Origin of the sequence: Streptomyces sp. NPDC059003, assembly GCF_042740445.1 — a bacterium.
Classification (GTDB): Bacteria; Actinomycetota; Actinomycetes; order Streptomycetales; family Streptomycetaceae; genus Streptomyces.
Map to the genome: position 1 here is coordinate 54645 of NZ_JBHYJH010000001.1, position 57671 is coordinate 112315.

General features: G+C 73.1%; 48 protein-coding genes (1 of these 48 only partly in view). 21 read left to right on the forward strand and 27 right to left on the reverse strand.

The window, feature by feature from the left end; genetic code table 11:
• Positions 1-91 precede the first annotated feature (91 nt).
• The 3 genes from ACFWZ5_RS00295 to ACFWZ5_RS00305 all read left to right on the forward strand — a co-directional run bounded on the left by ACFWZ5_RS00295 (position 92) and on the right by ACFWZ5_RS00305 (position 5823).
• Positions 92-1012, forward strand: coding sequence for a hypothetical protein (locus tag ACFWZ5_RS00295; RefSeq protein ID WP_384786792.1), 921 nt, complete (start codon positions 92-94; stop codon positions 1010-1012).
• Complete coding sequence (locus ACFWZ5_RS00300; RefSeq protein WP_384786794.1) at positions 1009-4086, forward strand: tetratricopeptide repeat protein; 3078 nt, start codon at positions 1009-1011, stop codon at positions 4084-4086. The genes ACFWZ5_RS00295 and ACFWZ5_RS00300 overlap by 4 nt, the downstream gene beginning before the upstream one ends.
• A gap of 324 nt (positions 4087-4410) precedes the next feature.
• Positions 4411-5823, forward strand: coding sequence for a PP2C family protein-serine/threonine phosphatase (locus ACFWZ5_RS00305; protein WP_384786797.1), 1413 nt, complete (start codon positions 4411-4413; stop codon positions 5821-5823).
• Between the two features lie 108 nt (positions 5824-5931).
• Here ACFWZ5_RS00305 and ACFWZ5_RS00310 read toward each other — a convergent pair whose 3' ends face one another.
• The gene (locus ACFWZ5_RS00310) at positions 5932-7431 is read right to left on the reverse strand and encodes a hypothetical protein (RefSeq protein WP_384786800.1); all 1500 of its coding nucleotides are present in this window, start codon (positions 7429-7431) and stop codon (positions 5932-5934) included.
• Between the two features lie 234 nt (positions 7432-7665).
• On the opposite strand from ACFWZ5_RS00310, the gene ACFWZ5_RS00315 reads away from it, so the two are divergent.
• Positions 7666-8853, forward strand: a complete 1188-nt coding sequence (locus ACFWZ5_RS00315) for an aminoglycoside phosphotransferase family protein (RefSeq protein WP_384786802.1) — start codon at positions 7666-7668, stop codon at positions 8851-8853.
• 87 nt (positions 8854-8940) lie between these two features.
• Here the strand turns inward: ACFWZ5_RS00315 and ACFWZ5_RS00320 are convergent, their stop codons facing one another.
• From ACFWZ5_RS00320 to ACFWZ5_RS00350, 7 genes are all read right to left on the reverse strand, one after another.
• Positions 8941-10527 (reverse strand): FAD-dependent monooxygenase, encoded by a 1587-nt coding sequence (locus ACFWZ5_RS00320; RefSeq protein WP_384786805.1) that lies wholly within the window; start codon positions 10525-10527, stop codon positions 8941-8943.
• Positions 10528-10656: 129 nt separating this feature from the next.
• On the reverse strand, positions 10657-13782 hold the full coding sequence (locus tag ACFWZ5_RS00325; RefSeq protein WP_384786808.1) for a ThuA domain-containing protein: 3126 nt from the start codon (positions 13780-13782) through the stop codon (positions 10657-10659).
• A 71-nt stretch (positions 13783-13853) separates the two neighbouring features.
• Positions 13854-14726, reverse strand: a complete 873-nt coding sequence (locus ACFWZ5_RS00330) for a sugar phosphate isomerase/epimerase family protein (RefSeq protein WP_384786811.1) — start codon at positions 14724-14726, stop codon at positions 13854-13856.
• The gene (locus ACFWZ5_RS00335) at positions 14723-15925 is read right to left on the reverse strand and encodes a substrate-binding domain-containing protein (RefSeq protein ID WP_384786814.1); all 1203 of its coding nucleotides are present in this window, start codon (positions 15923-15925) and stop codon (positions 14723-14725) included. The genes ACFWZ5_RS00330 and ACFWZ5_RS00335 overlap by 4 nt, the downstream gene beginning before the upstream one ends.
• A complete protein-coding gene (locus tag ACFWZ5_RS00340) occupies positions 15922-16947 on the reverse strand; it encodes an ABC transporter permease (RefSeq protein WP_384786817.1) in 1026 nt (341 codons plus the stop codon). The genes ACFWZ5_RS00335 and ACFWZ5_RS00340 overlap by 4 nt, the downstream gene beginning before the upstream one ends.
• On the reverse strand, positions 16944-17948 hold the full coding sequence (locus ACFWZ5_RS00345; protein WP_384786820.1) for an ABC transporter permease: 1005 nt from the start codon (positions 17946-17948) through the stop codon (positions 16944-16946). The genes ACFWZ5_RS00340 and ACFWZ5_RS00345 overlap by 4 nt, the downstream gene beginning before the upstream one ends.
• On the reverse strand, positions 17945-19465 hold the full coding sequence (locus ACFWZ5_RS00350; RefSeq protein ID WP_384787027.1) for a sugar ABC transporter ATP-binding protein: 1521 nt from the start codon (positions 19463-19465) through the stop codon (positions 17945-17947). Before ACFWZ5_RS00350 ends, ACFWZ5_RS00345 begins: the two co-directional genes overlap by 4 nt.
• Positions 19466-19665: 200 nt before the next feature.
• Between ACFWZ5_RS00350 and ACFWZ5_RS00355 the strand changes: the two genes are divergently transcribed.
• Both ACFWZ5_RS00355 and ACFWZ5_RS00360 read left to right on the forward strand, forming a co-directional pair.
• Entirely contained in the window at positions 19666-20862 is a 1197-nt protein-coding gene (locus ACFWZ5_RS00355) for an ROK family protein (RefSeq protein ID WP_384786823.1), read from the forward strand.
• Between the two features lie 249 nt (positions 20863-21111).
• Positions 21112-21855 (forward strand): helix-turn-helix domain-containing protein, encoded by a 744-nt coding sequence (locus ACFWZ5_RS00360; RefSeq protein WP_384786826.1) that lies wholly within the window; start codon positions 21112-21114, stop codon positions 21853-21855.
• A gap of 25 nt (positions 21856-21880) precedes the next feature.
• On the opposite strand, the gene ACFWZ5_RS00365 is transcribed toward ACFWZ5_RS00360, so the two are convergent.
• Positions 21881-22747: an SDR family NAD(P)-dependent oxidoreductase gene (locus ACFWZ5_RS00365; RefSeq protein WP_384787030.1), complete on the reverse strand. Its 867-nt coding sequence runs from the start codon at positions 22745-22747 to the stop codon at positions 21881-21883.
• Between ACFWZ5_RS00365 and ACFWZ5_RS00370 the strand changes: the two genes are divergently transcribed.
• The 4 genes from ACFWZ5_RS00370 (at position 22747) to ACFWZ5_RS00385 (ending at position 27288) form a co-directional block, all read left to right on the forward strand.
• Complete coding sequence (locus tag ACFWZ5_RS00370) at positions 22747-23196, forward strand: TetR family transcriptional regulator (RefSeq protein WP_384786829.1); 450 nt, start codon at positions 22747-22749, stop codon at positions 23194-23196. The two genes, ACFWZ5_RS00365 and ACFWZ5_RS00370, sit on opposite strands and share 1 nt — an antisense overlap.
• A 58-nt stretch (positions 23197-23254) precedes the next feature.
• Entirely contained in the window at positions 23255-24418 is a 1164-nt protein-coding gene (locus ACFWZ5_RS00375) for a serine hydrolase domain-containing protein (RefSeq protein WP_384786832.1), read from the forward strand.
• A 101-nt stretch (positions 24419-24519) separates the two neighbouring features.
• A complete protein-coding gene (locus ACFWZ5_RS00380; RefSeq protein ID WP_384890048.1) occupies positions 24520-25092 on the forward strand; it encodes a hypothetical protein in 573 nt (190 codons plus the stop codon).
• Positions 25093-25311: 219 nt separating this feature from the next.
• Positions 25312-27288, forward strand: a complete 1977-nt coding sequence (locus ACFWZ5_RS00385; RefSeq protein WP_384786836.1) for an N-acetylmuramoyl-L-alanine amidase — start codon at positions 25312-25314, stop codon at positions 27286-27288.
• 114 nt (positions 27289-27402) lie between these two features.
• On the opposite strand, the gene ACFWZ5_RS00390 is transcribed toward ACFWZ5_RS00385, so the two are convergent.
• The 3 genes from ACFWZ5_RS00390 to ACFWZ5_RS00400 all read right to left on the reverse strand — a co-directional run bounded on the left by ACFWZ5_RS00390 (position 27403) and on the right by ACFWZ5_RS00400 (position 31253).
• Positions 27403-29733, reverse strand: a complete 2331-nt coding sequence (locus ACFWZ5_RS00390; protein WP_384890070.1) for a glycoside hydrolase N-terminal domain-containing protein — start codon at positions 29731-29733, stop codon at positions 27403-27405.
• A gap of 179 nt (positions 29734-29912) precedes the next feature.
• On the reverse strand, positions 29913-30413 hold the full coding sequence (locus ACFWZ5_RS00395; RefSeq protein WP_384786842.1) for a hypothetical protein: 501 nt from the start codon (positions 30411-30413) through the stop codon (positions 29913-29915).
• Between the two features lie 153 nt (positions 30414-30566).
• Positions 30567-31253 (reverse strand): CGNR zinc finger domain-containing protein, encoded by a 687-nt coding sequence (locus tag ACFWZ5_RS00400; protein ID WP_384786845.1) that lies wholly within the window; start codon positions 31251-31253, stop codon positions 30567-30569.
• Positions 31254-31319: 66 nt separating this feature from the next.
• Here ACFWZ5_RS00400 and ACFWZ5_RS00405 point away from each other — a divergent pair, with 66 nt between their 5' ends.
• The 4 genes from ACFWZ5_RS00405 (at position 31320) to ACFWZ5_RS00420 (ending at position 36904) form a co-directional block, all read left to right on the forward strand.
• Complete coding sequence (locus ACFWZ5_RS00405) at positions 31320-32051, forward strand: leucine-rich repeat domain-containing protein (protein WP_384786848.1); 732 nt, start codon at positions 31320-31322, stop codon at positions 32049-32051.
• A gap of 859 nt (positions 32052-32910) precedes the next feature.
• Positions 32911-34134 (forward strand): hypothetical protein, encoded by a 1224-nt coding sequence (locus ACFWZ5_RS00410; RefSeq protein WP_384786851.1) that lies wholly within the window; start codon positions 32911-32913, stop codon positions 34132-34134.
• Entirely contained in the window at positions 34131-36341 is a 2211-nt protein-coding gene (locus tag ACFWZ5_RS00415) for a tetratricopeptide repeat protein (RefSeq protein WP_384786854.1), read from the forward strand. Before ACFWZ5_RS00410 ends, ACFWZ5_RS00415 begins: the two co-directional genes overlap by 4 nt.
• Entirely contained in the window at positions 36338-36904 is a 567-nt protein-coding gene (locus ACFWZ5_RS00420) for a flavin reductase family protein (RefSeq protein WP_384786857.1), read from the forward strand. Before ACFWZ5_RS00415 ends, ACFWZ5_RS00420 begins: the two co-directional genes overlap by 4 nt.
• Here ACFWZ5_RS00420 and ACFWZ5_RS00425 read toward each other — a convergent pair.
• Both ACFWZ5_RS00425 and ACFWZ5_RS00430 read right to left on the reverse strand, forming a co-directional pair.
• On the reverse strand, positions 36872-38209 hold the full coding sequence (locus tag ACFWZ5_RS00425) for a lysine N(6)-hydroxylase/L-ornithine N(5)-oxygenase family protein (protein ID WP_384890072.1): 1338 nt from the start codon (positions 38207-38209) through the stop codon (positions 36872-36874). The genes ACFWZ5_RS00420 and ACFWZ5_RS00425 overlap by 33 nt on opposite strands.
• A 108-nt stretch (positions 38210-38317) precedes the next feature.
• Positions 38318-39055: a hypothetical protein gene (locus ACFWZ5_RS00430; protein ID WP_384786863.1), complete on the reverse strand. Its 738-nt coding sequence runs from the start codon at positions 39053-39055 to the stop codon at positions 38318-38320.
• Positions 39056-39170: 115 nt separating this feature from the next.
• Here ACFWZ5_RS00430 and ACFWZ5_RS00435 point away from each other — a divergent pair, with 115 nt between their 5' ends.
• Entirely contained in the window at positions 39171-40751 is a 1581-nt protein-coding gene (locus ACFWZ5_RS00435) for an amidohydrolase (protein WP_384786866.1), read from the forward strand.
• A 308-nt stretch (positions 40752-41059) separates the two neighbouring features.
• Here the strand turns inward: ACFWZ5_RS00435 and ACFWZ5_RS00440 are convergent, their stop codons facing one another.
• The 5 genes from ACFWZ5_RS00440 to ACFWZ5_RS00460 form a co-directional block, all read right to left on the reverse strand.
• On the reverse strand, positions 41060-41305 hold the full coding sequence (locus ACFWZ5_RS00440; protein WP_384786869.1) for a DUF397 domain-containing protein: 246 nt from the start codon (positions 41303-41305) through the stop codon (positions 41060-41062).
• Between the two features lie 106 nt (positions 41306-41411).
• Positions 41412-42578 (reverse strand): thiolase domain-containing protein, encoded by a 1167-nt coding sequence (locus tag ACFWZ5_RS00445; RefSeq protein WP_384786872.1) that lies wholly within the window; start codon positions 42576-42578, stop codon positions 41412-41414.
• Positions 42578-43630 (reverse strand): thiolase domain-containing protein, encoded by a 1053-nt coding sequence (locus ACFWZ5_RS00450; RefSeq protein WP_384786875.1) that lies wholly within the window; start codon positions 43628-43630, stop codon positions 42578-42580. Before ACFWZ5_RS00450 ends, ACFWZ5_RS00445 begins: the two co-directional genes overlap by 1 nt.
• Positions 43630-44574, reverse strand: coding sequence for a Zn-ribbon domain-containing OB-fold protein (locus tag ACFWZ5_RS00455; RefSeq protein ID WP_384786878.1), 945 nt, complete (start codon positions 44572-44574; stop codon positions 43630-43632). Before ACFWZ5_RS00455 ends, ACFWZ5_RS00450 begins: the two co-directional genes overlap by 1 nt.
• A gap of 44 nt (positions 44575-44618) precedes the next feature.
• A complete protein-coding gene (locus ACFWZ5_RS00460) occupies positions 44619-45419 on the reverse strand; it encodes a crotonase/enoyl-CoA hydratase family protein (RefSeq protein ID WP_384786881.1) in 801 nt (266 codons plus the stop codon).
• A 164-nt stretch (positions 45420-45583) separates the two neighbouring features.
• Between ACFWZ5_RS00460 and ACFWZ5_RS00465 the strand changes: the two genes are divergently transcribed.
• A complete protein-coding gene (locus ACFWZ5_RS00465; protein WP_384786884.1) occupies positions 45584-47194 on the forward strand; it encodes an acyl-CoA synthetase in 1611 nt (536 codons plus the stop codon).
• Positions 47195-47225: 31 nt separating this feature from the next.
• Here ACFWZ5_RS00465 and ACFWZ5_RS00470 read toward each other — a convergent pair whose 3' ends face one another.
• Positions 47226-47885: a chorismate mutase gene (locus tag ACFWZ5_RS00470; RefSeq protein ID WP_384786887.1), complete on the reverse strand. Its 660-nt coding sequence runs from the start codon at positions 47883-47885 to the stop codon at positions 47226-47228.
• A 108-nt stretch (positions 47886-47993) separates the two neighbouring features.
• Between ACFWZ5_RS00470 and ACFWZ5_RS00475 the strand changes: the two genes are divergently transcribed.
• Positions 47994-48368 (forward strand): DUF6086 family protein, encoded by a 375-nt coding sequence (locus ACFWZ5_RS00475; RefSeq protein ID WP_384786890.1) that lies wholly within the window; start codon positions 47994-47996, stop codon positions 48366-48368.
• Here ACFWZ5_RS00475 and gap read toward each other — a convergent pair.
• Positions 48353-49366 (reverse strand): type I glyceraldehyde-3-phosphate dehydrogenase, encoded by a 1014-nt coding sequence (gene gap, locus ACFWZ5_RS00480; protein ID WP_384786893.1) that lies wholly within the window; start codon positions 49364-49366, stop codon positions 48353-48355. The genes ACFWZ5_RS00475 and gap overlap by 16 nt on opposite strands.
• A 93-nt stretch (positions 49367-49459) precedes the next feature.
• Between gap and ACFWZ5_RS00485 the strand changes: the two genes are divergently transcribed.
• Both ACFWZ5_RS00485 and ACFWZ5_RS00490 read left to right on the forward strand, forming a co-directional pair.
• Positions 49460-49975: a MarR family winged helix-turn-helix transcriptional regulator gene (locus ACFWZ5_RS00485; protein ID WP_384786896.1), complete on the forward strand. Its 516-nt coding sequence runs from the start codon at positions 49460-49462 to the stop codon at positions 49973-49975.
• 108 nt (positions 49976-50083) lie between these two features.
• Positions 50084-50731: a DUF1707 domain-containing protein gene (locus tag ACFWZ5_RS00490; protein ID WP_384786899.1), complete on the forward strand. Its 648-nt coding sequence runs from the start codon at positions 50084-50086 to the stop codon at positions 50729-50731.
• Between the two features lie 86 nt (positions 50732-50817).
• On the opposite strand, the gene ACFWZ5_RS00495 is transcribed toward ACFWZ5_RS00490, so the two are convergent.
• From ACFWZ5_RS00495 to ACFWZ5_RS00510, 4 genes are all read right to left on the reverse strand, one after another.
• A complete protein-coding gene (locus ACFWZ5_RS00495) occupies positions 50818-51042 on the reverse strand; it encodes a hypothetical protein (protein WP_384890050.1) in 225 nt (74 codons plus the stop codon).
• A gap of 94 nt (positions 51043-51136) precedes the next feature.
• Positions 51137-51796, reverse strand: coding sequence for a response regulator (locus tag ACFWZ5_RS00500; protein WP_384786905.1), 660 nt, complete (start codon positions 51794-51796; stop codon positions 51137-51139).
• Positions 51793-53073 carry a sensor histidine kinase gene (locus tag ACFWZ5_RS00505; protein ID WP_384786908.1) on the reverse strand — a complete coding sequence of 427 codons (1281 nt, stop codon included), beginning with the start codon at positions 53071-53073 and terminating at the stop codon, positions 51793-51795. The genes ACFWZ5_RS00500 and ACFWZ5_RS00505 overlap by 4 nt, the downstream gene beginning before the upstream one ends.
• Positions 53074-53156: 83 nt before the next feature.
• Positions 53157-54686, reverse strand: coding sequence for an alpha/beta fold hydrolase (locus ACFWZ5_RS00510; protein ID WP_384786911.1), 1530 nt, complete (start codon positions 54684-54686; stop codon positions 53157-53159).
• Positions 54687-54873: 187 nt separating this feature from the next.
• Between ACFWZ5_RS00510 and ACFWZ5_RS00515 the strand changes: the two genes are divergently transcribed.
• Positions 54874-55371 (forward strand): GNAT family N-acetyltransferase, encoded by a 498-nt coding sequence (locus ACFWZ5_RS00515; RefSeq protein ID WP_384786914.1) that lies wholly within the window; start codon positions 54874-54876, stop codon positions 55369-55371.
• Positions 55372-55436: 65 nt separating this feature from the next.
• On the opposite strand, the gene ACFWZ5_RS00520 is transcribed toward ACFWZ5_RS00515, so the two are convergent.
• A complete protein-coding gene (locus ACFWZ5_RS00520) occupies positions 55437-55670 on the reverse strand; it encodes a hypothetical protein (protein ID WP_384786917.1) in 234 nt (77 codons plus the stop codon).
• Positions 55671-55947: 277 nt separating this feature from the next.
• Between ACFWZ5_RS00520 and paaK the strand changes: the two genes are divergently transcribed.
• The gene (gene paaK, locus ACFWZ5_RS00525) at positions 55948-57249 is read left to right on the forward strand and encodes a phenylacetate--CoA ligase PaaK (RefSeq protein WP_384786919.1); all 1302 of its coding nucleotides are present in this window, start codon (positions 55948-55950) and stop codon (positions 57247-57249) included.
• 46 nt (positions 57250-57295) lie between these two features.
• On the opposite strand, the gene ACFWZ5_RS00530 is transcribed toward paaK, so the two are convergent.
• Positions 57296-57671, reverse strand: the final stretch of a protein-coding gene (locus ACFWZ5_RS00530; protein ID WP_384786922.1) for a hypothetical protein. Its footprint extends 638 nt past the window's final position; 376 of the gene's 1014 nt are visible here — the last part of the coding sequence; its start codon lies off the right edge, out of view; the stop codon is at positions 57296-57298.

The following is a 57671-nucleotide window of genomic DNA, read 5'->3' on the forward strand; positions in this document are numbered from 1 at the left end:
CGGGACCGCTACCGTCGAGCCCCGGGATTCCGGGACCCGTACCCGCCGGGCCGACGCTCCAGGGGGACCCATGACGGCCCAGAGTCCTGTCGTGATCGTCGTGTTGGTCCTGTTGACGGCGCTCGTGGCGTCCGGCACCGGCGCGGCCGCGTGGCTGAAGCTCGGCCGGGACCACCGGCCGCACGTCGTGGCCCGGATGTGGCTTGCCGAGACGCCGTACTACCGCATCACCCACCCCGGGAAGAGCCGCTACCGCCTGGAGCCCACCGAGGCCCTGGCCGCCTATCCGCGCGGCGCGGCGGCGGGGGTCTCCACACAGCCCGAGGTGCGCATCGACGTCACCAACACGCGCGACCGCACGATCAGCGTCAACGAAGTGGAGCTCGCGTTCCGGGAGTTGGAGACCGAGGCGGGCGGGGCGAGGACCGGCGCACCCCCGGTCGTGCGCGGCCCGCGCATCGTGATCACGTTCCGCGAGGGCCACGACACGCACGCCGCGCACGCCGCGCTGGCCGCCGACTTCGGCCTGGTCGTCGACCGGGTCCAGGGGAACGCGGTGCACTGCACGCCGGTGCGGCCCGCGCCGCCCGCCGCCCTGGAGGAGCTGGTCCGCAGCATCGCGGACCACCCGTCCGTGGCCGCGGCGACCCTCGATGTGACGGGCGAGCCCCACTCCGCCTTCGATCGCCTGGAGGTCGTACAGCTGCGCCTGCGGCACGGCACCCGCACCTACCGGCACCCGGTCGGCCACACCGTCGCCGCCCGCGAGTCGCTCACGATCCCGTTGGCCGTGGGCTGCGACGCGCCGTTGACCGGCAGCGCCGTGGTGCGGCTGCTGCTCGACGGGGAACACACCCGTGACGTCGGGGAGCTGGAGGTCCGGCTCGCGCCGCCCGCCCGGGTCGCGGTGCTCCAGGAGGGCGACGACCAAGAGGGCGACGACCAGGCGAGCGACGATCGGGCGGGCGACGACGGGAGTCCGCCCGCGCGCGGCGCTCCAGCCGGGCGGTGACCGGCGTGCCGGGGCCGGAGGAGACCGCCCGCCTCCTCGCCCGGATACGGGCCGAGCTCGCGCGCGACCCGACGGCTCCGCGGCCCGCCCCGGGCCTCCACAGCACGGCGCTCGCCCTGCACCACGTGCGCGACCCGGACAGCGGCGCCCCTCTGGTGCCGACCTACTCGCACCTCGCGGAGCAGATCCAGAGCGCCGACGCCCGCTGGCGCAAGGCCACAAGGGACTGGCCGGACTCTCCGGACCTCCAGCGGGTGAGCGCGTATCTCCCCTTCCCCTGCCCGCTCATGCCGCTGCATCTCTTCCCCTCGCCGTGCGTGGCCGTGATCGACTCCGGTGTGCTCGCGGACCATCCGCTGCTCGCCGGGAGGCTCGCCTGCGACCCGCTCGACGTGACCGGTGAAGGACCGGAGGACATCTGCGGGCACGGCACGGTGCAGGCCGTCCGGCAGGTGCTGTGCGAACCGGGCTGCCGGATCGTGTCGGTGAAGGCGTTCCGCGGACCCGACGGACTCATCGGCGTGGACGACCTGCTCGCCGCCCTGCAAGCGCTGCTCCCCCTCGACGTGGGCTTCGTCTTCATGGCGGGAGGCATCGACCTGAGCGCGTACCCGGAGCACGCCCGGCGGGTCGAGGAGGCCGTCGAGGCGTTCCTGGAGGCGAAGGGGCTGCGCCACAACTTCGTCGCGACGACGGGCAACCGGGGCAGGTCCGCGCGGTGGTGGCCGGCCGAGTGCCCTTCCGTGCTGGCCATCGGCGTCGTCGACGAGCGCACGTACCGCTCCGCGACCGGCGCCCGGGGCGGGCTCACCATCACGCAGCGCGGGCCCCTCGCGAGCTTTCCCGACCTCACTCCCCTGCCGATCCCGGAGTTCCGCCTCCGCTACGCCGAGCGCTTCCTCACCGCCGGTTTCCCCGACCTCGCCGACGCCTACGCCCGCGAGGCCGAGCAGCACCCCGGCACCGCGCCCGCGGCCACGGACCTCCGCATCCGCGTCGCGCTGGCGCGGCACGATCCCGGCCGGGCCGAGGAGTTGGCGCGCGCCGCCCTCGCGTCCGCCCCCGGCGATCGGGACGCGCTGGTGCGCCTCGCGCAGATCCTCCTGCTCGGTTCCGGCCGCGAAGCCGAGGCCGAGCGGTGTCTGGCCGCCGTGCTCGCGGCACGGCCCGCCGACGCCGATGCCCTCGCGCTGCGCGGTGTGGCGCGGGAGCGGGGCGGCCACTCCGGCGAGGTCGACGACTTCGCGGCGGCCGCGCGGCTTGCGCCCGCGCACCTCGTGTCGCTCCAGGCGTGCGCGGTCCGCGCGTTCTACCGCGAGGAGTTCGCCAAGGCCGAGCGGGCGAGCGCGCTGCTTGCGGAGCTGGATCCGAGCTGGGCGTGCGCACTCCACAACCAGGCGGTCAGCGCGTTCTTCGCCGGGCGCCCGCGCCGGGCCCGGCGCCTGGTCCGCGCCTACGTCCGCGCCGCCCGCCTCCTTGACACCAGCGACCGGCGCGTCCTGCCCGATGCCGTGCTCGCGTTGATGCGGGGCGGCGACCGGGCCGCGCAGGAGGCCCAGTTGGTCTTCGTGACCGACAGCCGACGGCAGCACGCACCGGCGCACACGGCACTCCTCCGCACCCTGCGTTCCGGTACCTGCGCCCCCGTACCGGAGAGGGAGGCACTGCGCCTGGCGCTCGGTGTGCGGGACGCCGTGGAGCGCGTCCTGCTGTACGCAGGCCCGGAGGAGGCCGCGCGGCTCGCCGCGGGGATCGTGCCGCTCTCCGCCCGGCTGCGCGCGGGCGGCGGGCGCGCCGCCGCGGAGGCGCACGAGACGACGGCCCTGCTGCGGCTGCGTACGGGTGAACACCGCGGCGCCGCCGAGGAGTTCGCGGCCGCGGCACGCTGCTGGGAGAAGGCGGGGCGCCGGCGCAAGGAGGCCGCGCTCGCCCACGAGGCGTACGCCTGGATCGCGGCCGGTGAACTCGGCCGTGCGGACAGCGCGTTGACCGCGGCGATGGAGTACGCCACGCAGGTGCGCGCTCGCGGCCCCCGCCAGGAGACCGTCACCACGCTCATGACGGCGCAGGTCGGCGTCGGCCGCGCCGTCGCGTGTCTGGCGCGGGGTGACGCGGCGGGCGCGCGGGAGCACACACAGCAGGCGCTCGACCGGGAGGGCGGCGTGAATGACGGTGGCGTACGCGGTGATGACCTCGCCGATTGGCTCGCCAACGTCGACACGCTGCTCGCGCTGGCGGCCGTGCACGCACGGGACGGCACCCAGACGGAGGTGGACGCCGCCCTGGCCCCGCTGTTGCGGATCGCCTGCGAGGACGGCAGCCGGATGCGGGCCCTGCTGCGCAGGGTGGAGGACCTGCCGTTCCTGAACGTGCCCCTGCCCGACGGCTGCGCCCTCCACCGCCACCTCGTCGACATGCTGCAACGGCTCGACGTGGTGGCCGTGCGGTGCACGAACAGGGGCGCGCACGCGGCACGGGAGGGAACGGAGTCGGAACGGGGGCGCACGCCACACCGCACACCACACCCACATACCCCGACCACCGACGGCACCCGGCCGACCCCCGGCACCCCGACCGCCGACGACGCCCTGCCCACCGACGCCACGCCACCGTCCGACGAGGGCATCCTCGTAGCCGTACTCGGCAGCGGCCTCGACCCGCGCGACCCCGCCGTCGCCCCGTACCTCGTCGGCACGGCGGACTTCGCGCACGAGGCCCCGGACGACGACAAGGGGACCGGCACCGACGGCTCGGCGGACTCCACCGCGTACGCCCGAGCGCTGCTCGACTCCGTGCCGGGCGGCGGGCCGCACCCCCGGCTCCTGTCGGTGCGGGTCCTCGGGCCCGGCGGCAACGGCGCGGTGTCCTGGCTGGTCCAGGGCCTGGTCTGGGCGCGGCACCAGGGCGCCCGCGTCGTGCTCGCCCCCGTCGAGACGAACGTCTTCGACCAGCACCTCATCGGCACCGTCCAGCGCCTGGCCGCCCATGGGGTCGTGGTGGTCGTGGACCGGCCCCCGGCCGGGCGGGGCACGGTCTTCCCGGGGCAGGTCGCGGAACACGTCGTCATCACGTGACGTGCACCGGCCGTCATCACACGACGTACACCGGCCGCCCCCACCGCTCGGGAAGTCACCACCGGCCCCTGTGAACGCACGCGCCACGGCCGCCGTAAGCAAGGGTGTACGCGCCGCCCCGCGGAGCGAACAGAACGAGCGGAAGGACAGGGGCATATGTCAAAAGCACCACCACATCGTGTGTTGCCAAATCCCTTACGAGCCTGAGCCCGCTGTGCCAGAGTCGTTACCGGTCGAGAAGTTGTTACTGAAGTCAGTTACGAAAATCAGCACGCGCAAGGCGCACGAACACGCCGGCCGCACCGCATCGCCTACGGAGCCCCCATGCCGTCCCATGTCTTCGCGGACCGCCCCGCCCAGCCGCCCGAGCGCGGCGCGGTCGACGCGCTGATCACACAGACGCGCCGGCTCCGCGGCGAGGTGGACGCCGTGCGCCGTGAGGCCGTGGCCGACCACGGCGACCCCGCGGGCCGCTGGCAGCGCGCACTGTGCGACCTGGCGGTCCACCAACTGAACGACCTGCACGGTCACTTGGCCCAGCTGCGGGACGGCCCGCCGCGCCCCGGCCGCCCCCAGGGCGGCCCGGCGCGGCCGGAGCCGCAGCGCGGCTCCCTGCTCAGCCGCGTGGGCAGCGCCGAGTGGAACCTGCTCACGGACGAGGCGAGCTGGTCCGGCGAGCTCTACCAGATCCTCGGCCGCGACCCGGCGGCGCCGCCGCTGTCCCTGGACGAACTTCCCTCCCTGGTGCACCCCGACGACCAGCCGCTCCTGACGGCGATGGTCACGGACTGCCTGGTCGACGGCAAGCCGATCGACGGCGAGTTCCGCGTCGTCCGCGCCGACGGCGCCACCCGGCAGGTGCACATGATGGGCGAGCCCGTGCTCGCCGCCGACGGCTCCACCGCCTCCATGTGGGCGGTCCTCAGAGACGTCAGCGAGCTGCGCCGCAGCCAGCGAGTGGTGCGCGAGACCCGTGACTCGCTGCAGCGCCAGCGGCACATCGCGCAGACCGAGCACCGGCTCGCGGTCGAGCTGCAGGAAGCCGTGCTGCCGCCGTGGCACGGCTCCCTGCGGTTCCCGCAGGGCGGCCCGGCCGGACTCGACCTGGCCGCCCACTATCTGCCGTCGTCGTCGAGCGCACTGATCGGCGGCGACTGGTACGACGCGCTCGAGCTCACCGACGGCCAGACCCTGCTGACCGTCGGCGACCTCACCGGGCACGGCGTGACGGTCACGTCGGGCATGGCGATGCTGCTCGGCGCCCTGCGCGGCATGGCCGTCGCGGGCACCCGCCCCGCCACCCTCATGGGCTGGCTCAACCACTTACTCGACGCCTCCGCGCAGCCCGCGCTCGGCAGCGCCGTCTGCTGCCTGTACGACCCCTCGCGGCAGACCCTCACCTGGGCGCAGGCGGGCCACCCCGCCCCGCTGCTGTTCCGCGACGGGACGGGGCGCGCCCTGACGCAGCCGGACGGCGTGCTGCTCGGCGCCATGTCCGGCGCGTCCTACGAGCAGGCGGAGATACGGCTGCTCCCCGGTGATCTTTTGCTGCTGCACACGGACGGCCTCGTGCCGCGGCGTTCCCGAGATGCCGCGACCGGCCGCCTGCTCGCCCTCGCACCGCGCTTCGCCGAGGCGAGAACGGCACAGGACTGCGTGCGCCTCACCGTCGAGGAATTCGGTGTGGCCCCGCGGGAGGACGACGCCTGCCTGCTCGTGGCGAGGGTCGACGCGTAGGCCGCACGCCCCGCGGCCCCGCACCGAACGCACCGAACGCTTGGGCCTCGTCGGCCTCGTACGCCGCGTACGCTGCTGCTCCTCCGCCTGCGCTGCCCCCGATGCCCGCTATGCCTGCACCCATGTGCCTCCCCCGGGCCTGCCCGCGGCCCTCGGCAGGGCGTGCTTGATCTCCTCGCGCAGGTCCTCGATCTTCGGATAGCCCGCGTACTGGGCGGTGAGCCGGTACATCTCGCGCAGCCGGTCCCAGGTGCGGTGCGAGGAGTTGGAGCCCATGGACACCAGGGCCAGACGCGCGTACCGGTCGGCCTGTTCCGGGTCGTCGGCGATGAAGCAGGCCGACGCCAGCGAGATGTAGTCGAAGATCGTCGACCGGTCGCGGCCCTTGAGGCGCAGCGCGATGGCCTCCTTGGCGTGCCGCTGGGCCACCATGGCGGCGGTCGGCTCGTGCTCGGCGAGCGTCCGGTAGGCGAGCGCCTGCATGCCGTGCAGGTCCGCCTCGTCGAACATCTGCATCCAGCTGGGCGGCGGCACGTCCCCCTTGTCGGAGACGAAGAGGTCCTCGGCCTGACCGAGGGTGCGCCGCATCGCCTGGCCCTTGCCCATCGACGCCTGCGCCCAGGCCTCGATGGTGCACAGCATGGCCCGGGTGCGCGGCAGCGTCTGGTCGCCGGAGCCCGACTTGGCGAGCTTCATCAGGTCCAGCGCGTCGTCGGGCTTGCCCAGGTGCACCATCTGGCGCGCGGCGCGGGACAGGGCCTCGCCGGCGCGCGGCCGGTCACCGCCCTCGCGGGCCGCGTGCGCGGCGATCACGAAGTACTTCTGGGCGGTGGGTTCGAGGCCGACGTCGTGGGACATCCAGCCGGCGAGGACGGCGAGGTTGGCGGCGACGCCCCACAGGCGCCGCTGGAGATGTTCGGGGTGTCGGTAGGCGAGCATGCCGCCCACTTCGTTCAACTGGCCCACGACGGCCTTGCGCTGGAGCCCGCCGCCGCGGGAGGCGTCCCAGGCGCGGAACACCTCGACCGAGCGCTCCAGCTCCTCGATCTCCTGGGACCCGATCGGGGCGGCCTCGTAGCGGTCGAGTCCGGCGGGGTCGGCGTGCAGGGGATCGTCGAGGCGGGGGGCGTCGGCCTTCAGGGTCGGGTCGGTGTGCAGCCAGTCGTGCATGGCGCTGGTGAGTGCGGAGCCGGCGGCGAGCGCGGCACCCGCGCCCACCAAGCCGCGTCGGTTGAGCATGAGGTCCATTCCCGTGAATTCGGTGAGGACCGCGGCGGTTCGCTCGGGCGCCCACGGCACGCCGTCGGGGTGCTCAACGCTCCCGTCGCCGCGCTGTTTGCCTACGCGCCCGTGCCGGACCAGACCGAGGTCCTCGATGGTCACGACACGGCCGAGACGCTCGGTGAACAGAACCGCCAGGACCCGCGGCACCGGATCGCGCGGGATCTCGCCCGTGTCGATCCATCGCCGTACCCGCGAGGTGTCGGTGGCCAGCTGCGGATGACCCATCGCCGCCGCCTGCCGGTTCACCAGTCTGGCGAGTTCACCCTTGGACCATCCGGTCAGGCCGAAGAGGTCCGACAGGCGGGTGTTGGGTTGTCCGTTCACATCAAGCCCCCAGGTTCTCGGCTGAGTTGACAGTAGCCCTCTGTCAGTTGCTGAGCGACTATTCGCCAGGGTTCGCCAGGGTGCGCCACATGGTGTGCCACGGGGCTGCGGGTGTCAGGTAGGAGTGCGCCACCCCGACCCGGTCGCCGCAAGGCATTCCCCAGGGTGCACCCACAGCGGCCGGGGCGGGAGGGCGCCGCAACTCACAGGCACACGAAGGGATCTGTATCGCCCATGTACGCAGCATCGTCCTCCGTGTCCGCCCCGCACCGGCCGCTGCGCCCCCACCCTCAGCCCCGTGGCACCGCCGCCCGGCCCGCGGAGGCTCCCTTGTCGGGCGGCGGTCCCTATCTGGCCCCGGCCCGGCCCGCCGCCGCACCGCTCGCCGCCGGCCGGACGCGGCGCGCCACGGCCACCGCGAACGGACCGCTCAGCGGGAGACTCGACTTGTCCGGCCCTCAGGGCGCCCAGCTGCGCACCGCGATCGCGTCGGTGCACCGCATCTGCCCGGAGTTCCACCCGGTGCAGGTGCTGCGCCGCAGCGGCCGCACCGTGCTGCTCGTCGGTACGACGGGTCGCAGCACGGCCGTCGCCAAGTGCCTCCTGGACCACTCCCCGCTGTGGGCGGAGCGGATCCGCCACGAAATAGCGGCCTACCGCTCGTTCGTCCGGCACCGTCCGCCGGTCCGCGCGCCGCGCCTGATCGCGGCGGACCCGGACGACTGCACGCTGGTGATCGAGCGGATGCCGGGGCGCGTCGCCGCGCTCCAGCGCCACCCCGCCGAGGCGCCGCCGCGCGCCGACGTGCGGGCGGCGATGAGCGCGGTGTGCCGGCTCAACCAGTGGCGCCCGCCGCAGGAGATGTTCGGCAAGCCGCTGGACTACGGCAAGCGGATCTCGCGCTTCCATGAGCTCGGCCTCCTCACGGACCGGGACATGGGGGATCTGCAGAAGCTGCTGCACGGCATAGCGCACGCGCACCCGTCGGGTCCGCAGCTGACGTGGCAGTTCTGCCACGGCGACGCGCTGCTTTCGAACATCCTGCTGTCACCGGCGGGCCCGGTCCTGGTCGACTGGGAGCACGCGGGCTGGTACTTGCCGGGCTACGACCTGGCGACGCTGTGGTCGGTGCTCGGTGACGCCCCCGTGGCGCGCCGGGACATCAGCCAGCTCGCCCAGGCTCCGGGTCCGGCGGCGCGCGACGCCTTCCTGGTCAACCTGATGCTGGTCCTGACCCGGGAGATCAGGCTGTGCGAGACGGCCGTGCAGCGCACGCTGCACGAAGCGGCGCCGACGGCGCCGGGTGCCGCACACGCCGGTGCCGCGCCGTCCGGCGAGGAACAGCGGCTGCTGCTGCGGCGGCTGCACGACGACTGCCAGATGGCCCGCCGGGCCGTGCGCGCGGCGGTCGGCACTCGCTGACGGGGGCGGAACCCCGCGGTGCGCCGGACAGGGACGCATCGCGGGGTTCCGTGCGTCAGCACGTCAGCACGTCATTACGTCAGCACGTCAACGGGTCATCGTGGTGAGGGCGTCGTGGAGGGCGGCGGCGTGGGGCGGTCCTTCGGGCCAGCGGGCGCCGATGTGGCCGTCGGGGCGGACGAGCAGGGCTCCGTGCGGGCCGGTCTTCCAGAAGTCGGGCAGCTCGCGGGGCAGGGCCTCGACGCGAAGCGGGAAGGGTGCGCTGGATTGCTGCCAGGCGGCGGGGTCCGGGGTGAGCAGCGTGAACCACTCGCCGACGGTGTCGAGGGTGGAGCGGTGGGGCGCGAGCCAGAGGTGCGGCATGCGCCGGCCCGGCTCTGCCGTGGGGACATAGTCCGTTCCGCCGGCAGAGGGCCCGGACGTATCGGACGCGGCGCCGTCGCCACCCAGCACGGCGCCCGAGCGGTAGGTGACGCCGAGCACGAGGCCGAGTTGCGCGAAGTACTGCTCCGACCAGGGAAGTTCAATCCGGCCTGAGGCGACTTCACCGGAGTGGAGCTGGTCGCGGCGGCGGCTCTGCACCTGGATCATGAGCTTGGTGTTGGCCACCGCCTGGCGGAGCGTCTCGTGGGCGACGGGTTGCCGTTCCGTCCCGTAGGTGTCCACAAGCCCCGGCGCGGCCCACCCCTGCAGCACGCCCGCCAGCTTCCAGCACAGGTTGTGCACGTCGGCGACGCCCGCGTTCATGCCCAGGCCGCCGGTGATGGGGAGCGCGTGCGCGGCATCACCGGCCAGCAGGGTCCGGCCGTGGCGGAAGCGCTCGGCGACCCACGCGTTCATCACCCAGTGCTGCACCCGCAGCACGTCGACCCGCGCCACGTCGGCCCGCACCCCGGTGCCGGGACCGAGCGCGCCCGAGACGAGGGCGCCCCAGTCGGTGTGCGCGGGGTCCGCGGGGGTGGGGCCGAACCAGGCCCAGCCACCTTCCGGGTACAGCGGCGCGAACGATCCGTGCGCGGTGGCGTACACCCCGGCGGGTTGGCGGGCGCACCAGTGGTCGAGGTCGGCGTCGAACACGACCGTGGTGAAGTTCCCCATCGCTCCGGGTCCCGTGGTGCCGATGCCCAGGAGCGGCCGGACGGTGGAGCTCGCGCCGTCGGCGGCGAGTACGTAGCGGGCCCGGACCCGCGTCTCCTCACCGTGCCGGTGGTCGACGAGCACGGCCACGACGCCCTCGGTGTCCTCGGCGTTCTCCGTCAGGTCGACGAGCTCGACGCCGAAGCGCACGGGTGCGTCCGCCGCCGCGAGGAGGGTGGGTTCCAGGCGGTCCTGCGAGGTGACCACGCCGATCGCGGGGCTCTCGGGCACGGGCGCGTGGACGCCGACCATCGCCGCCGAGGCGAAGTCGCGGTCGTACAGGGTGTCGCGGAAGCGGATGCGGCCGTACTCCGGTGGGAACGCGGCGGCCGCGATCGTGCCGGCGAGCCCGAGCCCGCGGTAGATCTCCATCGTGCGCACGTTGACCAGGCGCGACCGGGGAAAGGGCGAGAGGGCGCTGCGTTTCTCGACGAGGAGTGTCCGCACGCCCCAGCGTGTGAGGAGTGCCCGCGCGGTGAGCCCGACCGGCCCACCGCCGACGATCAGCACCGCCACCTCGGCGTTCGCCACGCTCATGTCGATTCCTCCTGCCCACCGGGACGAGCAAGGCCCGACCGTATGCCCTCCGTGGTGGGTTGCCCGGCGTGGCGCGCTGGGCCGCGGCCCCTCCGCACGGCGGCGGAGGGGCCGGGCACCGCTGCGGAATCAGCCGTTCGAGAACGCTACGGCGTCCACGTCGAAGGAGTTGTTCTGCGGCGACTTGAAGACCAGGTACAGCTTGTGCGTGCCGGTCAGCGCCTCCACACCGACGGCCGGGGTGTTCCGGTACGTGTCCCAGTCCCCCGTGTTGAGCACGGGCGTCGTGGCGAGGAGCTTGCCGTCGGGGGCGTCGGCGCGCAGTTCGATCGTGCCGGTGCCGTACGGCGACGACATGCGGTAGGCGACCTCGGTGACGCCCTCGACGCTCATCGGGGTGAAGGCGATCCAGTCGCCGTTGCTGATGTCCCCGATGCGCTTGCCGTTCTCGGCGCCCGCCTGGGCGACGATCCGGGTGCCCGCCTGGTCGTCGTGGTACTCGGCCTGCTTGTGCTTCGGCTGGAGCACCGAGCGGCCGTGGCCGGTCAGGGGGCTCGTCCCCGCGGCGCCCTTGTCGGTGTACCTGGCGTTCAGGACGTACGTGAGGTCGGCGCCCTCCGGATGGCCGCCCAGGTCGCCGGTGTCGATGGTGCCCTCGCAGCCGGGGATGTCCGTGGTCGGGTGCTCGTGGTCGTCGTGGCCGAGCGCCGGGTTCACGAAGACCTTGGCGCAGTCGACCGGGCCGTCCTCGGGGTCGGTGACCTTCACCTTGTACGGGACCTTGTCGCCGAAGGCGATGAGCCTGCCGTCGACGGGCGTCTCGACGCTCACCTTCGGTGCCGTGTTGCCCGCGGTCACCGGGATGTTGGCGTAGCCGGACCTGCCGGTGGAGTCGGTGACCTTCAGCTGGGCGTTGAAGTCGCCCTTGGCGGTGTAGGTGTGGGCCGGGTTCGGGTCCGTCGAGTCGAAGGTGCCGTCGCCGTCGAAGTCCCAGGCGTAGGTGAGCGGGTCGCCGTCGGGGTCCTTGCTGCCCTCGCTGGAGAAGTCGACCTTCAGCGGCACGGGCCCGTCGGTGGCGGACGCCTTCGCCTTGGCGACCGGACGCCGCTGCCCCTGGGCGTAGTCGACGCGGTAGAGCCCGGAGTCGTTGTTGCCGCCGTCGAACTCGCTGCCCCACTCCAGGACGTACAGCGAGCCGTCCGGGCCGAAGGTCATGTCCATCGGCTTGGTGAACTTCACGGACTTCAGGAAGTCGTTGATCTTCAGGAGCCTGCCCGAGCTGTCGAAGCGCATCTCCTTCACGGAGTTGCGGGCCCACTCGTAGAAGAACTGCGCTCCGTCGAAGTACTGCGGGAACTTGGTCGTGGACGGGTTCTTCGCGTCGTAGCGGTAGACCGGTCCGCTCATCGGCGCCGAGCCGCCGGTGCCCATCTCCGGGAACTCCTTCGACGCGCCGTAGCCGTACCAGACCTCGGGCAGCGTCAGCGGCGGCAGGTCCTTCAGGCCGGTGTTGTTCGGCGAGGGGTTGACCGGCTTCGCGCAGTCGAACTTGGCGCCGACCTGCTGGGTGTCGGGGTTGTAGGGCGCGTACGCCTGGTTGTTGCCGTGACAGAAGGGCCAGCCGAAGTTGCCCGCCTTCTTGATGACGTCGTACTCGACGAGCCCTTCGGGGCCGCGGTCGGTCGTCGGGCCGCCGCGGTCGGGGCCGTAGTCGGAGACGTGCACGTCGCCGGTCTTCTGGTCGACGGTGAAGCGGAAGGGGTTGCGGAAGCCCATGGCGTAGATCTCGGGCCGGGTCTTCTTCGTGCCGGGCTTGAAGAGGTTGCCCTTCGGGATGGTGTAGCCGCCCTTCGCGGTGGGCTTGATGCGCAGGATCTTGCCGCGCAGGTCGTTGGTGTTGCCGGCTGTGCGGGCGGCGTCCAGCATCTGCTTGCCGGGGCGCCAGTCGAGCGGCGCGTAGCCCTGCCAGTCGGGGTCGAGGTTCGGGGGTACGTCGTCGCCGACGCCGAGGTACAGGGTGCGGCCGGGGCCGAACTCGACGGCGCCGCCGGTGTGTCCGGGCTCGGGGAAGGTGCGGTCGCGGTAGGCGGGGACGTCGAGGATCTTCTTCTCGCCGGCGAGGTCGAGGGTGTTGTCCTTCCTGACGGTGAAGCGCGCGAGGCGGTTCACGTCGTCGGTGGCCTTCGCCGGGGCGTAGTAGAGGTAGATCCAGCGGTTCCTGGCGAAGTCCGGGTCGAGCTCCATGCCGACGAGTCCGTCCTCGCCGCCGGTGTAGGTGTCGACCTTGCCCGCGGAGGTGGTGGTGTGCGTGGCCGGGTCGAAGATCTTCACCTCGCCGTTGCGCTGGGCGTAGAAGACCTTGCCGTCGCGCGCGACGTCGAGCTCCATCGGGTCGGCGGTGTTGTCGTCGAGGGTGACCTTCTCGTAGCCGGACCAGACGGTGCCGCCGCAGTCGCCGGGTTTGTTGCCCGCCGCCCACTGGATGCCGCCGAGGACATGGGCGCGGAAGGCGGGTTCGCTGTAGGAGGCCTTGTCGTGGCCCATGGCGGTGGCCCACACCTTGCCGCCCTCGGCGTTGCGGCACCAGGAGATGGGGTGGTCGGCGCCCATCGCGGAGCCGCCGGGGTTGTACGTCGTCTCGTCGGTGGAGACCAGGACGTGCACGTCGCCGCGCGGGTTCTTGTCGAAGTTGTACCACTCCTCGGGGCGCTCCCAGCGCTGCGGCAGGCCCTTGGTGGAGGGGTGCACCTGGTCGGCGACCTTGGCGGTGCCCTTGAGGACGCCGGGTGAGTGGGCGGGCATGTGGGCGCCGCCGTTGATGGTGTCGTCCCACCAGGGGAACGTGTCCTCGATGCCCATGTCGAGGGTGTTGTGGAGGGCGACGATGCCCTTGCCGCTGCGCACGTACTTCTGCACGGCCGCGCGCTGGGCGTCGGTCTCCCAGACCATGCCGGAGTTCTGGAGCATCACGACCACGTCGAAGTCCTTGAGCTTCGCGTCGTCGAACACGGCCGAGTCGGCGGTCTGGACGACCTCGAAGCCGTTCGCCGCGGCCTGCTCCTCGACCATCGTGATGCCGGCCGGGATGGAGTCGTGGACGTATCCGACGGCCTTGGTGAACAGCAGCGCGCGGAAGGCGGGGGCCTTGTCGGCGGCGGTGGCGGTGGCCGCGGTGGCGGGCAGGAAGCCGATGGCGAGGATCAGCGCCGCCAGGGCACCGACGGCCGTACGCCACCGGCCTCTCCCTCGATACATGTCGCGGACATGACAAATCATGACCGGTCCTCTCTGAGCGTCTGCGGACGGAACGTACGGGTGCCGGAAACTCAGCGGTCGGCGACGGCTCGCCGCAGGAAGGCGAGGCCGTCCGTGGCGAGCGCGTCCTGGCTGGAGGCGAGCGGCCGCCAGACGGAAGCGGCGACGGCGATGGCGGCGTTGTGCGCGGTGAACGATTCGACGCACAGGGCGCCGCGGTAGCCGCCGGCGCGCAGCGCGCCGAGGAAGCCGGGCCAGTCCAGGTGGTCCGCGCCGGGGGCGCCGCGGTCGTTGGCGCACACCTGGACGTGCGCGATCCGGCCCGCGGCGGCCTCGACGGCGGCGGGCAGGGAGCGTTCCTCGATGTTCTGGTGGTAGGTGTCGAGCGCGATGCCGATGCCGTCCTCGGGGAGCCCGCGCAGGGCGTCACGGGTCTGCGCGACGGTGTTCAGCAGGCTGGTCTCGTACCGGTTGAGGGGCTCGACCGCCAGGCGGACCGCGGCGTGCGCGGCGTGGTCGACGACCGGCGCGATGTGCGCGCGCCACTCCTCGTACGCGGCGGACCGCTCCTCGGGCGTCATGCGCCAGGTGCGGCCGACGGCGGCGTAGAGGGGCCCGGCGACCACCGGTGCGCCCACGGCGCGGGCGGCGTCCACGCAGTGGCGCAGATAGTCCTGGGTGGCGCGCACGGCCGCCGGTTCGGTGCGGACGAGGTCGCGCCCGGGCGGCATGACGGCGATGACGGCGGCGGGTGCAAGGCCGGTGCTTTCGAGGAGCCGCGCGGTGGCCACGGGCGTCCAGTCACCGGGCTGCTCCAGCGGCAGCTCCACGGCGTCGTAGCCCCAGGCGGCCAGGCGCGGCAGCACCTCGGCCAGGGCCCCGGCCGTGACCGGCGAGTGCCAGATCCACGGGTTCGCGCCCAGCGGCCACACGGCGCCCGTCACTTCCTGCCTCCCCACTTCTCGGGGAAACCGGGCAGCTTCTGGCAGCCGCACATGGCGTAGTGCAGGGGCGGCATGCCGTCCTGGAGGTAGTCGTCGAGGTTGTCCTGGGTGACTGTGGGCTGCGGGAGCTTCCACTCCTTGGGCACCTGGCGGCCCTTGAGGACGCGCAGGGCGGCGATGACGGGCGTGCGCCACTGGAACGTCGGATAGGTGGGCGCGATCGCGGTGAGCTTCTTGTCCTTCCACGCCTGGAGGAAGTCCTGCTGGTCCTCGCCGGTGAGGGGCGGCACGTCCTCGCCCGCGTCCTCGAAGGCCTCGACGACGGCCACGGCGGTGGCGCCGGAGTCCATCCACACGCCGTCGACGGAGCCGTGCCGGGCGAGGGCGTCGGACACGATCGACTTGGTCTTCGCCGGGTCGCCGTCGGTGAACTTCACGTCCACGACGTCGAGTTCGCTTCTGTCGAAGGCGCGTTTCGCCGCCGACCAGCGGGTCTCAAGGACGTCGACGCCGGGCGAGATGCGCAGGGCGAGGATCTTGCCTTGGGGTTTCACCTTCTCGACGAGGAAGTCGGCGGCGACCGCGCCGTAGCCGTAGCCGCCGATCGGGTTGATGAAGGTGACGGCGCAGTCCGTCTCGACGCCGCGGTCGAAGACGATCACGGGCAGCTTGCCGCAGGCCGCCTTCACGGCGGGGGTGAGGGTCGCGGTGGTGTTGGGCGAGACGATGAGGGCGTCGCAGTCCTTGTCGCCCGCGAGCTCCTGGATGTCGGAGATCTGCTTGTCGTCCTTGCCCTGGGCGTCGAGGACCGTGAGCGCGTCGACCTCGTCGTGGAGTGCGGCCTCGGCCTTCATGGTCTTCAGGCCGACCTGCCGCCACGGGTTGAACACGCCCGCGTTGGAGAAGCACAGGTGCACGCCGCCCTGCCCCTTCTTCGCGTACCGGGCGGTGCTGGTCATCTCCGGGTCGAGCATCTGCTCCCAGGGTTTGCCCGCCGGTCCCTTGGGGGTCGTCTTCGCGAGGGTCAACTGGCGGTCGTACTCGGCCCGTTCGAAGAACGCCGAGGGCTTGTCGCCGCCGGTGTCCCCGCTGCGGTCCGCCGCTGCGGGCGCGTCGGGCGGGGTGTCGCTGGAGCACGAGGTGAGCAGGGCGCCCGTCAGCAGGACGGCGGCCGACGCGAGGGTGCGTCTGCGGATCATGAGGGTGTCCCTCCCGGGGAGTGGGTACGGCGGCGACGGCGCAGGCGGGAGAAGTCGGCGGCCCCGATGCCGACGGCGGCGATGACGATGACGCCCTGGACGGTGGACTCGAGCGCGCCGGACACGCCTTGGAGGTTGAGCAGCGTGAACAGCGCCTGCAGCGAGAAGGCGCCCGCCATCGCGGCGACGACGCTGCCGCGCCCGCCGCCGAGGGCGACGCCGCCCAGGACGACGGCGGTGATCGCCTCGAATTCGTAGCCGCGGCCCGCCTGCGCGGACACGCCGGAGAAGCCGCCGACGAGGACGGCGGCGAGCGCGGCGGCCACTCCGGAGAGCACGAACGCGAGGACCCGTGCCCGGTGCACCCGCACGCCCGCCAGGTGCGCCGCGCGCTCGCTGTCCCCGGTCGCGAGCAGCGTACGGCCGAAGTCGGAGCGCATCAGGAGCACCGCGGCGACGCCCGCGGCCAGGCAGGCGAGCACCGCCCACGGCAGCCAGCCCATGGCCGTGCCCCGGCCCAACTGGCGGAAGTCCTGCGGGAGCTGGCCGTGCGGCGAGCCGCCGGTCCAGTAGAAGACGGCGCCTTCGAGGATCAGCATCATGCCGAGCGTGGTGATGAACGACGGGACGCGGAGCCGGGTCGTGATCAGGCCGTTGACGAGTCCGGCGACGGCTCCCGCCAGGAGGAGCCCGGCGGTCATCAGGAGCCAGGGGGCGTCCGGGTACGTGCCGTACACCTCGGCGGCCGCGACGACCCCGGCGGTGACGATCGCGCCCACGGACAGGTCGAACTCGCCGCACACGATGACCAGGTACTGGCCCGCGGCGAGGATCACCAGGGGCGCCGCGCGCTTCACGAAGGCGAGGAAGCGGTCGGGTTCGTAGAAGCCCGGGTCGGTGGCGGCGAGCGCGAGGAGCAGCACGGCGAGGAGGACGTAGACGGGGGTGCCGCTGCCGAGGAGGCGCGCGCCGCGCCGGGAGGGCGCCCGCGTCGAGGGCGCGGGCCGGGTGTCGGCGCTCATGCGGTCCTCCTAGTGCCGCGCCGGGCGTACAGGGCGACGGCGGCGATGATGACGACGCCGCGTACGACGTTCTTGAAGAACGGGTCGACGCCCAGCTGGTTGAAGACCGAGTCCAGGACGGCGAGGACGAGGACGCCGCCGAGCGTGCCGGTGACTCCCCCGCGCCCGCCCGCGAGGACGGTGCCGCCGAGCACGACGGCGGCGATGGACTCCAGGTCGTAGCGGGCCTCGGTGCCCGCCCACGGCGCGCCCGCGCCGAGGCGCGAGGCGAGGAAGAGGGCGGCGGCGCCCACGCACAGCGAGCACAGGACGTGGGCGGCGATCACCGTGCGGCGGGTGCGGACGCCGGAGAGGCGGGCCGCGTGTTCGTCGCCGCCGGTGGCGTACAGGTGGTGGCCGAAGCGGGTGCGCTGCGTGAGCACCCAGAGCGCGGCGGCCACGGCGAGGAGGAGGAAGAGGGAGACCGGGACCGGGCCGACGCGGTCGTAGCCGAGGCGCTGGAAGGAGGCGGGGACGCGGCCCGCGGGCCCGGTGTAGTGGTCCTCGATCCAGCCGCGCAGGATGAACGCGGTGCCGAGGGTCGCGATGAACGCGTTGACCTTGAGTCCGGTGACGATGAGGCCGTTGGCGAGCCCTACGGCGGCGGACAGGGCGAGCACGGCGAGGACGGCCGTGACGACGCCGCTGTCCCGCATCGTCGTGGCGGCGACCAGCGTGCCGAGGCTGATGAGGTACGCCACCGACAGGTCGAGGGAGCCGGTGAGGACGACGGCGGTCTGGCCGACGGCGACCAGGCCGAGCGCGACGCAGTTCTGCAGGATGCCGACGACGTTGGTGAGCGTGAGGAAGTCGCCGCCGCGTGCGGCCACGACGGTCCAGCCGAGCGCGGTGACGGCGGCGGCCGCGAGCCAGACCCCGACGGCCGGGTCGGTGAGGCGGGGGGTGCGGCGCGGGGCGCGGGACTTCACGGCGGGCGGCGGCGCGACGGCGGTGCCGGTCATGCGGCTCCTTCCTCTGCTGCGTGGGGAGTCCCCGTCGGGGGCGGGGCCTGCGTGTCCCGTGCCGTCGCGAGCCGCATGACCTCCTCCTCCGTCGGCCCGGCCGGGAGCTCTCCGGCGATGCGGCCCTGGGCCATGACGAGGACGCGGTCGCTCATGCCGATGAGTTCGGGCAGCTCCGAGGAGACGATGAGGACGGCGAGGCCCTCCCGGGCGAGGTCGCGCACCAGGGTGTGGAGGGCGGCCTTCGCGCCGACGTCCACGCCGCGCGTCGGCTCGTCGAAGAGCAGCACGCGGGGGCGGGCCGCGAGCCATTTGGCGATGACGACCTTCTGCTGGTTGCCGCCGGACAGATAGCGGGCCTCCTGGTCCTCGCCGCGCGCCTGGAGGCGGACCTTCTCCAGGAGCGCCGTCACCTCGGCCGCGGTGAGGGGAGGGTGGCGGGCGGGGACGGCCCGGGTGACGAGGAGCGCGTTGTCGCGCACGGACTGGCGCAGGGCGAGGCCCTCGGCCTTGCGGTCCTCGGTGACCAGGGCGATGCCCGCGCGGATGGCCTGGCGCGGGGACGCCGGTCGCAGCGCGGCGCCGTCCACCGTCATCGTGCCCTCGGTGAACGGGGCCGCGCCGAACAGGGCCCGGGCGAGCGACGTACGGCCCGAGCCCTGCAGGCCCGCGATGCCGGTGACCTCGCCCGCGCGCAGCGTCAGGTCGATGCCGGCCAGGCGGGCGTTGCCGCCGCCGCGCACGGTCAGGCGGACGTCGCCGATGTCCTCCGGGCGGGCGCGCGGCGGGTAGTAGGCGCTCAGCTCCCGGCCGACCATGGCGCGTACGACCTGATCGGGGTCCGTCCGCGCGGTCGCCGCCGTCGTCACGTGGCGGCCGTCCTTCAGGACCGTGACGCGCCCGGACAGCTCGAAGACCTCGCGCAGGCGGTGCGAGATGTACAGGATGCCGAGGCCCCGGTCGGCGAGGCGGCGTACGAGTGCGTGCAGCAGGCCCGCCTCGTGGTCGGCGAGGGGTGCGGTCGGCTCGTCCATGACGAGCACGCGGACGTCGGAGGCGAGTGCCTTGACGATCTCGACGGTCTGCTGGCGGGCGACGGACAGATCGCGGACGCGGGTGCGCGGGGCGATGCCCGACACGCCCACCTCGTCGAGGAGTCGGGCGGTGCGGGCCTCCATCGCGCGGCGGTCGACGAGGCCGTAGCGGGTCGGCTCGCGGCCGAGGAAGACGTTCTCGGCGACGGTGCGGTGTTCGAGGAGTGCGAACTCCTGGTGGATGATGCCGATTCCGGCGGCCTGGGCCTGCGCGGGGTGGCGGAAGGAGCGCGGGATGCCGTCGAGCGTGATGGTGCCCTCGTCCGGGACGTGCTCGCCCGCGAGGACCTTCATCAGGGTCGACTTGCCCGCGCCGTTCTCACCGACGAGCGCGTGCACCTCGCCCGCCTCCAGGTCGAGGGAGACGCCGTGCAGCACCCGCACCCCGAGAAAGCTCTTGGAGACGCCGCGCATCGTCAGCATCGCCCGGTTCGCCTGCCTTGCCTGCATCGCCTGCACCCTCGGCTCCTTCGGCAGCGGTCTGCAGAGCAATGTGATGAGCGGACTTTGACCTGTCAAGGGTCCAAGCAGCTTTGTACACAAGGAAATTGACGGTGACTTAGGTCGATCGTCGAACACCATCGGCCTTGTGAGCAGCAGAACTCGTCCCTAGGGTGACTGCCATGTCTGGAGCGCCGGATCACCCCCCGTCCCCCGCGGTCTCCACACCGGGCGAGGTCCTCGCCCTCCTGCGTACGGGGGCCGCGGACACGCGCGCCGACATCGCCCGGCTGACGGGGCTCGCGCGCTCCACGGTCTCGCAGCGCGTGGACGCGCTCATCGCGCACGGCTTCGTCGCGGAGGAGGCGGACGGCGGCTCCACGGGCGGGCGGCCGCCGCGCAGGCTGCGGCTGCGCACGCGGGAACACGCCGTCGCGGGCGTCGACCTGGGCGCCTCGCACTGCCGGGTGGCGCTCATGGACATCGGCGGCGAGACCCTCGCCCTGTGCGAGGACCCCCTGTCGATCGCGGACGGACCGCAGTCGGTGCTCGGCCACGTCGAGCGCACGCTGCACGAGCTCCTGAAGGAGACCGGCCGCGCGCCCGCGACCTTGCGCTCCATCGGCGTGGGGGTGCCCGGACCCGTCGAGTTCTCCACCGGCCGCCCGGTCGACCCGCCGATCATGCCGGGCTGGCACCAGTACCCCATCCCGGAGTTCTTCGCCGACCGCTTCGGCGTGCGCGCGCTCGTCGACAACGACGTGAACGTGATGGCGCTCGCCGAGCAGCGCCGGGCGTTTCCGGACACCCGCTATCTGCTCTACATCAAGGTCGGCACGGGCATCGGCTGCGGGATCGTCGCGGACGGCAGGCTGCACCGCGGCGCGCAGGGCAGCGCGGGCGACATCGGCCACATCCGCGTCGGTGACCTGGAGGATCCCTGCCGGTGCGGCAACTCCGGCTGCCTGGAGGCGGTCGCGGGCGGCGCGGCGCTGGCGCGCAGGCTCTCGGCGCTCGGCCTGGCGGCGGAGACCGGCCGTGATGTCGTACGCCTGGTGAAATCCGGTCACCGCGACGCCGTCCGCATGGTCCGCGAGGCGGGCCGCTCGGTCGGCGAGGTCCTCGCGGGCCTGGTGAACTTCTTCAACCCCGACACGGTGGTCGTCGGCGGCGCGCTCGCCGCGGTCCACGACCAGCTCCTCGCGGGCGTACGGGAGGCGGTCTACCGCCGCTCCCATCCGCTCGCCACCCACGTCCTGCGCATCGAGCCGAGCCGCACCGGCGAGAACGCGGCGGCGATCGGCGCGGGCACCCTCGCGGTGGAGCACGCGCTTTCGCCGCGGCAGGTGGACCGGGTGGTGGCGGGGAGCGGGTTCTGAGCGGTGCTCCCCTGCCGCGCGTCGGCGCTCCCCTGCCGCGCGTCGGCGCTCCACTGCCGTACGTCGGCGGGCGACTGCCGCGCGTCGGTGTCGCGGATGGCCGACTCCTGCCCCTGGACGACTGTCTGGTCGGCCTCTCCAGCATGTGCGCGGACCGGCTCTAGGGTGGTCCGCCGAGCAGACGACTCCGCGAGCACGACAAGGCGCCGGAGAAGGCGCCCCGGAGCGTCGCCGGACACGGGGGAAAGCATGGAACACGGGGGAACGCTGTCGCGCGGCGCGGCCGAACGCGCCGCCGGACGGAGCGTGCTGGAGGGAGCGTTCCTGCTCCTGGAGGAGCTCGCCCGGCTCGGCGAGGCGGGTCCGACGGATCTCGCGCTCCATACCGGGCTGCCCAAGAGCACGGTGCACCGGCTGCTCGGCCAGCTCACGGACCTGGGCGCGGTGGAACCCTGCGGCGGCCGCTACCGCATGGGCCCGACCGTCGCGCGCCTCGGACGGTCCTGGACCGCGCACCAGGGGTGGGAGCGCACCGCCGCCCTGCCGTTACGGGACCTGGTCTCAGCGACCGGCGCCACCGTCTGCGTGGTCGCCCCCTCCGCCGGCCGGATGACGGTGGTGACCGGCATCCCCGCGGAGGCACGCGAGCACTTCCCCCATCTGCCCGGGCAGATCCTGCCGCCCGACAGCGCCGCCGACGTGGTCTTCGCCGCGTCCGGACGGCCCGGGCCGCCGCCTCCGGGGCTGTCCGGGTCCCAGTGGACCCGTCGGCTGCGCGGGGTGCGCGAGCACGGCGCCGACGTCCATCAGTACGAGTGGGACGGCGAGCGGACCTGCCTCGCGGTGCCGGTGCACGCGGCGTCGGGCCGGGTCATCGCCGCCGTCGGTGTGGCCGTCACGGACCACCGCCGTCTGGCGGCCACCACCGAAGCGGCGCGGCGGACGGCACGCATGCTCAGCACGGCCGCACAGCGGCTGCGGCGGCCTCGATAGGCCGCACCCCGGCCGCTGATCTCCGTCAGCGCCTCGCGGTGGCCTCGAAGAGCTCCTCGCACAGCGACCAGACGGCCGAGCGGGTGCCGGGGTCCGCGGCGAACGCGGGCCACGGCACCCGCTCGCCCTTGGCGTTGAAGTAGGCGCCGGTGACCCCCTCCAGGTCGGGGCTCGACGCGAGGCGCAGGCTGGAACGGGCCGGTTTGGCCAGGTCGGCCAGGAGCAGCGGGCCGAGCAGCCGCACGAGGGGTGCGGCGGGGCGGTAGGCGTACGGGAACGCCTTCGTGGGCGTGGCCTTGTTGCCCGGCGTGCAGGCGTGGCCCGGGTAGGCGACGTTGACCGTCACCGCGCTGTCGGCCGCCGCGCGCTCCGCGTACGCGTGACTCATCGCCATCAGCGCGGCCTTGGTGTGGTTGTACTGGCCGAACGTCCAGCCGACGAAGGCCTTCTCGGCCTGGAGGTTCGCGGGGTCGACGGGGCCGCGCGGGATGCCGCCGGTGATGTTCACGACGCGCGCCGCGGGGGCCGCGGTGAGCTGGGGCGTCAGGAGCCGGGTCAGGGTGAAGGGCGCGAGCACGTTCGCCGCGAAGGCGGTCTCCACGCCGTCGGCGGTGAGGCGGCGCTCCGGCGGGTTCACGCCGAAGTTGTTGATGAGCACGTCGAGTCGGTCGTGCCCGGCGGTGACCGCGGCCACGAGGGCGTCGAGGCCCGCGCGCACCGTCAGATCCGCGGGCACCGCCTCCGCGCGCCCGCCGCCCGGCTCGCGGGAGAGCTCCCGCGCCGCGTCGTCGGCTCGCCGCGCGTCCCGTCCGACGAGGATCACGTGCGCGCCGAGGCGGACCAGACCGCGGGCCGTCTCCTTGCCGATGCCTCCGGTGCTGCCCGTGACCAGTGCGGAGCTTCTTCCGCTACTTCCCGTCCAAGGAGGACGTGGTCTTCGGCGGCGTCGAGTCGATGGCCGACGACGTCGCGGCCGCCGTCCGCGCCGCCCCCGCCGACCGGCCCGCCTGGGACTGCCTCCACGAGGTGCTGCGCCAGTGGCAGCGGGACCTCCACGACTCGCGGCGGCGCCTCGCCGAGCTGACGCTCATCGAGTCCACGCCGTCGCTGCGGGCGCGCCTGCACCACAAGCGCGAGTCGATGCGCGCCCAGGTGGCCGAGGCCCTCGCCGCCCGCCCCGGCTCCGGGCTCGACGCGTTCACCGCCGACGTCCTCACCGCGGCCGCGGCCGCCGCCCTGGACGCGGCGGCCCGCGCCTGGCTGCGGTCGGAGGGGACGGCGGATCAGGACGAGCTGGTGGACCGGGCTTTCGCCGTCCTGCGGCCGCCGGGCATAAGGTGAGCGCCCCCGCTGTTGTGCCCTCCGAATCTCTACATGATCAACAACGGAGGGGGACGGCATGACGGAGAGCGGCACCCAGGTGCAGGGGACCGTGGCCGAGGGCTACGAGGGTGTGCGCGAGGAGTTCGCCGCCGTGCTGGCCGAGGAGCGGATCGCACCCGAGGCCCAGCTCGCGGTCCGCGTCGACGGCCGCACGGTGGTCGACCTGTGGGCCGGACCGGGCACCGCGGCGGACACCATGACCTGCCTGTACTCGATCACCAAGGGCGCCGCTCACCTCGTGGTCGCCCTTCTGGTGCAGGACGGCGTGCTCGACCTGGACCGGGAGGTGGCCTCCTACTGGCCGGAGTTCGGCGCGCACGGCAAGGACCGGCTCACGCTGCGCGAGCTGCTCGCGCACCGCTCCGGTGTCGTCGGCGTCGACGGCGGCTTCACCCAGGACGAGCTGGCGGACGACCGGCTCTCGGCCGCGCGGCTCGCCGGGCAGCGGCCGTTCTGGGAGCCCGGCACGGCCTTCGGCTACCACGCCTTCGTGATCGGCGCCCTGACGGGAGAGGTCGTGCGCCGCGTCACCGGCCGCTCCCTCCAGGAGCTGTACGAGGAGCGCGTCCGCGCCCCGTACGGGCTCGACTTCCACTTGGGCCTGCCCGCGGAGCTCCGCGGCCGCGCCGCCGACGTCCTGCCGTTCCTGCCCACCGAGGAGGAGGCCGCCCGGCTCCTGGCGAACGCGCCCGCCCCGGGCAGCGTCCCGGACGTCGCCTTCAACCAGAACGCGACCCCGCCCACCGACCTGGTGGCGTTCGCCAACCACCCCACCACACAGGCCCTCGGCCCCGCGTCCTCCGGCGGCGTCGGCACCGCGCGCGGCGTGGCCGGGATGTACGCCGCGGCGATCAGCGAGGTCGACGGCCGGGCGCCGCTCCTGGAGCCGGGCACCGTCACCGAGTTCGCCCGGGTCAGCTACCGCGGCACCGACCAGGTCACCGGCAACGACGACGTGTTCGGCCTGGGCTTCGAGGAGCTCAGCGGCCTGTTCTCCTTCCTCGGCGAGGAGGCCTTCGGCCACAGCGGCGCGACCGGCTCCCTCGCCTTCGCGGACCCGGCGAGCGGCGTGGCGTACGCCTATACGCGCCGCCGCTTCGGGTTCCCCTCGGGCTACGGCGCGGGCCCCGAGAACCACCGGATCGGCGCGGCCGTGCTGCGGGCGGCGACCGGGCGCTGAGGACCGGCCCGCCCCGGCCCCGCGCCGAGGGGTTGCCTTCAACCGGCCTTGTGCCGCGGCTCCTGCCGGTGCCTACTCTTGTCCCGACCGAAAGGGCGGGAATGATGGACGTACCGAACGTTGTCGGGGACTGGCAGGAGTACCAGTCCGAGGAGCTCGCCGGACTGCGCGTCCGCGTGCACCACCTCAGGAAGGCCACCCCGAAGCGAGGGCGCGACGACGACGCCAAGGGCCTGACGTACGTCGCCTTCGACGTCACGTTCGAGAACCGCGGCGCGGAGTACTTCTCCGTCGACCTGCACGACCACCCCCGCCACTTCGACGTGCGCGTGGGCCGGGACGGGCACGGCGCGTTCGTCGACGAGTACGGCTCGGCCGGCATCCGGGACTTCAACCTCTATCCGCAGCGCCGCGTCACCGCCGTCCTGTACGCGGCCGCTCCGGCGGCGAAGCTCAAGCAGCTGGACATCCAGATCAGCCCCCGCATCGACGACGAACCGGTCTTCGGCTACGTGTGGGTGGGTGCCCTCGGCCTCCACGAGGGCTCCACCCGCACCTCGACGCGCGCGTCGACCGCGAAGACGGGGGTGGCCAGCGAGGTGGAGCGGTTCCTCCAGAACAACCAGAGCAACCAGACCAACCAGAAGAACACGGACAGCGCCCCGGGCGACTGAGCCCGGCCGCCCGCATTGGTCCACTCCACTGACGCACCGCAGGCGATCACACCGCCCGTGGCGAAAACCCGCCCGACCGGCGCTGACATGGGAAATCCCTTCTCCTGGGCATGATTGACGGATCGTCGGCGAGCCGGTACCACTGACGCACGCCCGGCACGGCGAGCCCCAGTGCGTTCCCGGCACGCTTCATCGGCCCAGAAGTCCCAGGAGGCTGCTTTGCGAGGATCCGCTCCCTCCCCCGTTCCGCCCGTGCGCAGCCGCACCGTGAGGGCGGCGGGCGCCCTCGCGTCGGCCGCGCTCCTCGTGCCGCTGATCGGCGCCGCTCCGGCGCCGGCCACGGACAGATCCGGGGGCCCCACGACGCTCCAGCACGCGTTCGCGTCGGCCGCCGCCGAGTACGACGTGCCGCAGAGCGTGCTGCTCGGCGTGTCCTACCTCCAGTCCCGCTGGGACGCGCACGGCGGCGCCCCGAGCGTGACCGGCGGCTACGGCCCGATGCACCTCACCGACGCCCGCACCGCGCTGGCCCGCGCCCCGCACCACAGCGAGGGCGACGAGGATCCGCGCGGCGACAGCTCACGCCGCACCCTGCGCCCGCGCGAGGTGCCCAAGGGCACCCAACTCCCCGACCGGCTCAAGACGTTGAAGCGCGCGGAGAAGCTCAGCGGCATCCCGGCGGCCGAGCTGCGCCGGGACTCCGCGGCGAACGTCCGCGGCGGCGCCGCCCTGCTCGCCGCCGCGCAGCGGCACAGCGGCAAGCCGCTCAGCGACGACCCGGCCGACTGGTACGGCGCGATCGCGGCGTTCTCCGGGGCCGACGACCGGGCGACGGCGGCGACGTACGCCAACGAGGTGTTCGCCGTCATCCGCGACGGCGAGCGGCGCACGACCGACGCGGGCCAGCGCGTCACGCTCGCGCCGCGCCCGGGCCTCAGGCCCGATCCGGCGCAGCTCAGGAGGATGGGCCTGCGCAAGGCGTCCGACGCGCCGACGGACTGCCCCCGGTCCCTGGCGTGCGAGTGGATCCCGGCCCCGTACGAGGAGTTCGGCGACAACGACTACGGCAACCACGACAAGGCCGACCGGCCCAAGTCCCAGGGCATCAAGTACATCGTCGTGCACGACACCGAGGGCAGGTGGGAGGGCGTGCTCAAGCTCGTCCAGGACCCGACGTACGTGTCGTGGCACTACACGCTGCGCTCCTCCGACGGCCATGTCGCCCAGCACGTCCGCACCAAGGACGTGGCCTGGCACGCCGGGAACTGGTTCGTCAACGCCAAGTCGGTCGGCCTGGAGCACGAGGGCTTCCTGACGGCGCCCGACACCTGGTACACGGAGGCGATGTACCGCTCGTCGGCGCGCCTGGTGAAGTACCTCGCCAAGCGGTACGACATCCCGCTGGACCGGCAGCACATCCTGGGCCACGACACGGTGCCGGGCACGACGGCCGCCACCATCCGCGGCATGCACACCGACCCCGGACCGTACTGGGACTGGCAGCACTACTTCGCGCTGCTCGGCAAGCCCTTCCACCGCACGGCGGGCCCGGGCGGCGGCCTGGTGACGGTGGCGCCCGAGTTCAGCAGGAACCAGCCGGAGTTCACCGGCTGCGCCAGGCCCGGCGAGAAGTGCGTGCCGCACGGGTCCAGCGCGGTGCGCGTGTACACCGAGCCCCGTGAGGACGCCCCGCTCATCAAGGACATCGGCCTGCGCCCGGGCGGCGAGCCGTCCACGATCGACGTCAACGACATGGGCTCGCGGCTCTCCACCGGCCAGCAGTACGCGGTCGCCGACCGCCAGGGCGACTGGACGGCGGTGTGGTACCTCGGCCAGAAGGCGTGGTTCAAGAACCCGAAGAAGCAGCCGACGGCCGTCGACGCGCGCGGCTGGGTGGTGACGCCCAAGGACGGCGTGAGCGAGGTGCCGGTGTACGGCAGGGCGTACCCGGAGAAGGAGGCCTACCCGCCGGAGGTGCCGGTGCAGACGATCTCCCCGCTGCCGTACAAGCTGCTCGCGGGCCAGCGGTACGCGGTCGGCGACAAGCTGCCGGGCGAGTACTTCTACGCGCCGACGTTCGACCTGAAGCCGCACCGCGTGGTGCGCGGCAAGGAGCAGTACTACGAGATCCAGTTCGGTCACCGGGTGGCGTTCGTGCGCGCCGCCGACGTGCAGGTGGTGCCGTCCCGCTCGTAGCCGTGACCGCACCCGGGGCCGTCCCGCTCCAGGCGCGCCCAGGACCCGCCGGACCCGGACCTGCGTGGGGGCAGGCCCGGGTCCGGCGTTCGTGTGCGGCGCCCCGCGGTGGGCTCACTCGAAGACGTAACCCCGCCCCGCCACCGCCCTGAAGGTCCGCTCCCCCGCCGCCAGGAGCCCGCACCGCACCGTGAGTTCCCGCGTGCGCGCGGCATGGACGACGACGCGCGTCGCGCGGCCCGACGCCCAGGTGATGTCGACGGTGGCGCCGCCGCGGGCGCGCAGGCCGCGCACAGAGCCGTCGGGCCAGCTCGCCGGGAGCGCCGGAAGGACGTCGATGACGTCGTGCTGGCTCTGCAGCAGCATCTCCACGACTCCGGACGTCGCGCCGAAGTTGCCGTCGATCTGGAACGGCGGGTGGGTGTCCCAGAGGTTGGGCAGGGTGGACGACTTGAGCTGATCGCCGAGCATCTTGTGGGCGTGGTCGCCGTCGCGCAGCCGCGCCCAGAAGTTGATCTTCCAGGCCTTGGACCAGCCGGTGCCGCCGTCGCCGCGCGCCGTGAGGGAGACCTTCGCGGCGTCGGCCCACCGGGTGCCGGGTTCGATCTGGCGCCCGGGGTGCAGGGCGTAGAGGTGGGAGACGTGCCGGTGGTCGTCGCCGCGGTCGTCGAGGTCCGCCTTCCACTCCTGGAGCTGGCCCCAGGAGCCGACGCGCAGGCCCGGGTCGAGCCGGTCCAGGGTCCGCTCCAGGAGCGCGCGGAAGTCCGCGGGCTCCCCCAGCACGCGTGCCGCCTCCAGGGTGTTGGTGAGCAGGTCGTGGACGATCTGCTGGGACATGGCGGCGCCCGCGGTGAAGTCGCCGTGCTCGGGCGAGTAGCTGGGCGTCACGACGAGGGTGCCGTCGCGCGGGTCGGTGCGCAGCTGGTCGAGCCAGAACGCGGCGGCCTCCTTCAGCGCCGGGTAGGCGGTGTGCCGCAGATAGTCCGTGGAGCCGCCGAAGCGGTAGTGCTCGTAGAGCTGCGCGGTGAGCCAGGCGGCGGCCTCGGGGAACCAGAACGCGGTGGACCAGTCGTGCACACCGGTGAAGCCGTAGGGGTTGGTCTCGTTGTGCACGACCCAGCCGGGCGCGCCGAACATCTCGCGTGCGGTGCGCCGGCCGGGGGCGCGCAGGGCCTCGACGAACCGGTCGTACGGGGCCGTGGTCTCGGCGAGGTTCGCGGCTTCGGCGGGCCAGTAGTTCATCTGGAGGTTGATGTTGACGTGGTAGTCGGCGGACCAGGGCGGCGCGGTGCTCTGGTTCCAGACGCCCTGGAGGTTGGCGGGCAGGGAGCCGGTGCGTGAGGAGGCGATGAGCAGATAGCGGCCGTACTGGAAGAAGAGCGCCTCAAGTGCCCGGTCGGCGGCGGGATTTCCGGTGCCGTACTGCTTCAGGAGCTCGTCGGTGGGGAGGTCGGCCGGTGCCTGGTGGCGGAGGTCGAGGGCGACGCGGTCGAACAGGGCGCGGTGGTCGCGGACATGGCGTGCGCGCAGCTCCTCGTGGCCCCGGGCGAGTGCCGCGTCGACGGTGCGGGTGACGGCCTCGTGCGGGTCGTCGCCGCGGTAGTGCGGGAAGGTGTCGGCGTAGTCGGTGGCCGCCGCGAGGACGAACCAGACGTGGTCGGCGCCGGTGACCGTGAGGGTGCCGTCGGCGCCGGAGGTGAGCGTGCCGCCCCGGTGGACCAGGCGGAGCTGCGCCTCGAACTTCAGGCCGTTGTCGGCGAGTTCACCGCGTACGGTGATGCGGTCACCCTGGGACGTCGCGGTGAAGTCGGCGCGGGGTGAGGTGTAGTGCAGGGTGCAGGTGACGGCGGCGGGCCGGTCGGCGGTGAGCCGTCCGACGAGCACGCCGTCGGGGTGCGAGGCGAAGAACTCCCGGGAGTGGCGCGTGCCTTGGTGTGTGTACGCGACGGTCGCGACGGCCTCGCGCAGGTCGAGGGCGCGGTGGTACGTGGCGTCGGCGGCGGCCGGTGCGCCGGGGACGTCGACGCGCAGGTCGCCGAAGGTCTGGTGGGCGCCGTAGCCGCGCCGGGCCTGGCCGAGGTCCGCGGCGACGGCGTCGGGGGTGAGCCTGCCGTGGGCGTCGAGGTCCCGGCGGACGGCTTCGAGCGCGCCGGGGCGGGGCTCGCGCCAGTTGCCGAAGTCGTAGCCGTCCCGTGCGCCGGGGCCGCCGGTCCACAGGGTCTTCTCGTTGAACTGGAGACGCTCGGAGGTGAGGGTGCCGAAGACCATGGCGCCGAGCGCGCCGCCGCCGATGGGCAGCGCCTCGCGCTCCCAGTCGGCGGCGGGACTCCGGTACCAGAGCCTCAGGTCATCGGATGTATCGGCCGCCTCAGCTGCGGCGACCGCATCCGTCAGGGCCGGGACACCCAGCGCCAACGCGCCGGTAGCACCGAGAGCCGACCGCATGGTGGTTCTGCGCGTGATCCCATGTCTCATGGGCCGCCACGGTAAAAGTCCGATGACTGGCCTGACAAGGCACATGACAAACCCACTCCTTGGACGGAGTGGGCAGACGGTTGGATTCCAGTGCGGCAGGTGCGGCCACGCGACGGACGGCGGCGCGGCCGAGAGACGGGCGGCTCGGCTCAGCCCTGCTGGAACAGCTCGGCGGGCAGCGGCTTGAGCAGCGCGTACAGGTCGTCGGTGATGGGCCGGTCCCAGGCCGCGATCGTCACGAGGACGTTGTCGCTGCGGTCGAACTGCACGCAGGAGATGCGGCTTTCGGACAGGCGCAGGCGGCGCACGATCAGGAGGTTGTCCCCCTGCATGACGGGCACGTCCTCGCTGGAGACGACGGTGATCTCCTCGTCGTTCTCCAGGGCGATCAGGAGCTGGGCCACCTCGAAGGGCACCTCGCCGTCGGCGAGCTCCCGGGCGGGCGCGCCCTCCGGCAGATTGCCGATGATCATCGCGGGGCCGCGACCGCCGAACAGGTCGTAGCGCAGGAAGACACCCTGGCAGCTGCCGTCGGGAGCGGGCAGCAGACCGGCGCCGAGGTTGCCGGGCCAGTCGCCCGGGTCCATGGCCAGGACGTCGAAGTCCGGGCCCGCGGGTGTGGCGGAGCTGCGGCGGCGGAGGAAGGACATGCCGCCATGGTACGTGGCCCGCGCGGCGTTCCCGGCGCGGGGGCGGCGGCGGAGAACCTCGTGGTCACGGTGGCGTGGGGGCCCGTGGTCACCGTGGCGTGCGGGCCCGTGGACGGGTCCCTGCCGGGGGCCGCGCCCTCCCGGGACCAGGGCTCAGGCCGGGCCGCGGGCGCGCTCGTGGTGGCGGGCCACCCGGGCCCGGTTGCCGCAGGCCGGCTTGCACCACTCCTGCCGGGGGTGGTCCTTGAGGAAGTACCGCACGCAGCGCGGCCCGTGGCAGGCGCGCAGACGCGGCCGGTCGGGGCCCGTGAGGAAGGCGAGCGCGGCCCGGGCGAGGGCGGCGTCGAGCAGGTCCGCGCGCGGGGCGTCGCGCGCGGGCTCGTCGCGCACGGTGGGCTCGCCGTCGCGCCGCCAGGTCAGGACCGGCACCGTGGGCACCCGGGCCGCGGCCTCGTTGAGCCGGGTCACGGCCTCGGCGTGCGGCAGGAGCGTCCGGGCGTCGGCGGGGCTCGGCTCCCCCGGACGTACGGCGTGCGCGAACAGCGCGCGGACGGCGGCGCGCACCGACCGCACCCGTTCGAGCGCGTCCGCGTCGGCGCGGTAGCGGCGCGCGGCGAGGGCGCCGGGCAGCGCCGCCGCGTGGTCGCGCACCCAGGCGGTGAGGCCGTCCGGTGTGTCGAGGTCGTCGGCGACGCCGCCCTGACCGTCGTGGCGGACGGTGAGGACGAGGTCGAGCGTGAGCGGTGTCGCGCCGACCGGGGGTGACGACCGTGACGACTCGGACCGTGCGGACGGCGTGGGCCGTGCGGACGGCTCGGACGGCTCGGACGGTGCGGGCATGGGCTAATGATAGGTTCCGCGCCGACCATTAACGCCGGGGTCCGCCCGGCTGACGTCCGGGGAGGGATGACGGTGACCGACGCGACCGTGCTGAACTACTGGAAGGCCGGGCTCGGCGACGTACCCGAAGAGGTGTGGCACCACCCCCGCCTCGACGTCCTGCTGCTGCCCGACAACGCGCTCACCCACCTGCCCGCGCGCATCGGGACGCTCACCGCGCTGCGCACCCTGGACCTCGGCCACAACCAGCTCGCGTCCGTGCCCGCGGAGCTCGGCGACCTCACCGCCCTGAGCGACTTCCTGTATCTGCACGACAACCGGCTCACCGCGCTCCCGGAAACCCTGGGCCGGCTCACGCGCCTCGCGTATCTGAACGTCGGCGAAAACCGCCTCACCGCCCTGCCCGACACGCTCGGCCGCATGGCGTCCCTCGTCGAATTGCGCGCCCAGCACAACCGGCTCACCGCGCTCCCCACAGGGCTCGGCGGACTGCGCGCACTGCGGGAATTGTGGCTGCGCGGCAATGCACTCACCGCTCTTCCCGATGCGGTACGGCACTTGGGTGCCCTGCGTGAACTCGAGCTGCGCGAGAACGCTTTCGAGGTGTTCCCGGACGCGGTACGCGGACTTCCGCTCCTGCGCCGCGTCGATCTGCGGGCGAATCGGCTCCGCGAGATCCCGGCCTGGGTCGCCGAGTTGCCGTCCCTGGAGAAACTGGATCTGCGCTGGAATGCGGTCCGTGACGACGCGGACACGCTGATGGCGCTCCGCGCCCGCGGCTGCGTGGTCCTGAACTGAGTCCACCTCGCACTGAACCGGGCGGCGCTCGGCTCCGTAGTACTCAGTGAGGTGCGCGGCTCCGGACGCGCCGGCATGACCGGAGCCGCGATTCCGCCTGCCGTCACAGCGGTCGCAATTACTCTTGACTCAATCGCCTTCCGCGTTAACTGTCCAAAGGTACAGCGCCTTTTCGAGGCGCGGGAATCTCCGTACTTCCGTACCATGCGCACGCGACCGACCTGCGTCTATGCGGGATTCCGAGCGACATCCCAACTGCTTCTGCCCACCGCTGAAATGACCCTGCATCAGGGAAATGCGGATGCCGCCATTCCCGGGTTGACACCCAAGCCGACAGCACCTCAAGCTGTCCATGGACCGGTGCAGCGGGATCACTGAACCGTCTCCTCTCTTCAGTTATCTCCCTGGTGCTACCAGGTTTGCCGCATGGGCAATTCATCCGGTCTCGGCATTTCCCGGTGGTGGCCTTTCACGCTCTTTCACGCTCTTTTACGGTGCGGAAAGGCCGTCTGAAGAAAGGAACAGGTTCTGCGTGTTCCTGTGCGTGCTCCGCGGTGCCGGACGCAGGCGCCATTCCTCTCCGGACAGCGGGAAGCCCACCGCTGTCGGCTCCAGGGCCCGCTGGTCGGGCCTCGGGTCCCATCCGGCGTCCGGCCCGCGGTTCACCTGTCCCACTCCGTCCCACAGCCACCGAGAGGAGGGAAACCCATGACGAAGATGCCGATCCGCAAGGCCGGTCCCATCCGCCTGACGACCGCCTGCTACTACATGTGCGCCGAGCAGTAGGACGCACCCGGAGCCGGGCCCCTGTCCGGGCCCGGCTCCGGACCCTTGTCGCCCCTACAGAGAGGCACGCCGCATGAGCGTGACCGCACGGGACGGCTCCACCGTCCGCCTGCACACCCTGACGATGGTGGCCGAGGACGACGGCGTCATGATCGGCCGCCCCGAGACCGGCTCGTACGCGGTGTTCCCCGAGGAGGGCGCCGAGGCCCTGCGGCTGCTCGGCTCCGGCGCGACCGTCGCCGACGTGGCCGCGTGGTACGAGCGGACCTGCGGCGAGCAACTCGACATGGAGGACTTCCTCGACGCCCTCGACGACCTGGGCTTCCTGCGCACGCAGGACGACGTCCCCGAGGAAGCGGCGCCCGTGACCGTCCGGTGGCAGCGCCTCGGGCGGTGGACGTTCTCCCGGCCGGCCTGGCTGTGCTACGGCCTGCTGTTCGCCGCCGCCGTCGGCTTCATGGCGGGCGACCCGGCGCTGCGGCCCTCGTACCACCGGCTCCTGTTCACCAGCCACATCTCGCTCATCCCGATCACGCTGTTCGTGGCGGCGGTCCCCTGCATCCTGATCCACGAGGCCTTCCACGCCCTCGCGGGCCGCAGGCTGGGGCTCCCCTCCACCCTCGGGATCGGCCGACGCCTGTACTACCTCGTCGCCGAGACCCGCATGGACACGCTGCTCAGCGTCGAACGGCGGCGCCGCTATCTGCCGTTCCTCGCGGGCATGCTCGCCGACACCGTCCTCGTCTCCGTCCTGACGCTGGCGTCCGTGGCGCTCACCCGGCTCGGCACCCCGGCCTGGATTCCGGCGCTCTGCCTGGCCATCGCGTTCACCTGCGTGCTGCGGATCGTCTGGCAGTTCATGTTCTACCTGGAGACCGATCTCTACTACGTCCTCACCAACGCGCTCAGCTGCACCGACCTGCAGAACGCCACGCGCTTCCACCTGCGCGCCCTGGTCCGGCGGCTGCTGCGCCGCGCCCCGCCGACGGCCGACACCGACTGGTCCGCGCACGACTTGGCGATGGCCCGCCGGTACGCGCCGATCCTCGTGTCCGGGTACGGCTTCTCCCTCGCGAGCCTCGCCTGGGCCGCCGTCCCCACCGCCGTCTACTTCTGGTCCACGGCCATCGACCGGTTCACCACGGCCGGCACGCCGCTCGCCGACCGCCTCGACGCCGTCTTCTTCGTCGCCTTCACCTCGTTCGAGATCAGCCTGCTGGTCTACGTCACCGTGCGGGACCGCCGCGCCAAGTCCCGTACCGCCGCACCCGCCTCACGCCAAGGAGCACCCGCATGACCACGACACCGCCCCACCACCGGTGGGTCCTCACCACGGACGGCCCGGCCGCGCCCCACGACCTGCCCGAACGCCCGCGCCCCCACCTGGAGGTCAGCTGTCACCGCAGGCTGCGCGGGCCGTTCACCGGCGGCGGCCTGCTGCTGCGCCGGCTCGTGCCCGAACTCCTCGTCAAGCACCCGGACGCGGTGGCGGCCCGCGCCACCGAGATCACCGCGATCGCCCCGGACCTCACGCCGCTGGTGCCCCGCACCCCGCAGACGCTCACCAACCTCGCGGGCCCCAAGGAGCGCACCCGCTTCTACCCCGCGCCGCGCGCCGTGCGCATCGCCCACGGCATCGCCGAACTCGCCCTGGACTGGGCGCGGCTCACCCACCCCGGCGGGGCCGTCATCGCCTTCCAGGACGTGGACGACGCCGACCCCACCGACCGCGAGCTCGTCGCCATCATGCTGCGCCGCTGCGACCCCGCCGTCCTCACCGTCGTCACGCAGAGCACCGGAGCCGCCGACGACGCCCTCAGCGCCGCCCTGACCACGTACACCACCCGGGCCGTCAACCCCCCGCCGCGGCCACCGCACCGGCCCGAGGGCACCGACCTCGCGCAGCTGTACATCGACTCCGACGGCACCAGCGGGGACCCGGCGCTCCTGCACGCCTACCAGCGCCTCCCCGCCCGCGAGCGGGCCCTGCGCCACACGGCACGCGCGCGCCACCTCGCCGCCCTGGACGACCCGACCCTGCGGTACGGGGCCGTCCCCTACCACCTGGAGCACGGCACGGACCCGGCGGGCGCGGGCGTCGACGCGCTCACCGAGGCCGTCAACGGCTGCTTCTCCGCGGGCTTCTACGAGGCGGTCGCCGACCTCGCCGAGCGCGGGCGCCGTCTCTGCGCCGACAGCGGCTGGTCCAAGGCGTACCGCGACTTCACCCACAAGACCGCCGCGTGCCTGTGCTACTTGGGCCGGGGCCATGACGCCTTCGCATATCTGGAGGAGATGCGCCGCAGTTCGACCGAGCCCGACGTGCACATGGGCACCGCCTATCTGGCCGCGATGCTGTACACCCGCTTCCTGCCCAGGGACGACCACGACGAGGACCTGGCCCTGGCCTGGGTCAACACCGCCATCTCGATCGCCGACAGCCACCCGGACCCGCAGCGGCGCGTCCTCGCGCGGGCGTTCATGCGCAATGCCCGCGCCCTCGTCGAGCTGCACCGCGGCCATGTCGACCGCTCCCTCGCGCTCGTCGAGGAGGCCATCGCGATCACGGACGCCGACTTCGGCCCCGACGAGCAGCTCCTGCACCGCTCCGTGCTCCTGTACAACCGCGCGCAGGTCCACGGCGCCCGCAAGGACCACACCGCCTCGCTGCGCGACTACGACGACGTGATCGGCCAGGACCCGGACTACGGCGACTACTACTTCGAACGCGCGGCACAGCACCGGGCCCTCGGCCGGCACGAGGAGGCCCTGAAGGACTACGCCGCGTCGATCCGCCTCACCCCGCCGTTCTTCGAGGCCCACTTCAACCGGGCGGACCTGCTGCGCGACCTGGGCGACGACGACGGCGCCCTGAAGGACCTCGACTACGCGCTCGACGTGGAACCCGGCCACCTGGACTCCCTGCTGCAGCGCGCGGATCTGCTCCTGAAGCGCGGCGACCGGGCCGGGGCCCGGCGCGACATCGAGCACGGCCTGGCCATCGACCCGCACAGCCCCCACTTCCTGGCCGCCCAGGGCGAGCTCCTCGAGGCGACCGGGGACACCGACGCGGCGTACGAGAGCTACTCCGCGGCCCTGAAGGTGGAGCCCGAGTTCGTGACGGCCTGGGTCAACCGTGCCGTCCTCGCGTACGCGACGGGCCACCCCGGCCAGGCCGTCGACGACCTCGACCGGGCCATCGTCCTCCAGGACGAGGCGGCCCTGCGCGCCAACCGGGCCGTGGCCCTGCAGGACCTCGGCGACCACCGGCGCGCTCTCGACGACCTCGACGTGGCGGTGCCCGCCCTCGCCGCCGACGACCCGGACCTGCTCTATCTGCGCGGTGTCAGCCGGCACGCCCTGTCCGACACGGACGGCGCGATGGCCGACTGGCGGGCGCACCTGGCGGCCTTCGGCCCGGACGGGACGTCGCCGCGCGCCAAGGAGATCGCGCTGCGGGCCGGGGACTTGAGCGTGGTGCAGACGCGGGAGGGAGTGGTGTGACGGAGACCGTGCGGCCCCTGGCCGACACGAACGGGGCACTCGCGCCGGACCGGCCGGTCCTCGGCGCCGACCCCGACCTGGTGCGGCGGGCCCTGCGCCACCACGCCAAGGGCGTCGCCGTCGTCACGGCGGGCATCGGGCACAGGCCGGTCGGCTTCTGCGCCACGTCGGTCGTGTCGCTCTCGCTCGATCCGCCGCTGATGTCGTTCACGGTCGGGCTGCGCTCGTCGTCCTGGCCCGTCGTGCGGTGCGCGCCGCACGTCATGGTGCAGCTGCTCGCCGCGGGGCAGGAGCAGGTGGCCCGCACCTTCGGCGGTTCCGGCCGGGCCAGGTTCGGTCCGGCCACGCGCTGGCACCGCGGCGCCCACGGCCTGCCGGTGCTCGACGGCGTCCTGGCGTGGCTGGTGCTCGCGCCGGTCCACCATCTCTCGGTGAGCGACCACGCCCTGGTCATCGGCAGGGTGACCAGGGCGTGGCATGCGCGGGGCGGGCAGCCGCTCGTGCATCACAACGGCGGCTACGCGCGCCTGTCAGCGGACCTCGCGGTGCCTGGCGACGAGTGAGGCGCTGATCTCGCCCGCGCGCACGGCCGTGTTGGACAGGAGGGTCGAGGTCAGGCCGTGGGTGTGCTCGGTGCCGCCCTGGAGGTAGATGGCCGCGGTGACGTTCGGGTGCGTCGCCACCTGGTGGTCGCGGCCGACGACCAGCTCGTCCTCGTCGTCGCGCAGGCACACCTTGTCCAGCTCGCCCAGGCGCTGGCCGATGCCGCGCGGCTGGTAGCCGGTGGCGTAGACGAGCAGGTCGGCGGCCAGCGTGTCGCGCTCGCCGGTCGGCAGGAACTCCACGCCGATCTCCAGGCCGTCCGCGTGCGCGTCGATGTCGCGGATGCGGGAGATGTTGAGCATGCGCAGGCGCTGCCGGCCCTGGACCTTCTCCTGGTACATGGTGCGCGAGAGGGACTCGATGAGGTCCATGTCCACGACCGAGTAGTTGGTGCCGCGGTGGTAGTCGAACAGCGACTGCTTCACGTCCCGCGGCGCGTTGAAGAAGATGTCCACGGCCTCCGGGTCGAAGATCCGGTTGGCGAACGGGCTGTCGTCGGCGGGCGTGTAGCCGTACTTCGCGAAGACGGAGCAGATCTCGGCGTCCGGGAAGTGCCGGTGGAGGTAGTCGACCGTCTCGGCGGCGCTCTGTCCGGCGCCGAGGACCACGGCGCGGCGCACCGGGGTGCCGGACTCGTGCAGGCCGGCCACGCGCGGGATCAACTCGCTGTTGTGGAAGACCCGGTCGGAGCGGACCATGTCCGGCGGCAGGTGCGGGGCGAGGCCGGTGGCCACGCAGATGCTGCGCGTGCGCCGTACGACGGTCCGCTCGGGGTCGGCGGGGTCACGGCTCACGACGTCGAAGCAGGTGACGTCCCCGCCCTCCGTCACCGGCCGCACGGCGACGACCTCGGCGGAGTACTCCACGAGGTCGCTGACGCGGGCGGCGGCCCATTCGAGGTAGTCGTGGAACTCGATGCGCAGCGGGAACAGCGTCTTCTGGTTGAGGAAGTCCACCAGGCGGTCCCGCTCCCGCAGATAGCACAGGAAGCTGAAGCTGCTGGTCGGGTCGCGCATCGTGACGAGGTCCTTGAGGAAGGACACCTGCATCGTCGCGTCGTCGATCAGCATGCCCCGGTGCCAGCCGAACCGCGGCTGCTTCTCCAGGAATCCGGCTCGTATGCGGTCCTCTTCGGCGGAGCGTGCGTTGTGCTCCTCCACCGCGATCGCGAGAGCCAGATTCGACGGCCCGAATCCGATCCCCAGGACGTCATAGGTCACGTCCGAACCGTCGTGCGCGGCACTCGTGGCCGGCCTGCTGTGCAGTGCGTTCACCCGCTACATCGCCTCCCTAAGCAGGCACATGTTAGATAAGGTTAGGCTTACCTTGCAATGTCTGGGGCGAATTCACCTGAGGCGGCGTCACGGACACCGTCAGCCCGCGGAGTCGACGGACACCTCATCAGGCACCATTCCGGACACCTCCCGAGACACACCTCCGGGCATCCCTGCGGACACATCCCTGGGCGCCTCTCCGGACACATCCCCGGCATCGGGGGTCGGCGCGGCGGCGGCCATGTCCCCCTCCTCTATCCGCACCAGGCGGTACCGCCGCTCGAACCGCGGCTTCCCGCGGCGGTCCGTCTTCTTGGCCCTCGCCCGCCGTGCCGCGGCGAGGAGCGCCGCGACCTCGGGGCTCTTCCTGCGAAGCCGCAGGAACGACTGCTCGGACCAGCCGCCGCGCATCGCGGCGGCCGACTGGACGGCACCCTCGCGCACGGCCTTGAGGACGACGCGCAGCGCGGCCGAGCCCGGCCCCGCAGGAGCCGCCGCGGCGCGGGCCCGCTCCTGGTCCCGCGCGGCAAGCCCCACCGCCGCGGCCATGGCGGCCGCGAACTCGGGGTCCTGCGCCTGCCAGTTGCGCAGCATCCGCTCCGACACCCCCGCCGCCACCGCGCAGCCGTCCGCGCCGAGCCCGAGCGCCGCGGCACGGAGCGCGTCGGCCCTGCGGACGGCGGTCTCCTCACGCAGCGTCGGACTGCGCCGCAGGGCGTGGAGTAAGGACCACTCAAGGTCTTCTTGCGCGTCGAGGCCCGCGACCACATCATCGGCCCAGGCCTCGAGGCAGGGCGCAAAAGCCCTGCGCCGTCGCTCCTCTTGCCCCTCGTCCACCCACCCCACCATCCTGCAAAGTTAGGCTAGCCTCACCTAAGAATACCTTGTGCGAGGTGAAGATCCCAGAACAGATATTCGGGACCAACACCCCACCTCCCGAAGGGATGTGTCCGTGCTCAGCGCCAGGATCACCAACGCCCGCGTCGTCACGATGGACCCGGCCCGCCCCACCGCCCGCGAACTCGGCATCTGGCAGGGCCGCGTCGTGGGCCTCGACGACGACGTGGCGGGACTCGGGGCGCGACGCGTCATCGACCTCGGCGGCGCGACGGTCCTGCCGGGGTTCATCGACAGCCATGTGCACCTGATCTGGGCGGGCCTCAAGGCGCAGGCGCCCAGTGTCGCGCCCAGCAGACGCGTCGACGACATCCTCAAGGCCGTGGCCGACGCCGTGGCGGCCAGACCGGCCGGGAGCTGGGTGACCCTCGGCGGGTACGACCAGCGGGCGCTCGACCGGCCACTGACCGCCAAGGAACTGGACGCGGTGAGCGCGGGCCGCAAGGTGTACCTCGGTCATGTGTCGGGGCACGCGTGCCTGGTGAACACGGCGGTCCTCGACCTGCTGCCGCCCCACATCAACGCGGTGTCCGACGGCTTTCTCGCGGAGGACGACATGGGCGCGGTCCTGCGCCTGCGCCCGCCGCACACCCTCACCGAACTCGCCGACGCCATCGCGCACTCCGCGCGCGTGTGCCGCTCCGAAGGCATCACGGCGTGCGCCGAAGCGGGCATCGGCAGCGAGCTGTTCGCGCACAGCCCCATCGAGGGCGCGGCGTTCCAGCTCGCCCACGAGTCGGGCAGGCTACCGGTGCGGGTGCAGCTGATGGTGGCGGCCGACGCGCTGCGCCCGGTCGACGCCGCCGACGAGGACACCACGGAGCGCGCCTTCGGCGTCGGTCTGCGCACGGGCTTCGGCGAAGGACGCCTCTCGATCGGCGCCCTGAAGGTCTTCACGGACGGCGGCATGATGGCGCGCACGGCCGCGCTCACCGAGCCGTACGTGGGCAGCGATGCGGCCGGGCAGCTCCAGACCGACCGCCAGTCCCTCAAGGAGACCATCGTCGAGGGCCACCGCGCGGGCTGGCAGCTCGCCGTCCACGCCATCGGCGACCGCGCCGTCGACGTCGCCCTCGACGCCCTGGAGACGGCGCAGCGCGTCCACCCGCGCCCCGACGCCCGCCACCGCGTCGAACACGCGGGCCTGGTCCGCCCCGACCAGCTGCCCCGCTTCGCCGCCCTGAACGCCACCGCCGTCGTCCAGCCCAGCTTCCTGCGCCACTTCGGCGACGACTACGCCGCGATCATGGGCCCCGAGCGCGCCCCCTGGATGTACCGGGGCCGCGGCTTCCTCGACCACGGCGTCCGCCTCGCGGGCAGCTCCGACCGTCCCGTGGCCGACGGCGCACCCCTGCGCGCCATCCAGTTCATGGTCGAACGCGCCTCCGCGTCCGGCGCCCTCATCGGCCCGAAGGAGGCCGTCACCGTCGAGGAGGCCCTGCGCGCGTACACCGCGGACGCCGCGTACGCCTGCCACTGGGAGGACAGCGCGGGCACCCTCACCCCCGGCAAGCGCGCCGACCTCGTCGTCCTGGGCGACGACCCGACCCGCGTGGACCCGTCACGCATCGGCGACATCGAGGTGGTCGACACGTTCGTCGAGGGGGAGCAGAACGAGGACGCCGCCACCGCGTGATCCGCCGCCACAAGGCACCCCGGCGCGGGCACGGCGACCTCCGCCCCGACGACGGGTCCTGCCCCTCCGCATCCGTACGCGGCGCACGTTTCGGCGGCGCCGCCCGCGGGGTCGGGGCCCTCGGCGTCCGGGTCGAGTCCAGCGGACCGGTCGCCGTGCCGATCGGTACTACCGAGCCTGGGACCGCTTCCGGCGGGATCACGGGCAAGAGCCGACCGGTGGCCAACTGTCGGCCGCTCTCGCCGCGCAGCACCAGTTGAGCCCCGATAGGCGGACCCCGGCACCCTGACCCGACGGCGACCGCGGCGTCACGTCAGGTCGAACCGCCCCTCCCGGGCCCCGTGCACGAACGCGCCCCACTCCGCAGGCGTGAAGATCAGGGACGGGCTCTCGGGGCGTCCGCTGTTGCGCATCGCGATGAAGCCCTCGACGAAGGCGATCTGCACGTCTCCGCGACCGTCGCTGCTCGACCGCCATTCCGCGGTGCTGAGGTCCAGGTCCGGCTTGTCCCAGCCCGTGAGCGGATGCTGCTGAGTGATGGTGCTGTCGGCCACGTCCGTGCTCCTCCCAGTGCGTCGTCCGCCGCCAGCCTAGCTTTCACCCCCGGCGGCGCACAGGCCGCGGCGCGAGGAGGGATACGGGTGGGGCGCCCGGGGCCCGTCACGACACGGGCGGCTCGGATCCGACCAGCCACATGGCGAAGAACTGCGAGCCGCCGCCGTAGGCGTGCCCAAGTGCCCTGCGTACGCCGTCGACTTGGTGCTCGCCCGCCTGCCCCCGCACCTGGAGCGCGGCCTCGGCGAAGCGGATCATGCCGGAGGCGCCGATGGGGTTGGCCGACAGGACGCCGCCCGACATGTTCACCGGAAGGTCACCGTCCAGTTCCGTCACGCCGGACTCGGTGAGCTTCCAGCCCTCGCCCTCGGCGGCGAAGCCGAGGTTCTCCAGCCACATGGGCTCGTACCAGGAGAACGGCACGTACATCTCGACGGCGTCGATCTCCCGGCGCGGGTCCGCGATGCCCGCCTGCCGGTAGACGTCCGCCGCGCAGTCCTTGCCTGCCTGGGGTGACACGAAGTCCTTGCCCGCGAACAGGGTGGGTTCGCTGCGCATCGCCCCGCCGTGCATCCAGGCGGGCGGGCGCGGCGCGCGGTCGGCGCCGTCGCGGTCGGTGAGCACCATCGCGCAGGCGCCGTCGGACGACGGGCAGGTCTCGGAGTAGCGGATCGGGTCCCACAGCATCGGGGAGGCCTGCACCTTCTCCAGGGTGAGGTCGTGCTCGTGCAGGTGCGCGTAGGGGTTCTTCAAGGCGTTGCGGCGGTCCTTGTACGCGACGAGCGAGCCGACGGTGTCGGGGGCCCCGGCGCGCCGCATGTAGGCGCGTACGTGCGGCGCGAAGAAGCCGCCCGCGCCCGCGAGCAGCGGCGGCTGGAACGGGACGGGCAGCGAGAGCCCCCACATCGCGTTGGACTCCGACTGCTTCTCGAAGGCGAGCGTGAGCACCGTGCGCTGGACCCGGCTCGCGACAAGGCTCGCGGCGACCAGCGCCGTGGAGCCGCCGACCGACCCCGCGGTGTGCACCCGGAGGATCGGCTTGCCGATGGCGCCGAGCGCGTCGGCGAGGTACAGCTCGGGCATCATGACGCCCTCGAAGAAGTCGGGCGCCTTGCCGATGACGACGGCGTCGATGTCGGACCAGGTCAGCTCGGCGTCGCTCAGGGCCCGCCCGGCGGCCTCGCGCACCAGGCCCGCGATCGACACGTCGCGCCGGGCGGCGACGTGCTTCGTCTGGCCGATCCCGACGACGGCCACGGGCTCCTTGGGCATCACAGGTCTCCTTCCAGGACGGCGACCAGGTTCTGCTGGAGGCAGGGCCCGGAGGTGGCGTGGGCGAGGGCCCGGTCACAGGCGCCGCGGTGGATGCGGGCGGCGGCCTCGCCGAGCCGGATGAGTCCCGCGGCCATGACGGGGTTGGCGGCGAGCGCGCCGCCCGACGGGTTGACGGTGACGCCCGCGCCGAGCCGCAGCGCCTTGCGCAGGACGACTTCCTGGGAGGTGAACGGGGCGTGCAGCTCGGCCGTGTCGACGGGCCGCTCGAAGGCCCCGGCCCGCTCTGCCGCGAGCCGGGTCGACGGCGAGTCCGTCAGGTCCCGCACACCCAGCGCGTGGGCCTCGACGCGGTGGTCGATGCCGCGGATCCAGGCGGGCCGCCCGCACAGGTCGCGGGCCCGTTCCCCGGCCGCGAGGACCACAGCGGCCGCCCCGTCGCCGACCGGCGGGCAGTCGCCGGTCCGCAAGGGGCGTACGGCGTACTCCCCCTGGGGAACCGCACCCGCGAGCTGTGCGTGGGAGTTGGCGCTCGCGGCGGCGCGGCTGCGGGCGGCGACGCCGGCGAGCGCGGGCTCGTCCGTCTCGCCCGCGTCGATGAGCGCCTGTGCCTGGAGCGCGGCGAGCGCCACGGAATCCGGCCACAGTGGCGCCACGTAGTACGGGTCGAGCTGCCGGCTCAGGACGTCCCGCACCGAGCCGGGCGACGACTTGCCGTACGCGTACACCAGCGCGGTGTCGGCGTCGCCGGTCTGGAGCTTCACCCACGCCTCGTACAGCGCCCACGCGCCGTCCATCTCGACGTGCGACTCGGAGATCGGCGGCCAGGCGCCGACGCCGTCGAGGGCCATCGTGAACGAGAAGGCGCGCCCCGCGAGATAGTCCGAGGAGCCGGAGCAGGTGAAGCCGATGTCTCCGGCGCGCAGGCCCGTCCGCGCGAGCACGTCGTGCAGCACCGGCAGGAGCATCTCGACCTCGGAGGTCTCGTCGGTGGTGCGCAGGTGGTCGGTCTGCGCGAAGGCGACGACCGCCACGTCCCTGAGGGCCCGCATCACACCAGCTCCTTGTACGTGTCGTAGTCCGCGTCGGGCTCGCCGGTGGGCCGGTAGTGGTCGGGGTGGCGGGCGCCCTCGGTCCACACGGGTTCGACGCGCAGGCCCATGCGGACCTGGTCGTAGGGGATGCCCGCGATGCGGCCGTGCAGGGCGAGGTCGGCGCCGTCGAGGGCGATGTGCGCGTAGACGTACGGCACCTCGATGTCCAGGTTCTTCGCCTTGATGTTGACCACGCAGTAGGTGGTGACGGTGCCGCGCGGGCCGACCTCGACCTGCTCGGACGTGGCGACGCCGCAGGTCGGGCAGGCGCCGCGCGGCGGCACGTACACCTTGCGGCAGGCCGGGCAGCGCTCGCCGACGGTCCTGTGTCCGGCGAGGGCGTCGAGGTACGCCGACTGGGCGCGGCCGGGGCTGTAGGTGTAGTCGAGCCGGGCGGGCGCGACGATGCCGGTCACCATGTCGGCGAACTGCCCTTCGTGTGCGTGGACTTCGGGGGCGTCGGCGCCGTCGTACGGTTCGAAGCAGGCGATGTCGGTGATGGCGCCGGTGCGTTCGGCGGCCCAGCGGGCGCGGACGCGCAGGCCGGTGCGGACCGCCTCGGGGCCGGGGGCGTCCAGGGCGTGCAGCAGGGCGGTGTCGGCGCCGTCGAGCCGGACGAGGACCCAGGCGAACGGCGTGTCCAGGGGCTGGCCGCGGCGCGGGGCGTGGTTCCAGGCCCAGGTGGTGACGGTGCCGGTGGCGCCGACTTCGACGAGGTCGCGGAGCTCGTCGGCGGTGACGGGGTCGTACTCGACGGGCGGGACGAGGACCTTTCCGTCGCTCGTCCGCACGCCGAGGACGGTGCGCTCGCGCAGGCCGGTGAGGAAGGCGCTCTGCACCGGGCCGAGGGAGCGGGTGAAGGGGAACTCGACGACCAGGGGGGCGGTGCGGACTTCGGGCACGGTGCACTCTCCTCGGGCTCGGTCGCGCCGGTGGGCACGCGGGTTCAGGCGCGCCGGTAGACGGGGGGTCGCTTCTCGGCGAAGGCGCGCGCGCCTTCCTTGGCGTCGGCGGTGTCGAACACGGGCCAGCCGCGCTTGAGTTCGGCCGCGAGCCCGTCGGCCTCGGTCAGGTCGGCGGTCTCGTACACGGACGCCTTCACGGCCTCGACGGCGAGCGGGCCGCAGGCGTTGATCCGCTCGGCGATGGCGAGGGCCCGCTCCAGGGCGGTGCCGTCGGGGACGACATGGCCGATGAGCCCGATGTCGGCGGCTTCCCGCGCCGCGTAGGGGCGGCCGGTGAGCAGCATCTCCAGGGCGTGGGTGCGCGGGATCTGCCGTGGCAGGCGCACGGTCGAGCCGCCGATGGGGAACAGGCCGCGCCGGACCTCGAAGAGCCCGAAGGTCGCGGACTCCCCCGCGACGCGGATGTCCGTGCCCTGAAGGATCTCCGTGCCGCCGGCCACGCAGGGGCCCTCGACGGCGGCGAGCACGGGTTTGCGCGGCCGGTGGTGGCGCAGCATGGCCTTCCAGTGCAGGTCGGGGTCGGCCTTGAGGCGGTCCCGGTACTCCTCGCCCGCCATGCCCCGGCCCGCGAGCGCCTTCAGGTCCATGCCCGCGCAGAACGCGCCGCCCGCGCCGGTGAGCACGATCGAGCGCACCGCGTCGTCCGCGTCGGCGGCCACCCAGCCGTCGTACAGGCCCACGAGCATCGGCAGCGAGAGCGCGTTCCTGGCCTCGGGCCGGTTCAGCGTGAGCACCAGTGTGGCGCCTTCGCGCTGTACGGAGAGATGTTCCGTGCCACCCACAGTCGTCCTCCCGTCTTCAGACCTGGAACAGGTTGCAGGACGCCGCGTGCCACTTCAATACTCTTCTGACAGTCAGTCAGATTTCTGCTGCGCGGGCCCTTCCCCCTTGCGGCCGCCTCTGCTCTGCTGACCCCCACGAGACGGCGCCGGGGTCAGGAGGAGCGGTGGAGTACAACCTTGCCGACCTGTTCGAGTCAGTCGTCGACGTGGTGCCGGACCGCGAGGCGCTCGTGTACCTCGACCACCCCGGCACGGGCGCGGAGCGCCGCCTCACCTACGCCGAGCTCGACGCGGCCGCGAACCGCGTCGCGCACCACCTGATCGACAGCGGCCTGAAGCCCGGCGAGCACCTCGGCCTGCACCTGTACAACGGCGTCGAGTACCTCCAGACGGTCCTCGCCTGCCTCAAGGCCCGGCTGGTCCCCGTCAACGTCAACTACCGCTACGTGGAGGACGAGCTCGCGTACCTCTACCGGGACGCGGATCTCGCGGCGCTCGTCTTCGGCGCGGAGTTCGGCGAGCGCGTGGCCGCCGCCCTTCCTCGTGCGGAGAAGCTGCGCCATCTGATACGGGTGGGCTCCGGCGGGGCGGGAACGGGGCCCGACGCGGTGGCGTTCGCTGACGCGGAGGCGTCCGGCTCGCCCGGGCGCGGCTTCGGCGAGCGGTCGGCGGACGACCTCTTCATCATCTACACGGGCGGCACGACCGGCCTGCCCAAGGGGGTGATGTGGCGTCAGGAGGACCTGTTCTTCTCGGGGCTCGGCGGCGGCGCGCCGACGGGTGAGCCGGTGACGCGGCCCGAGGAGCTGGCGGAACGGGTGGCGGCCGGGGGCGACGGCCTCACGTTCTTCCCCACCCCGCCCCTGATGCACGGCACCTCGACGCTCACCGCGTTCATCTGCTTCCACTTCGGCCAACGCCTCGTCATCCACCGCAAGTTCGCGCCCGAGGACGTGCTCCGCACCATCGAGCAGGAGAAGGTCTCCAGCATGTCGCTGGTGGGCGACGCGATGCTGCGCCCCCTCATCGACGCGCTGAACGGCCCTCTCCAGGGCACGGACCTGTCGTCCCTGTTCAGCGTGTCGTCGTCCGGCGCGATCATGTCGGACACGGTCCGCGCCCAGTTCACGGCCCTCGCGCCGCACGTGCTGCTCCTGAACAACTTCGGCTCGTCCGAGTCCGGCTTCAACGGCACCGCGACGGACGACTCGGGCCCGCGGCGCGGCTTCCGCATCCGCGTCAACGCCCGCACCCAGGTGGTGGACCCGGCCACGTACGAGCCGGTCCGCCCCGGCGAACCGGGCCGGATCGCCCAGCGCGGCCATGTGCCGCTCGGCTACTACAACGACCCGAAGAAGACGGCCGAGACCTTCTTCCAGCGCGGCGACGAGCGCTGGGTGCTGCTGGGCGACATGGCCACGGTCGACGAGGACGGCATCGTGACGGTCCTCGGGCGCGGCTCCCAGTGCATCAACACGGGCGGCGAGAAGGTCTACCCGGAGGAGGTCGAGCAGGCCCTCAAGTCGCACCCGGACGTGTACGACGCGCTGGTCGCCGGGGTGCCGGACGAGCGCTGGGGCAACCGGGTCGCGGCGGTCGTCCAACTCCGCGACGGCGCGGGGACGCTGGACCTGCCCGCCCTCCAGTCCCACTGCCGCCCCCACCTGGCCGGCTACAAGATCCCCCGCTCGGTCGTGTTCACGGAGCACATCCAGCGCTCGCCCAGCGGCAAGGCGGACTACCGCTGGGCGCGGGCGGTCGCGGCGGAGGGCTGAGGCCCGGGGAGGCCGGGAGATCCGTCAGGGTTCAGCCGCACACCGACCGCACGGCACGCACGAGGGCCGGCGCGTGGAGCGCGTCCAGGCGCTGCTCGTGCCGTACGTGGACGACGGCCGCGGTGAGGGTGCCGGAGCAGTGCGGGGCGCCGCGCGCCGGGGCCGACGCCGCGATGGCGCGGACGAGGTCGCCGTTGATGCGGTTGATCACCTCGCGCACCCGGCCCAGGTCGGGGCGCTCGGTGGGGGCCGTCGACGGGTCGGCGTCCCACCTGCGGTGCAGGGCCCGCTGCACGACCTTGTTCGCCTCGATCTGGTCGCGGAAGATCCGCACGGTCGCCTCGGGGTCGCCGCCCGCCTCCCGCGCGAGCCGCGCCACGGTGTCCAGGACCTGCTGCTCCCGTGCCGGGTCGTCGATCGGGCTGCCCGTGCCGTACTTGGCCGCGGCCACGAGGTCGGCGGTGGCGAGACGCTCCGCCGACAGGGCCGCGACGGCGTGGAGCCGGGCGTACGGTCGCGGGTGTGCGTACGGCGCTTCGTGTGCGTACGGTCGTGGGTGGGCGAAGGACGCCGCAGGGGTGCGCGCGGGCCGGGGAGTCGACGCGGCGGCCAGGGGCGTGCCGCCTGCGACGAGGGCCGCGGCGGCACCGCAGGCGACGAGCAGGCGTCCGACGGGTGAAGTGAGGCGCACGGCGGTCTCCCGGATTCCGTTGGCCGGTGGGAAGTTGACGGGTTCGTTCCGCCCCGGTCGCCGACCATCGTACGATCTTGGCCGTCACCACAACCGAAAGGCCCCGCGGTGAGCCAGTACTTCGACCTCGGCGACGAGACGCTGTGGAACCCGTCCACCGGGGCCGCGCGGCTCTTCCTGCGCCAGGTCGCGGTGTTCGAGGCGGAGCTCGACCTCCCGTCGGGCATCGGCCCGATGGAGCACGACGAGTGCCAGCTCGACCCGGCCGTCTTCACCACGTTCGTCAACGCCCTGCTCGCCCACCACCGCCGCAGCCACCACGCCGTCGTCGTGGCCCTGTCGGAGGGCTTCGTCGCCACGGTGCTCGCGCTCGCGGGGCGCGCGGGCGTCGCGGTGGACTGGGCGTCGGCGCGGGAGGACGAGGCGTGGGCGGAGCGCCTACGGGAACGGGCGGGCGAGCTCGACCGCTACATGGCGCGCTGACCGTTGCCCGCCAGGAGCGCCAGGTCGATGAGCCGGTTCGAGTAGCCCCATTCGTTGTCGTACCAGCCGACGACCTTGACCTGGCCGCCGAGCACGCGCGTGAGCTCGGCGTCGAAGACGCAGGACGCCGGGTCGCCCGCGATGTCGGTGCTGACGATCGGCGCCTCGGTGTACGAAAGCAGGCCCTTGTACGCCCCGGCGGCGGCCTGTGCGTACGCCTCGTTGATCTCCCGCACGGTGGTGCGGCGGCTCGTGGTGACGGTCAGGTCGGTGACCGAGCCGGTGGGGACGGGCACGCGCAGGGCGAACGCGTCCAGGCGGCCCTGGAGTTCGGGCAGGACCAGGCCGATGGCCTTGGCGGCGCCGCTGGAGGTGGGCGTGATGTTGAGGGCGGCGGCGCGGGCGCGGCGCAGGTCCTTGTGCGGGGCGTCCTGGAGGTTCTGGTCCTGGGTGTAGGCGTGGACGGTGGTCATCATGCCGGATTCGATGCCGACGGCGTCGTGCAGCACCTTCGCCAGGACGGCGAGGCAGTTGGTGGTGCACGAGGCGTTGGAGATGATCGTGTGCCGCGCCGGGTCGTACGCGTCCTCGTTGACGCCGAGCACGATCGTGACGTCCTCGCCGGTGGCCGGGGCGGCGATGACGACCTTCTTCGCGCCGCCGTCGACGTGCGCGCGGGCCCGGGCGGCGTCGGTGAAGATCCCCGTCGACTCGATGACCACGTCGACGCCCAGGTCTCCCCACGGCAGGGCCGCGGGGTCCCGCTCGGCCAGGACCTTGACGGTGGCGTCCCCGGCCCGGATCTCGCCGGGCCCGGCGGTGACCTCGCCGGGGAAGCGGCCCAGGATCGAGTCGTGGGCCAGCAGATGGGCCATGGTCGCCACGTCACCGAGGTCGTTGACGGCGACGATCTCCAGGTCCTCGCCGCGGGCGGCGGCCGCGCGGAAGACGTTGCGGCCGATGCGGCCGAAGCCGTTGATGCCGATACGCACAGTCATGGGTCCCTCTCCTCGCTCCGACAGGGCGTGGCATGCGGCGCCCGCCCCGAACAGCATAAGCACCTTATATAAGTAGCGCGATATATTTCTGCCGTGGACGACGAGACACAGCACGACGAGACGCAGCACCACGAGACGCAGCACCACGAGACACAGCACGACGGCGCGGCGCCGGGCGGGGGCGGCCTGGACGTCGACGCCTTCACCGCGGCGCTCGAGAACTTCAACCGCTTCTACATCCGGCTGCCGACGCTGGAGAAGCTGCCCTTCACGACCCTGTCGGTGCTCGACACGCTCGCGTTCGGCGGCAGCCCGAAGCGTCTTTCCGAGCTCACCAGGACGGAACAGATCACCCAGCCCGCCATCACGCAGCTGGTCACCCGCCTCGAACGCGACGGCCTCGTCGAGCGCCGCCCCGACCCCAGCGACGGCCGCGCCGTCCTGGTCCACATCACCGAGGCGGGCCGCCGCATCGGCCGCTCCCGCCACGACGACCGCACCCGGCACCTGGTCCCGCTCGTCGCCCAACTGACGCCCGAGGAACAGCAGTCCATCGCGGCGGCGCTGCCCGCGCTGACGCGCCTCGCGGAGCTGGGGCGGGCACGGTAGCGCGCGGCCCAGGCTTGGCCTGCCCCCCTGTCGCGATATAGCGTTAGTTCTCAAGGCGTGCCGCCGGCCGCATCGCGTGACGACGTTCGACAGGACCAGGACGGAAGCATGGCAGGACAGAGCGCACCCATGGGGCAGAGCTCCGGCCCCGGCCCGACGCCCGAGTTGCGGGCCTCTCATGCGGACCGGGACCGGGTGGTGGACGTGTTGAGCGTCGCGGCCGGGGACGGCCTGCTGACCGCGGACGAGTTGGACGAGCGCCTGGAAGCGGCCCTGACGGCGCGAACGCTCAGCGAACTGGCCGTGCTCACTGCCGACCTGCCGCCCGCGCCGGCCTCGGCCAAAGCGGCGGAGGCCAAGGACGTGCTGCGGATCGAGCAGAGCTTCGCCGCGGTCGAGCGTGTGGGGTACTGGGTGGTGCCGCGGAAGCTGGAGCTCGCGGTGACGTGGTGCGATGTGACGCTCGACTTCACCCACGCGGAGATCACGCAGGACACGCTGCGGGTCGAGGTGAACATGTGCGGCAAGGACCTGACGCTGATCACGAGGCCGGGCATCGTGGTCGACGTCGACGCCCTGCGCCTTGACTACAGCAGGACGAAGATCCTTCAGACACCTGCCCCCGGCACGCCCGTCGCGCTGCGCGTGGAGCTGGTCGGCCAGAAGAGCTTCGGCCGTGTCGTGGTGCGGCCCTCACGGCGCACGTTCGGGCAGTGGCTGCTGCGCAAGCCCCCGGCCCTGCCCGCCGGCGGCTGACCGCACCGGAGCGAGGCCGGGGCGCGCCCGCGTCGCCTTCGGGTCAGCTCGCCGCGTCGCCTTCCGGCCGGCTCACCGCCTGACCTTCAAGTGAGGCTCGCCGCTTCGCCGCGGGCGAGGTGCGCGGCCGGTGTGTCCTGCGCGCACGACGCCTCCTGGCCCCGGCGGAGCCTGCGTCGCTCGACGGTGTCGTAGATCGGTGAGTCGGACGCCATCCAGTACGCGTCGGCCAGCGTCGCGAAGCCGATGGTGGGCGTCAACGGTGCGGGGGGCTGCGGTCTGCTCCATGCCACGACCAACGGTCCGGGCACCCGGTGTGTGATGGCCCGTGACCCGCCCGTCATCCAACTGACGTCAACACGCGTTCACTTCAGGGCGAACCCGCCGGACATGACGCCCCGGCCGTCACACGGGCCGCACCACGCCCGTCTCCCACGCCCACGCCGCGATCTCCACCCGGTTGCGGACCGCCAGCTTGGTCTGGACGGACACCAGATGGGTCTTGACCGTCGACAGGGAGATGTACAGCTCCTCGGCGATCTCCTGGTTGGTCCGGCCCCGCGCCACCAGGCGGACGACCTCCAGCTCCCGGTCCGACAACGGCGTGGCGGGGCCCGCGGCCTCCCCCGTGCCCGGGCCGAGGCGTTGCAGCAGGCGCAGCGTCACGGCCGGGGAGACCAGGGCGTCGCCGCGGGCGGCCGCCCGCACCGCCTCCACGAGGAGCGCGGACCCGCCGTCCTTGAGCAGGAAGCCGAGGGCGCCCGCGCGCAGCGCCCCGTACAGGTAGTCGTCCTGGTCGAAGGTGGTGACCACGACGACCGGCAGGGGGTCCGTGGCCTGAGGTCCGGCCAGGAGCCGGGTGACCTCGATGCCGTCGAGCTTCGGCATGCGGATGTCCACCAGGCAGACGTCGGGGCGGAGCCGCCGCGCCAGTTCCACGCAGGCGGCTCCGTCCGCGGCCTCGCCCACGACCTCCAGGTCGGCCTGGGCGTCCAGGATCAGCCGGAAGCCGGTGCGGACCATCTCCTGGTCGTCGGCGATCAGTACCCGTGTCGTGCCGGTCATGGGCTTGATCCTGCCAGGCCGTGCGCGTCCGGCGCCGCGAGGACCGGGAAGCGGGCGGTGACGCGCCAGCCGTCCTCGTCCGTGGGGCCCGCGGTGAAGGAGCCGCCGACGGCCTCGGCGCGTTCGCGGAGCCCGATCAGGCCGAAGCCGCCGCGTCCGCCGGGCGGGGCGGCCCTGCGCGGCGGCGGGCCGTTGACGACCTCCACCACGAGGTGGGCGCGCTCCAGGCGCAGGGACACGTCCACTTCTGCCGTGCCCGGCGCGTGCCGGGTGACGTTGGTGAGCGCCTCCTGGACGACCCGCTGGACGGACGTCCGCACCTCCGGGGCGAGCCGTGCTGCGCGCGCGTCGGCGGTGGCGCGCAGCCGGGCGGGGGTGCCGCCGCCTTCGCCGCCTTCGCCGCCTTCACGACCTTCGCTCCCTTCACGGCCTTCGCTGCCTTCGCGTTCGTACGCGGGGACGTCGCGTCCGTACGCGGCCACCAACTCGCCCAGTTCGGGCAGGAGATCACCGTGGCGCACCGCCGTCGTGTCCTCCTCCCGCAGGACGCGCACCAGGCGCCGCATCGAGTCGAGCGTCTCGGTGCCGGCGCGCTCGATGGACCGCAGCAGCGGCTCCACCTGGTCGGGGGCGCTGTCGCGCACGGCGAGGGCGGCCTGCGCCTGGACCACGATGCCGGTGACGTGGTGGGCGACGAAGTCGTGCAGGTCCCGGGCCAGTTCGCGGCGTTCCGCATCCCGTACGGCCGCCACCGCGCGCGTACGCCGGTCGTCCAAGGACCGCAGATACGCCCCGAGCCCACCGGCGCCGCCCGCCGCCAGGGTGAGCAGCAGGGCGAAGCCGCTGTCGTCGCCGTACCGCAGGCGCAGCGGCAGGGCCATCACGGCGGCCGCGAGGGCCAGGCTCAGCGCGACCGCCGGTGCGGCGGGCGCCGCGCGGGCGGTGCGGGCCAGGAGCACGAGCAGGGCCGCCGTCTCCATGAGGCCCCAGCTGCCGGTGACCGCGGTGCCGGGTCCCGCGAGCAGCGCGGTGACGCCGATCGAGAGCGCCGCCGCCACCGCCGCCCTGCCCTGGACCGGCACGCGCGGCCACGGCGACAGGGCGACGGCGGTGACCGCGGTCTCGCAGGCGAGCACGGGCCAGATGCCCTCCGGCCGGTCGCTCACCAGGTCGACGGCCCCGAGCAGGGCGAGCGCGGCCACCGCCGCCAGACGCCCCGCCCACCGGGCGCGGCGCAAGCCGCGCGGACTGATCTTCACGCCCCCGACAGTAGGCACGCTCCTCACCGTAGGCACGCCCGCGACCGGAGCAACGCACGCCGCCCACCGGCACCGGCCAAACGGTCGACTGCCGCGACCGGTCACCGGCCGTTCTGCCCCGCGACGTCCGGGGGCAGGTCGCCCTTGACGGTCGTGACCCGCTTCTCGGGCGTGGCGAGATCGGTCAGATAGCGCACCACGGTGTCCCGCTCCGCTCCCCGGGAGAAGAGCTTCATGCCGTGGCCCCAGCCGTCGACCTCGACCAGGCGGGCGTTCTTGCCGAGGCGGTCGGCGACGGCACGGGCCCAGGCCAGGGGGGTGGCGTTGTCGTGGCGGGCGTTGATCAGGAGGAGCGGGGTCTTGGTGGCGACGCGCTCGGCCCTGCCCGCGTCCGGGGACGGCTCGACGCCGAAGCCGGAGCAGAGGTTCAGGTACTGCACGGCGTTCGGGGAGTAGCCGAGGTGCGGGGCGGCGCTCCGGGACCGCGCGGCGAGCGCGGCGTACTCGTCGTAGCTGCTCCGCATCCGGAAGTCCGCGCAGACGGCCATGTCGGCGAAGTCCTGACGCTTGGCCGGCGCCTGCTCCTCTGCGGCGTCCTCCTTCCACTCCTGGCCCGCGTCCAGCGTCTTCAGGTACAGGGCGAGGGCGGACCAGGACGGGGTGAGGAGCATCCCGTCGATCTCCGCGTTGAGCCGGACCAGGTCGACGGGACGGCCGGAGTCGCCGCTCCGGGGCAGGGTGCCCGCCTTGGCCTTGGCGGCCACCCGCTCGTACACCGCCCACGCGTCCTTGCCGCCGAGCGCGCACGACCTGTCCTTGGCGCACCACCGGGCGAACTCCGCGAAGGAGCCCTCCAGGGACTTCGCGGACTGGGCGGCGAAGTCCGCGCGGGAGATCCGGGGGTTCATGACGCCGTCGAGCACGGCCGCCCGGACGCGCTCGCCGTACAGGGCCGCGTACCGCTGTCCGTAGACCGTGCCGTAGGAGTGGCCGTACAGGGAGAGCCGCTTCTCGCCGATGGCGATCCGGATGGCCTCCATGTCGCGGGCGACGCTGGTCGCGTCGAGGTGCTTGAGCAGCTTCGCGGTGGCGGGCGACGCGCCCGCGCAGTCCTTGCCGAGAGCGGCGGACGCGTCGGTGATCTGCCGGAATCCGGCGGCGTCGGACGCCTGCGTCTTGAGGGCGACCGCGGTCTTCTCCGCGAGCGCGGTCGAGCACTTCACCGCGCCGCTGCCGCCGACGCCCCGAGGGTCGAAGCTGACGACGTCGAAGCGCCGCTCAAGGCCGCCCCACTCGGGCGAGCCGGAGACGGTCTCGACGCCCGACATGCCGGGGCCGCCCGGCATGAACAGCAGGGTACCGACGCGCCGCTGCGGGTCGGCGGCCTTGCGCCGGACGACCGCGACGTCGAGCTTGTCGCCGTCCGGGGCGTTCCAGTCGACGGGCACGCGGACGGTGCCGCACTCCGCCCCCGCGGGCGCCCCCTCGGCCGCCCGGCACGCCTTCCAGGACACGGGGGCCGCCGAGACGGAAGGGGCCGCCGACTCCGTTCGTACACCGGTGTCCGGGGAACATGCCACCGCCGTAGCGGCCGTGGCCGCGAGCGCCGTCGCCGCGACGAGCTTCCTCATCCGAGTCGCCTTCCTTGTCCTGGGGGCCATGGGGCCGCTGCGGCCCTCGGGGCCACTGTTGACCACCAGGACAAGCCTGGCCGGGGCCCGCCGCCGCGGGCCTCGGCCGATCGGTGGGAAAGGAGGGCCGCGCCTCGTCCGAAGGGTTGAGTGCCGCGGGCGCGCCGGACCCTGCGAGACTGTGCGGATGATCATCCGACTTGCCCGGGAACAGGACTTCCCCGGTTTCCTCGCGCTGGCGGCCGAGGTGGAGCACTGGTTCGGCCCCATGGTCGAGGAGCCCGGTTTCCACCGCGCCGTGCAGGAGCACATCAGCGGGTCGATGGCCCTGGTGGCCGCCGCGCCGGAGGGCCGTCTGCTCGGCGGTCTGCTGTTCGGCACGGAGGACCCCGCCCCGCACGCGGGCACGGGCACGGGCGCCGCGACGTACCACGTCCACTGGCTCGTCGTCGGGGAGGAGGCACGCGGCCAGGGCGTCGGGAACGCGCTGATGTCGGACGCCCTGACCAGGTTCGTACGGGGCCCGGGCACGATCGAGGTGATCACCTTCGGCGCCGACCACCCCGGTGCCGTGACCAGCGGGGCGCGCGACTTCTACGAACGGCTCGGGTTCACCCCGTGCGAGGCGGCCGAGCCCGGGCCGGAGGGCGGCTCACGGCAGGTCTACCGCCGGGCCGCCGTGTGAGCCAAGACGTCACGTGACCCGGGCCGCCGCGTGGCCCGGGTCACCGCCCGGTGCGGCGCGTGCCGTCAGCCGCGCAGCCGGGAGCGCAGGAGCTCCTTGCCGAGGTCCGCGCCCTTGCGGCTGTCGGCCTGTGCCTTGCGGAACAGCTCCGCGACCTCGGTGTCCTTGTCGCGTTCCGCGTCCTGGACGTAGGTCTCGAGGCGCAGGGCGTTGCTCAGGCACGCCTCGACGTACCAGATGAGGTTGTAGTCCTTGTCCTGCGTGCCGGTGACGCTGCCGCTCTCCGTGCTCCTGTCCATGGGCACCTCCGTAGTCTCCGCAGTCATTCGCTGTTTCCCTCGTGACGTGCCTCCGAGGCGCCTGGCGGGTACCCGGGGAGTCCCGGCGCACACGACTTCGGGGTCGGCGGGTGGCGGCGGTCACCGCCGATGTCCCGCGCGCCGTCAGCAGATGGCGTAGGCAGCAAGGACACCTCGTACGAGACCCTTGCCAGAAGCCATGAAACCTTGAATTACTGACCCCGACACAAGATCGGCCGAAGGCTCGGTCGCCCGGCATGGACGGGGGTATCTCCACATGGCGCGTACACCGGCACTTCTGGACGCCGCGGAGCGGCTCGGTCGTGCGGAGCTCAAAGCGCTGCAGCTCGAGCGCCTCCAGGACACCTTGCTCCACGCGTACGAGAACGTGCCCTTCTACCGGGCGGCGTTCGACGCGGCGGGGCTCACCCCCGACGACTGTCATACGCTCGCCGACCTCGCCCGCTTCCCGTTCACGACGAAGGCGGACCTGCGCGCCAACTATCCCTTCGGGATGTTCGCCGTGGAGCAGTCGGAGCTGCGGCGCCTGCACGCGTCGAGCGGGACCACGGGGCGCCCCACCGTCGTCGGCTACACCGAGCAGGACCTGTCGATGTGGGCGGACGTCGTCGCCCGCTCCATCCGGGCGGCGGGCGGGCGGCCCGGGTACAAGGTCCATGTGGCGTACGGGTACGGCCTGTTCACGGGCGGGCTCGGCGCGCACTACGGCGCGGAGCGGCTCGGCTGCACGGTGATCCCCGCGTCCGGGGGCATGACCGCGCGGCAGGTGCAGCTCATCCTGGACTTCCGCCCCGAGATCATCATGGTGACGCCCTCGTACATGCTGACGCTCCTGGAGGAGTTCGAGCGGCAGGGCGTCGACCCGCGCACCACCTCGCTCCAGGTGGGCATCTTCGGCGCGGAGCCGTGGACGGAGAAGATGCGCGACGAGATCGAGGAGCGGTTCGCGATCGACGCGGTCGACATATACGGGCTCTCGGAGGTGATCGGCCCGGGGGTCGCCCAGGAGTGCGTGGAGACCAAGGACGGGCTGCACGTCTGGGAGGACCACTTCTACCCGGAGGTGGTGGACCCCATCACGGGCGAGGCGCTGCCGGACGGCGAGCACGGCGAGCTGGTCTTCACCTCGCTCACCAAGGAGGCCATGCCCGTCATCCGCTACCGCACCCGCGACCTGACCCGTCTCCTTCCCGGCACGGCGCGGGTGTTCCGGCGCATGGAGAAGGTCACGGGCCGCTGTGACGACATGGTGAACCTGCGCGGTGTGAACCTCTTCCCCACCCAGATCGAGGAGATCGTCCTGCGCACACCGGGGCTCGCCCCGCACTTCCAGCTGCGCCTGACGAAGGAGGGCCGCATGGACGCCCTCACCGTGCGGGTCGAGTCCCGCGCGGACACCCCACCCGGGCGCCGTGACGCCGCCGCGCGCGAGATCGTGTCGGCGGTCAAGGACGGCATCGGCGTCACGGTCGCCGTCGAGGTCGTCGACCCGGAGACGATCGAGCGGTCCGTGGGGAAGTTCAAGCGGATCGTGGACCTGCGGGGCGAGGGGGCCTGACGCATTCCACGTTCCGCGTTCCGCGTTCCGCGTTCCGCAGGAACGGTCAGTCGGACCGTGGGTCGGAGGAACCGGCGCCGGGGAAGTCCGGGCTCGTGAAGTCGGGGCGCACCAAGTCCGGGCGCGGGACGTCCGGGCGCGTGAAGTCCGGTGCGGAGTAGTGCGGGTACGGCCGCCGCGTGCCCGGCGCGGGAGGGTCGGCGAGCGCCTCCTCCAGGAACGGCAGGAAGCCACGCTCCAGCAGGGCGGTCCGCCAGGCTTCCCTGGCCCGTGCGACGTCGTCGTCGAGCCCGCGCCCGCGGTCCTGGCCGGTCCTGGCCGCTCCCCTCCTGTGCGGCACCCCCCAGCGCGCGGCGCCGACCAGCAGGCCGACCAGGGCGACGAGGGCCGCGGCTGCCGCGATCGCGCCGACCACCCACCCG

Coding starts and splice junctions, on each gene's coding strand:
- ACFWZ5_RS00305 (WP_384786797.1), top strand. CDS start 4,411: ATGCCGTCCCATGTCTTCGCGGACCGCCCCGCCCAGCCGCCCGAGCGC.
- ACFWZ5_RS00315 (WP_384786802.1), top strand. CDS start 7,666: ATGTACGCAGCATCGTCCTCCGTGTCCGCCCCGCACCGGCCGCTGCGC.
- ACFWZ5_RS00320 (WP_384786805.1), bottom strand. CDS start 10,527: ATGAGCGTGGCGAACGCCGAGGTGGCGGTGCTGATCGTCGGCGGTGGG.
- ACFWZ5_RS00325 (WP_384786808.1), bottom strand. CDS start 13,782: ATGTATCGAGGGAGAGGCCGGTGGCGTACGGCCGTCGGTGCCCTGGCG.
- ACFWZ5_RS00335 (WP_384786814.1), bottom strand. CDS start 15,925: ATGATCCGCAGACGCACCCTCGCGTCGGCCGCCGTCCTGCTGACGGGC.
- ACFWZ5_RS00340 (WP_384786817.1), bottom strand. CDS start 16,947: ATGAGCGCCGACACCCGGCCCGCGCCCTCGACGCGGGCGCCCTCCCGG.
- ACFWZ5_RS00345 (WP_384786820.1), bottom strand. CDS start 17,948: ATGACCGGCACCGCCGTCGCGCCGCCGCCCGCCGTGAAGTCCCGCGCC.
- ACFWZ5_RS00350 (WP_384787027.1), bottom strand. CDS start 19,465: ATGCTGACGATGCGCGGCGTCTCCAAGAGCTTTCTCGGGGTGCGGGTG.
- ACFWZ5_RS00355 (WP_384786823.1), top strand. CDS start 19,666: ATGTCTGGAGCGCCGGATCACCCCCCGTCCCCCGCGGTCTCCACACCG.
- ACFWZ5_RS00360 (WP_384786826.1), top strand. CDS start 21,112: ATGGAACACGGGGGAACGCTGTCGCGCGGCGCGGCCGAACGCGCCGCC.
- ACFWZ5_RS00375 (WP_384786832.1), top strand. CDS start 23,255: ATGACGGAGAGCGGCACCCAGGTGCAGGGGACCGTGGCCGAGGGCTAC.
- ACFWZ5_RS00380 (WP_384890048.1), top strand. CDS start 24,520: ATGATGGACGTACCGAACGTTGTCGGGGACTGGCAGGAGTACCAGTCC.
- ACFWZ5_RS00390 (WP_384890070.1), bottom strand. CDS start 29,733: ATGCGGTCGGCTCTCGGTGCTACCGGCGCGTTGGCGCTGGGTGTCCCG.
- ACFWZ5_RS00395 (WP_384786842.1), bottom strand. CDS start 30,413: ATGTCCTTCCTCCGCCGCCGCAGCTCCGCCACACCCGCGGGCCCGGAC.
- ACFWZ5_RS00400 (WP_384786845.1), bottom strand. CDS start 31,253: ATGCCCGCACCGTCCGAGCCGTCCGAGCCGTCCGCACGGCCCACGCCG.
- ACFWZ5_RS00405 (WP_384786848.1), top strand. CDS start 31,320: ATGACGGTGACCGACGCGACCGTGCTGAACTACTGGAAGGCCGGGCTC.
- ACFWZ5_RS00410 (WP_384786851.1), top strand. CDS start 32,911: ATGAGCGTGACCGCACGGGACGGCTCCACCGTCCGCCTGCACACCCTG.
- ACFWZ5_RS00415 (WP_384786854.1), top strand. CDS start 34,131: ATGACCACGACACCGCCCCACCACCGGTGGGTCCTCACCACGGACGGC.
- ACFWZ5_RS00445 (WP_384786872.1), bottom strand. CDS start 42,578: ATGCCCAAGGAGCCCGTGGCCGTCGTCGGGATCGGCCAGACGAAGCAC.
- ACFWZ5_RS00450 (WP_384786875.1), bottom strand. CDS start 43,630: ATGCGGGCCCTCAGGGACGTGGCGGTCGTCGCCTTCGCGCAGACCGAC.
- gap (WP_384786893.1), bottom strand. CDS start 49,366: ATGACTGTGCGTATCGGCATCAACGGCTTCGGCCGCATCGGCCGCAAC.
- ACFWZ5_RS00490 (WP_384786899.1), top strand. CDS start 50,084: ATGGCAGGACAGAGCGCACCCATGGGGCAGAGCTCCGGCCCCGGCCCG.
- ACFWZ5_RS00500 (WP_384786905.1), bottom strand. CDS start 51,796: ATGACCGGCACGACACGGGTACTGATCGCCGACGACCAGGAGATGGTC.
- ACFWZ5_RS00510 (WP_384786911.1), bottom strand. CDS start 54,686: ATGAGGAAGCTCGTCGCGGCGACGGCGCTCGCGGCCACGGCCGCTACG.
- ACFWZ5_RS00515 (WP_384786914.1), top strand. CDS start 54,874: ATGATCATCCGACTTGCCCGGGAACAGGACTTCCCCGGTTTCCTCGCG.
- ACFWZ5_RS00520 (WP_384786917.1), bottom strand. CDS start 55,670: ATGGACAGGAGCACGGAGAGCGGCAGCGTCACCGGCACGCAGGACAAG.
- paaK (WP_384786919.1), top strand. CDS start 55,948: ATGGCGCGTACACCGGCACTTCTGGACGCCGCGGAGCGGCTCGGTCGT.